This window comes from Nonomuraea composti (assembly GCF_012034275.1).
In the GTDB taxonomy this organism is placed as follows: Bacteria; Actinomycetota; Actinomycetes; order Streptosporangiales; family Streptosporangiaceae; genus Nonomuraea; species Nonomuraea composti.
Map to the genome: position 1 here is coordinate 112067 of NZ_JAATEP010000001.1, position 56758 is coordinate 168824.

A 56758-nucleotide genomic window follows, 5' to 3' on the forward strand; every position below is an offset into this window, starting at 1 on the left:
CCGGGCCGCGGCGGGAGGCGTTCACGATCACCGACGGCTCGCCCGACGGGATGTGCGCCGACGCCGCAGGCAACCTGTGGATCGCCAACTGGGGGCTGGGCCGCGTCGAGTGCCGCACCACGGCGGGCGAGCTGCTCGACGTCGTCGAGACCGGCGCGCCGCACACGTCCTGCCCGGTGTTCGCCGGCCCCGGCCTCGACGTCCTCGTCATCACCACCGCCACCACCGGCCTGAGCGAGCCGGGGCCGGACGACGGCCGCCTGTTCACCGCCCGCGTGGGCGTGCGCGGCCTGCCCGCGCCCTACTGGAACCACTCCTGAAAGAGACACCCGTGTACCTCATGCGCATCGGCGCCCCCGGCGCCGAGAAGCCCGTCGTCCGCATCGACGACACTCACTACGTCGACGTCTCCGACGTCACTCCCGACTTCGACGAGAGGTTCTTCGCCGCGGGCGGCCCCGCGCTGCTGGCCGAGAGGGTCGCCACCGGCGAGGTCCGCGAGTTCGCCGGCGAGCGGATCGGCGCGCCGATCGCCCGGCCGCACCAGATCCTGTGCATCGGGCTCAACTACAGCGACCACGCCGCCGAGACCGGCCAGGCCGTGCCGGACGAGCCGATCCTGTTCACCAAGTCGCCCAACACGCTGGTCGGCCCCAACGACGACGTGCGCATCCCGCGCGGCTCGACGAAGACCGACTGGGAGGTGGAGCTGGGCATCGTCATCGGCCGGCGCACCTCCTACCTCGACTCGGTCGAGGAGGCGCGCGCCTGCATCGCCGGATACTGCGTGGTCAACGACGTGAGCGAGCGCGCGTTCCAGATGGAGCGCGGCGGCCAGTGGAGCAAGGGCAAGTCCGCCGAGACGTTCAACCCGGCCGGCCCGTGGCTCGTCACGCCCGACGAGATCGCCGACGTCAGGAACCTCGGCATGTGGCTCGACGTCAACGGCGTGCGCCGCCAGACCGGCACCACCAAGACCATGATCTTCGACCCGTACGTCATCGTGCACCACCTGAGCCAGTTCATGGTCCTGGAGCCCGGCGACCTGATCAACACCGGCACCCCGCCCGGCGTCGGCATGGGCCACGACCCGCAGATCTGGCTCCAGCCCGGCGACGTCATGGAGCTGGGCATCGACGGGCTGGGCAGCCAGCGGCAGCAAGTCGTCGGGCCCAGGTAACGCGCCATGACTCTGATCGCACCCGACCCCACCGTCCTGGCCAGGGTGGAGGCCGCCGTCCCCGGCATCGCCAGGACGCGCGCGAGCGACCGGCTCGGCCTGGCCCACGACGCCTCCCACTACCTGCTCACCCCGCAGGCCGTCCTGGTGCCCGAGAGCGCGGAGCAGGTCGCGGCGCTGCTGCGCGCCGGGCTGCCGCTGACGTTCCGCTCCGGCGGCACCAGCCTGAGCGGGCAGGCGGTCAGCGAGCACCTGCTCGTGGACACGCGGCGGCACTTCCGCTCCATCGAGGTGCTGGACGGCGGGGCACGGGTGCGGGTGCAGCCGGGCGCGGTGCTGCGGCAGGTCAACGCCCGCCTCGCCCCGTACGGGCGCAAGCTCGGCCCCGACCCGGCCAGCGAGTCGGCGTGCACCATCGGCGGCGTCGTCGCGAACAACTCCAGCGGCATGACCTGCGGCACGCACGCCAACACCTACCGGACCCTGGAGTCGATGACGATCGTGCTGCCCAGCGGCACCGTCGTCGACACCGGCGCGGCCGACGCCGACGAGCGGCTGCGCGCGCTGGAGCCGGAGCTGGCGGACGGCCTCGTCGCGCTGCGCGATCGAGTCCGGAACAATCCGGACTCGGTGCGGCGGGTCCAGCAGCAGTTCTCGCTCAAGAACACCATGGGCTACGGCCTGAACAGCTTCCTCGACCACGACTCACCGGCGCAGATCCTCGCCCACCTCGTCATCGGCAGCGAGGGCACGCTCGGGTTCGTGGCGGAGGCGGTCTTCCGCACCGTGCCCGCGCACCCGCTGGCCGCCACCGGCCTGCTCGTCTTCCCCGCCCTGCACGCGGCGATGGGCGCCATGCCCCGGCTCGTCGAGGCCGCGCCCGCCGCCGTCGAGCTGCTGGACGCCGAGTCCCTGCGCGTCGCCCGGACCGACCCGAAGGCCGACGACGTGCTGCGCGCCCTCACCGTCGCCGGGCACGCCGCCCTCCTCGTCGAATGGCAGGAGCCGGAGGAGGAGGCGCTGGCCGGGCGCGAGCGCGCCGCCGCGGAGGCGTTCGCCGGCCTGGAGCTGGCCGCCCCCGCCCGGCTGAGCAGGGACAGCCAGGCCAGGGCCGCGCTGTGGCACATCCGCAAGGGCCTGTACGCCTCCGTCGCCGGCGCCCGCCCCAGCGGCACCACCGCCCTGCTGGAGGACGTCGCCGTCCCCGTGCCCGCCCTAACCGGCCTGTGCGACGAGCTGACCGCCCTGTTCGCCCGGCACCGGTACGAGCGCAGCGTCATCTTCGGCCACGCCAAGGACGGCAACCTGCACTTCATGCTGAACGAGCGCTTCGACACCGAGCTGGAGCGCTACGCCGCCTTCACCGAGGACATGGTCGAGGCCGTCCTGTCGCGGGGCGGCACGCTCAAGGCCGAGCACGGCACCGGCCGCGTCATGGCCCCGTTCGTGCGCCGCCAGTACGGCGACGAGCTGTACGAGGTGATGCGCGAGGTCAAGCGCCTGTGCGACCCGGCCGGCACGCTCAACCCCGGCGTCGTCCTCACCGACCGCGACGACGCCCACCTGCGCGACCTCAAAGCCGTCGTCACCGTCGAGCCCGAGGTCGACCGGTGCGTGGAGTGCGGCTACTGCGAGCCCGTCTGCCCCAGCCGCGACCTGACCACCACCCCGCGCCAGCGCATCGTGCTCAGGCGCGAGCAGGCCGCCGCCCGCGAGGCCGGCGACCACGAGCTGGCCCGCGAGCTGGAGGACGAGTACGGCTACGACGCCATCGACACCTGCGCCGTGGACGGCATGTGCGCCACCGCCTGCCCCGTCCTGATCAACACCGGCGACCTCACCAAACGCCTGCGCGCCGAACGCCACGGCCGCGCCGCCCGCCAGGGCTGGAAGAGCGCCGCCCGGCACTGGGACGGCATCACCCGCGCCATGAACGCGGCCCTCGACACCGCCGCCGCCACCCCGCCCGCGCTGCCCGAGGCCGCCAGCCGCGCCGCCCGCGCGCTCGCCGGCCCCGAGGCCGTCCCCCGGTGGAGCCGCGACCTGCCGCGCGGCGGGATGCGCCGCCGCCCCCTGCCGGACCCCGGCGCCGACGTCGTCTACCTGCCGTCGTGCCTGAACACCATGTTCGCCCCCGCCGACGGCGGGCCCGGCGTGATGATCGCGTTCGCCCGGCTGGCCAGGCGGGCCGGCGTGCGGCTGCACGTGCCCGAGGAGATCGGCGGGCTGTGCTGCGGCACGCCCTGGTCGTCCAAGGGGTTCACCGGCGGGCACGAGGTCATGGCCGGTCGCGTCCGCGCGGCGCTGCTCAAGGCCACCGACGGCGGGCGCGTCCCGGTCGTCAGCGACGCCGCCTCCTGCACCGAGGGCTTCCAGCGCATCGGCCTGGACGTGACCGACGCCGTCGCCTACACCGCCGAGCACCTCCTGCCCCGCCTGACCGTCGAACGCCGCCTGCCCACCCTGGCCGTCCACCCCACCTGCTCCTCCACCCACCTCGGGCTCGACGCCGCCATCACCGCCGTCGCCCGCGCGATCGCCGACGAGGTGACCGTCCCGGAAGGCTGGCAGTGCTGCGCGTTCGCCGGCGACCGCGGCCTGCTGCACCCGGAGCTGACCGCCTCCGCCACCCGGGCCGAGGCCGCCGCCGTACGGGCCGGGGGCTTCGCCGCGCACGCCTCCGTCAACCGCACCTGCGAGCTCGGCCTCACCCGCGCCACCGGCGAGCCCTACCACCACCTGCTGGAGCTGCTCGACCAGGCCACGACGCCGTGACCCGCAGGACCCCGCCGCACGCGGCGCGCCGCGTGCGGGAGACGCCCGGCGGTGACGATCACCAGCGGCGATCGGTTCAAAAGGAGAGCCGGCGCTCCTTTTCCCGCCGTTTCCCCGCCTGAGATCCGTACGAGCGGGCAGGGGCCTGACCATGCACGCCCTCGACATCCTCGCCCTCGTGGCGCTCTTCGCCGGCCTCGTCCTCGCCCTCACCCAGAAGGTGTGGCCCGTGGCGCTGCTGTGCCTCGGGTTGTTCCTGGCGGTTCTCGCCGACGGCGGGGTGATCGCCGAGCGGCCCGGGGCGGGGATGGCCGCGAGCACGGCACGTCATTAACCTTCCTCGACCATGCCCTGCCTAGGGTGGATCTCGCATGGTCCGGTCGATGAGGTGGTGGGGCGCGATGCCGGGGACGAGCGGGATCGAGGCGCTGAAGGAGCGCCTGGGGCGGGTAGGGGTATGGAACGCCACCCTCACCAGGGAGCCGGCCGCGGTGGAGCGGGAGGCCGCGGCGGAGATCGAGAGCCTGGGCTTCAAGGCGTTGTGGATCGGCGAGACGCCGAACGGCAAGGAGTCGCTGGCCCACGCGGCGATCCTGCTGGGCGCCACGAGCGCTCTCACGGTGGCGACCGGCATCGCGAGCATCTGGGCGCGCGACCCGACGGCCGCCGCGAACGGCGCGAACGCGCTCGCCGAGGCGTACGAGGGCCGGTTCCTGCTCGGGCTCGGGGTCAGTCACGCGCCGGCGGTGTCGGCGCGCGGGCACGACTACCGCAAGCCGGTCACGGCCATGCGCCACTACCTCGACGCCATGGACGCCACCGAGTACGTGGGCCCGCTGCCGGAGCCGGCGCCCCGGGTGCTGGCCGCGCTCCGGCCGAAGATGCTGGAGCTGGCCGCGAGCCGGGCGTCCGGCGCGCATCCGTACTTCGTCACGCCCGACCACACCGCCCGCGCGCGGGCCGTGCTCGGGCCTGAGCCGCTGCTGGCGCCGGAGCAGACCGTCCTGCTCGAGACCGATCGCGACCGGGCGCGGAGCATCGCCCGCCAGTTCACCACGCGGTACCTGGCGCTGCCGAACTACGCCAACAACCTGCGCGAGCTGGGCTGGACGGACGAGGACCTGGCCGACGGCGGCAGCGACGCGCTGGTCGACGCCGTCGTGGTGTGGGGCGATCCGGAGGTGATCGCCGGGCGGGTCCAGGCGCACCTCGACGCGGGCGCCGACCACGTCTGCATCCAGCCGCTCACCGGTAGCGCCGAGGAGCTGCTGGACCACCTGCGCACCCTGGCCCGGTCGGACATCGTCACGATCTGAGCCGCGGCGAGAAAGGAAGCGGGCTTGTGCGAGTCGTCGTCGATCTGACGCGCTGCCAGGGGTACGGGCAGTGCGTGTTCCTGGCGCCCGACGTGTTCACCATGCGCGAGGAGGCGCTCCTGTACGACCTGCAGCCCGCCGACGAGCGGCGCGAGCACGTGCTGCGGGCGGCGGCCGCCTGCCCGGTGCAGGCCATCCACCTCGACCGGACGGCGAGCACCCCGAACGACGACCACGAACGGGCGCCGGTCATGGAGGACGGCCGCATCGTGATCGTCGGGGCCTCGCTGGCCGGGGCGCGGGCGGCGGAGGTGCTGCGGCGGGAGGGGTTCGCCGGGACGCTGACGATGATCGGCGCGGAGGCGGGCGAGCCGTACGACCGGCCGCCCCTGTCGAAGCAGGTGCTGACCGGCCAGGTGCCGCCCGAGCACACCCTGCTGCCCCGCCTGCGCGAGATCGACGCGGAGTGGCTGTGCGGCACGCCGGCCGCCGCGCTGGACGTGGCGGGCAAGCGGGTCCTGCTGGCCGACGGCCGTGAGGTGGGCTTCGACCGGGTCCTGCTGGCCACCGGCACCCGCGCCCGCCCCTGGCCGGACGAGGCCGAGGCCGCGCTGGAAGGCGTCCACACGCTGCGGGACGCGCGCGACGCGGCCGCGCTCAGGCGGGCGCTGGCCGCCGGGCCGCGCCGCGTGCTGATCCTGGGCGGCGGGTTCACCGGCAGCGAGATCGCCTCCGTGTGCCGCGAGCTGGGCCTGCCGGTGACGCTGGTCGAGCGCGGCCCCGCCCCGCTGCACAACGCGATGGGCGGCGTCATCGGGGACGTGGCCGCGCAGCTGCACCGCGAGCACGGCGTGGACCTGCGCTGCGGCACGACCGTCACGGCTCTCGAAGGCGACGGCGGGCGGCTGAGCGGGGCGCGGCTGTCGGACGGCAGCACGGTCGAGGCGGACGTGGCCGTGGTGGCGCTCGGCTCCGTGCGCAACGTCGAATGGCTGCGCGACTCCGGCCTGGCTGTCGGCGCGTGGGGGGTGACCTGCGACGCGGGCTGCCGCGCCGTCGACAGCAACGGCCTGGTGACCGACGACGTCTTCGTGGCCGGCGACATCGCCCGCTTCCCGCACCCGCTCTACGAGTACCAGTTCATGTCGCTCGAACACTGGGGCAACGCGGTCGCGCAGGCCGAGGTCGCCGCGCACAACATGGTCAGCGACCAGGCGCACCGCTGGCCGCACCTGTCGGTGCCGGTCTTCTGGTCCAGCCAGTTCGGGGTGAACATCAAGTCGGTCGGCGTGCCGACGTTCGCCGACCAGATCGTCTTCGCCCAGGGCTCGCCGGCGGAGCGGCGCTTCGTGGCCGTCTACGGCTACCGGGGCCGGATCACCGCGGCGGTCACCTTCGACCAGGCCATGTGGCTGGAGTTCTACCAGCACCAGATCGAGCGGGCGGCGCCGTTCCCGCCCGATTTCCGCCACGTGGGTGGGGGAGCGGACGGCGGGCCGGTGCCCGCGCGCGTGCCCGAGCGGCTGGTGGCCACCGCCGGGGCGACGGTGGTGGTGACCGGCCACGACCCGGCCGAACGCCGTGCCTCGCTCGTCCATCCGGGCTGAGCCCGAAGGAGATCCGTGAACGTCCTGAAGCAGATCCTCGGCCCCGCCGCCCGCCCCGACCCGTACCGGTACTTCGGCGCGCTGCGCGAGAGCCCGGTGACGGTGCAGGAGGACGGCACGTACCTGGTCAGCACCTACCGCGAGATCGTCGCGCTGCTGCACGACCCGCGCGTCAGCTCCGACCGCCGCAACCTGAGCGCCGGCGCGCCCTCCGAGCGGGACGACTTCAACCCGTCCTTCATCGGGCTCGACTCTCCCGAGCACGACCGGCTGCGCGGCCTGGCGATGCGCCACTTCGGCCCGCCGCACTCGCCGGAGACGGTCGAGCGCCTGCGGCCGAAGATGCTGGAGCTGACCACCGCGCTGATCGACGCCCTGAGGGGCAGGACCAGGGCCGACATCGTGGACGAGGTCGCCTACCCGCTGCCGGTCGCGGTGATCTGCGCGCTGCTCGGCGTCCCCGAGGAGGACGAGCCGCGCTTCCACGCCCTGGCGGACGAGGTCGTCGAGACGCTCGGGCCGGGGGAGGAGGACCGGGCGGAACGCGAGCGGGCCCGCAAGGCCGCGGCCATGGAGCTGTCGCGCTACCTGGCGGGGCTGGCCGAGGCCCGCGAGCGGGCGCCGCGCGCGGACATGCTGTCCGGGCTCATCACCTACCGCGGGCCCGCCGGCGGCATGACGAGGGACGAGGTGGTGGCCACGTCGGTGCTGCTGCTGATCGCCGGCCACGAGACCACGATCAACCTGATCGCGAACGGCATGCTCACCTTCCTGCGCCGCCCCGGCCTGCTGCGCCGGCTGCGCGACGACCCCGAGCTGATCATCCCGGCGGTGGAGGAGCTGCTGCGTTTCGAGCCGCCCGTGCAGTTCGTGTCGTCCCGGGTGGCGCTGGACGACATCACGATCGCGGGCACCACGATCCCGGCGGGGGCGCCGATCGTGCTGGCCATGGCGGCGGGCAGCCGCGACCCGGCGCACGTGGACCGGCCCGATGAGTTCGACGTCGACCGGCCGCGCAACGAGCACCTGGGCTTCGGCGGCGGCGTGCACTACTGCTTCGGCGCGCCGCTGGCCCGGCTGGAGGCGCAGATCGTGCTGAAGGAGCTCGTCCGGCGGCTGCGCGGGCCGCGCCTGGTGGCGGACCCGCCGCCGTACCGGCCCAGCGCCGTCCTGCGCGGGCCCCGCCACCTGGTGGTGGAGTACGACGGGATCGACTGAGCGGGGAGGCCATGTTGTCATACGACTTATGGACTCGTACGATGACGGATGAATCTGTCGCCGACCCCCGTCAAGGATCGCCATGGACCGCATCCGCCACGTCGCGCTCTCCTCCGTCACGCTCCCGCTCGACGTCCCCATCAGTGACGCCAAGGTCCTCACCGGGCGGCAGAAGCCGATGACCGAGATCGCCTTCCTGTTCGCCGAGATCGCCACCGAGGACGGCCACAGCGGCACCGGCTTCAGCTACTCCAAGCGGGCCGGCGGCCCCGCCCAGTACGCCCACGCCAAGGAGGTCGGCGAGAACCTGATCGGGCAGGACCCGTCCGACATCGGCAAGGTGTACGAGTCGCTGCTGTGGGCGGGCGCGTCCGTGGGCCGGTCGGGGGTGGCCACGCAGGCGCTGGCCGCGATCGACGTGGCGTTGTGGGACCTGAAGGCGAAGCGGGCGGGGCTGCCGCTGGCCAAGCTGCTCGGCGCCTACCGCGACTCCGTCCGGACGTACAACACCTCCGGCGGCTTCCTGCACGCGCCGATCGAGGAGGTCAAGGCGCGCGCGACCCAGTCGCTGGCCGGCGGGATCGGCGGCATCAAGATCAAGGTGGGGCAGCCGGACATGAAGGAGGACCTGCGGCGGCTGGCCGCCGTCCGCGAGCACATCGGCGACGACGTGCCGCTGATGGTGGACGCCAACCAGCAGTGGGACCGGCCGAGCGCGCTGCGGTTCGGGCGGGCGGTCGAGGACCTGGGGCTGGTGTGGATCGAGGAGCCGCTGGACGCGTACGACGCCGAAGGGCACGCCCAGCTCGCCGCCGCCCTCGACACCCCCATCGCCACCGGCGAGATGCTCTCCAGCGTCGCCGAGCACGTCCGCCTCATCGAGGCCCGCGCCGCCGACATCATCCAGCCCGACGCCCCGCGCGTCGGCGGCATCACCCCGTTCCTGCGCCTGGCCACGCTCGCCGACCACGCCGGCCTGCAGCTCGCGCCGCACTTCGCCATGGAGATCCACCTCCACCTGGCCGCCGCCTACCCGCGCGAGCCGTGGGTGGAGCACTTCGAATGGCTGAATCCGCTGTTCAACGAGCGCTTGGAGACGCGCGACGGCCGCATGATCGTGCCGGACCGTCCCGGGCTCGGGTTCACGCTCAGCGAGCAGTGCCGCAAGTGGACGGTGGACTCCGTCGCGTTCGGGCGGGCCTGAGCCCGTGCGCGTCCAGTCGGTACGCTTCGGCCGCCACGCCGTGCCCCTCGCCCGGCCGGTCAGCGACGCCAAGGTGGCCACGGGGCGGCAGCGCCCCCTGTCCCGGATCGACGTCCTGACCTGCGAGATCACCACCACGGACGGGATCGCCGGGCTCGGGTTCTCCTACACGACCAGGGCCGGCACGCCGGCGCAGTTCGCACACGTCAAGGAGGTCGGCGAGAACCTGATCGGGCAGGACCCGTCCGACATCGGCAAGGTGTACGAGTCGCTGCTGTGGGCGGGCGCGTCGGTGGGCCGGTCGGGGGTGGCCACGCAGGCGCTGGCCGCGATCGATGTCGCGTTGTGGGACCTGAAGGCGAAGCGGGCGGGGCTGCCGCTGGCCAAGCTGCTCGGCGCCTACCGCGACTCCGTGCGCGTCTACAACACCTCCGGCGGCTACCTCCAGGCGCCGATCGAGGAGGTCACGGAGAAGGCCACGCAGTCGCTGGCCGGCGGGATCGGCGGCATCAAGATCAAGGTGGGGCAGCCGGACATGAAGGAGGACCTGCGGCGGCTGGCCGCCGTCCGCGAGCACATCGGCGACGACGTGCCGCTGATGGTGGACGCCAACCAGCAGTGGGACCGGCCGAGCGCGTTGAGGTTCGGGCGGGCGGTCGAAGAGCTCGGGCTGGTGTGGATCGAGGAGCCGCTGGACGCGTACGACGCCGAAGGGCACGCCCAGCTCGCCGCCGCCCTCGACACCCCCATCGCCACCGGCGAGATGCTCTCCAGCGTTCCCGACCTCGTCCGCCTCATCGACCTGCGGGCCGTCGACTATCTGCAGCCCGACGTGCCGCGCGTCGGCGGCATCACCCCCTATCTCAAGGTCGCCGCGCTCGCCGACCACGCGCACCTCCAGGTCGCGCCGCACTTCGTGATGGAGATCCACGTCCACCTCGCCGCCGCCTACCCGCGCGACTCCTGGGTCGAGCACATCGAATGGCTCTCGCCCCTCTTCGAGGAGCGCCTGGAGATCGCGGACGGCCGCATCGCCGTGCCCGGCCGTCCGGGGCTCGGGCTGAGCCTGGCGGGACGGGCGCGGGACTGGCGGCTCGACCAGGTCGAGTTCCACCTGAACGGCCGGTAGATTGTCCGCCGTGCCGCCAGACCCCAAGCCCGCCCGCGATGCCGCTCCTTCAGATCGCAGGCTTGATCGCGACACCGGTCGCGGGCTCGCGCACGAGCTCGTCGAACGGCTCAAGGCCCGCATCCTGGCCGGCGAGATCCAGCCCGGCCAGAAGCTGCCCACCGAGTCGTCGCTGATTCAGGAGTTCGGCGTCAGCCGCACGGTGGTGCGCGAGGCCGTCTCCCGGCTGCAGGCCGCCGGGCTCGTCGAGACCTTCCAGGGGCGCGGCTCGTTCGTGCTGGCCCTGCCCGCCTCCACGGCGTTCTCGGTGGAGGCGTCGCAGGTACGGACCCACCGCGACATCCTCGACATGATCGACTTCCGCATCGGCATCGAGTCGGAGGCGGCCGGCCTGGCGGCGCAGCGGCGTACGGACCTGCAGCTCAAGGCCATCGAACGCGCCCTGGTCGACCTGGGCCGCTCCGGCGAGCAGCCCAGCAACGCGGTGGAGGCCGACTTCGAGTTCCACCTCAAGATCGCCCTCGCCGCGAACAACCGCTTCTACGCCGACCTGCTGGCCTCACTCGGCCCCATGATGATCATGCTGCCCCGCACCCGCCTGGAGCACGTCTACACGGTGTCGGACGCCACCCACTTCACGCGGGTGACGCTCGAACACGAGAACATCTACCGCACCATCGCCGCCCAGGACGCCGCCGCCGCCCGCGCCGCGATGCGCCTCCACCTGTCGAACTCCCGCGCCCGCCTCCAGGCGCCCTGAGCCGGCTACCAGCGGGCCGTGTTCGGGGTGAAGTCGGGGACGATCGTGCGCATGTACGCGGTGTCCTCGCGGCCCCGCTGCCCGCAGCGCACGTACTGCTCGTGCAGCGTCGCCAGCGCGTCCTCGTCCAGCTCCACGCCCAGGCCGGGGCCGGTGGGGACGGTGACGGCGCCGTCCGTGAACTCGAGGGCGCCGGGCCTGATGACCTCCTCCGTCTTCCACGGGTAGTGGGTGTCGCAGGCGTAGGTGAGGTTGGGGGTGGCGGCGGCCAGGTGGGTCATGGCGGCGAGGCTGACCCCGAGGTGGGAGTTGGAGTGCATGGACAGGCCCATGCCGAACGTCTCGCAGATGCCGCCCAGCAGGGCCGAGCGACGCAGGCCGCCCCACAGGTGGTGGTCGGAGAGCACGACCTGGACGGCGTCGGCGGCCACGGCCGGCTTGAGATGCTCGAACGCGATCACGCACATGTTCGTGGCCAGGGGGAGCGAGGTGTGCCTGGCGACCTCGGCCATGCCGGGGATGCCGGGCGTCGGGTCCTCCAGGTACTCCAGGACGCCGGAGAGCCGGTCGGCCACCTTGATCGAGGTCTCGACGGTCCAGGCGCCGTTGGGGTCGATGCGCAGGGCGTGGCCGGGGAAGGCGGCGGCGAGGGCTTCGACGGTCTCGAGCTCGTGGCGCGGCTCGTACACGCCGCCCTTGAGCTTGATGGCGGTGAAGCCGTACTCGGAGACCATCCGCCGCGCCTGGGCGACCAGCTGCTCGGGCGTGCGGCCCTCGCCCCACGTGTCCTCGTCGTGGCCGGGGTGGCCGGCCCACTTGTAGAACAGGTACGCCGAGTACGGCACGCGGTCGCGGACGGCGCCGCCGAGCAGGTCGCTGACGGGCCGGCCGAGCGCCTTGCCCTGGAGGTCGAGCAGCGCCACCTCGAAGGGCGACACCACGGTGTCGACGGCGCTGGAGACCTCCAGCATGCCGCCGAAGCTGGCGCCCGCGCCTCCGGTGGCGGCGCCGAGCGTCTCGCTGACGATCCGGCGCAGCGCGTGCAGGTCGAAGACGTCCGCGCCGGGCAGGGCGGCGGCCACGGCCTCCAGCCGCCGCACGTGGCCCTGGTCGGCGTACGTCTCGCCGAGGCCCACGAGCCCTTCGTCGGTGTGCACCTGGACGATGGTGCGCAGCACGTACGGCTGGTGCACGCCGACGACGTTGAGCAGGGGAGGGTCGCGGAAGGCGACGGGGGTGACGGTGACCCGGCTGATCCGCCCCGCCTCACGAACGCTCATTGAGCGGCCTTCACGGTCAGGACCGGGACGGTCGACTCCATGAGGATGCGCTGCGCCTCGCTGCCCAGGATGAACTTGCCGACCAGCGACCGGTGCCGCAGCCCGATCACGATGAGCGTCGCCCCGGTCTCCTTGACCAGCGCCTCGAACGTCTCGGGCAGGTCGTCGTCGTGCAGCGGCTGGCGCAGCTCGGCGTCGACCCCGGCCGCGCGTGCCCGGCGCAGCAGCTCGGCCCCGGCGGCGTCGTCGATCATGTGCTCGTCGACGGGGGCGCCCCGGCGCGGCGAGTTGACGATGATCACGCGTTCGCCACGCAGGGCGCCCTCGCGCAGGCCCGCGTCGACGGCGGCCTCGCCCTCGGGCGTGGGCAGGTACCCGACGAGGATGGTCATTTGGTCTTCTCCTCAACACGTTCGACGGAGGTCTTGCGGGGCAGCGCCTTGCGGATCAGCGGCCAGGCCGCCACCGCCAGGATCAGCGCGAAGATCGTCCCGGAGATGGGGCGGGTGACGAAGCCGGTCGGGTCGCCGCCGAAGATGAGCAGCCCCTGACGGGCGGAGCTCTCGATCATCGAGCCCAGCACGAACGCGAGCACCAGCGGCCCCGGCTCGAAGCCGAACTTCTTCATCAGGTACCCCAGCACGCCGAACGCGATCACCAGGAAGATGTCGTAGACCTGGTTGCGCACGGTGTACGCGCCGAGCAGCGTGATGAGCACGGTGATCGGGGCCATGATGGCGGGCCGTACCCTCAGGATGCGCACGAACACGCCGACCATCGGGATGCTCATGATCAGCAGCAGGATGTTGCCGATGTACATCGAGTTGATGACGCCCCAGAACACGTCGGGGTGCTCGGTGACGAGCTGCGGCCCCGGCTGGATGCCCTGGATGAGCAGCGCCCCGAACATCAGCGCCATCGTCGCGTTCGCCGGGATGCCGAGCGTCAGCAGCGGGATGAAGGAGGAGGTGGCGGCGGCGTTGTTGGCGGTCTCCGGCGCGGCCACGCCCTCGACGGCGCCCTTGCCGAAGCGCTCGGGCTGCTTGGCGCGCCGCTTCTCCAGCGCGTACGCGGCCAGCGACGACAGCACCGCGCCACCGCCGGGCAGCACGCCCAGCACGAACCCGATGAGCGAGCCGCGCCCGATGGCGCCGCTCGCCTGCCCGAGGTCCTTGCGCGAGGGCCACACGTTGCCGACCTTGGCCGGCGAGTGCACCTGGTTGTGCCGCTCCTCCAGGTTGTAGAGGATCTCGCTGAGGCCGAACAGCCCCATGGCGATCGGGATGAAGTCGATGCCCTCGGCCAGGTTGAGGCTGCCGAAGGTGAAGCGTTCGGCGCCGGTGAAGGTGTCGCGGCCGACGGTCGCGATGAGCAGGCCGACGCAGGCGGCGATGATGGCCTTGAGCTTGTTGCCGTTGCCGATGGAGGAGATCAGCAGCACGCCGAGGATGCCGAGGGCGGCGTACTCGGGCGGCCCGAAGTCGAGCGCGAACCCGGCGACGACCGGGGCGACGAGCGTCAGGCCGATGATCGAGACGGTGCCGCCGATGAACGAGCCGATGGCCGCGATGCCCAGCGCCGTGCCCGCCTTGCCCTGCTTGGCCAGCGCGAAGCCGTCGAAGACGGTGACCACCGAGGACGCCTCGCCGGGCAGGCGGAGCAGGACCGAGGTGATGGTGCCGCCGTACTGGGCGCCGTAGAAGATGCCCGCCAGCATGATGATCGCCGACACGGGCCCGATGCCGTACGTGATCGGCAGCAGGATGGCGATGGTCGCGCCGGGGCCGAGGCCGGGCAGCACGCCGATGAGCATGCCGATGATGACGCCGATGAGGCAGTAGAGCAGGTTCGTCGGCTCAAGGACGACGCCGAAACCGTCGAGGATCGGGGAGATGTCCATGTGACTTTCTCAGATGAGGCGAGGGAGCGGGATCTGCAGCAGCAGCACGAAGAGCACGTAGAACGCGGCCACGGCGCCGATGCTGATCACGATGGAGGAGCGCCACGACTCCTTGCCCAGCCAGCGCAGCCAGATGAACATCAGGAGCAGCGAGGGGATCTCGAAGCCGATCACCGGCAGCAGCGCGGCGAGCCCGACGAGCGTCACCAGGCCGGCGGCGGTGAGCAGGCTGGAGCGGGAGAACCGCTCGGTGTCCTGGAGGCCGCGCCCGGTGACGACGAGCACGGCCGACAGCACGATGATGACGACGCTGATGGCGAACGGCCACAGGCCGGGGCCGGGCTGGGTGAGCCGCCCGAGCCCGAGCGCGTACGAGCCGACCGCACCGAAGACGCCGACGGCCAGCGCCACGACGGCGGCCGCGATCTGCGAGATCGGGCCGGCATGCGGCGGCCTGGCCTCCTCCAGCTCGGCCTGGAGCCGCTCGGTCTCCTCCTGGAGATCGAGGCCGGCCTGCTCGGGCGCCGCGCCCGGCGGCTGCGTGGGGTCGGACATGGGTTTCAACACTCCTTAGTGCGCGGGCTTCGTGCGGCGCCGGAAGCGGCAGGGCAGCGGCGCGGAAACGGCGCGGAAGCGGCGGCGAGAAGCGGAGGGGGGACAGCGGCGGCCGGTGCGCCCGCCCGCCGCTCCCTCGTCAACCGGCCAGGTTGATGCCGTACTTGTCGAGCTGCGCCTTGAACGTGGCGGAGTCGTTCTGCAGGGAGGTGAGGACCTCCTGCGGGGAGACCTCCATCGGGGTGAGCGAGTTCTCCTCGTTGAACTTCTTGTACTCCGCCGTGGCGAACGTCTTCTTGGCGGCGTCGAGCAGCTTGGCCTTGACGTTCTCGGGCGTGCCCTTGGGCGCGGTCAGGAAGCGGTACTGGGTCACCTGGACGTCGTAGCCCTGCTCCTTGGCCGTCTTGACGTCCGGCAGGAACGGGATGCGCTCCTTGGAGAAGACGGCGAGCGGGACGAGCTTGCCGCCCTTGATGTTCTCGATGGCCTCGCCGATCTGCATGGTCGAGACGTCCACCTGGTTGCCGAGCAGGGCGGTCAGGTTGGGGGCGCCGCCGTCGAAGGGCACGGCGGTCGACTCGATGCCGGCCGTCTTGAAGGTGAGGGCGGAGGCGAGCTGGGCGCCGGTGCCGACGCCGGTGGTGCCGTACCTGATCGTCTTGCCGGCCTTCTTCAGGTCGTCGATCGACTTGTAGCCGGACTGGGCGCTGGTCGCCATGACGTAGTCGTCGCGCGAGATGCCGGTGATGACGTCGAACGAGTCGATCTTCGTGGCCTCGGCGGGCGACACCGTGAGCGGCGTGATCGTGAAGAGGGAGGCGTTCTGCACCGCGATCTTGTAGCCGTCGGGCTTGGCGGACTGCAGCTCCTTGGCGTTCAGCGCGCCGTTCGCGCCCGGCTTGTTCAGGACGGGGGTGGAGACGCCGAGCTCCTTGCCGATGCCCTGAGCCAGCGCGCGGGTGATGAGGTCGGTCGAGCCGCCCGCGGAGGCGCCCACGCTGAACTCGATGTTGCCCGTGGGATATTCGCCGTCGCCGCCACCGGAGGAGGTCGTCTTGACGCCACCGCAGGCGGTCAGCGCGACCGCGGCGGCGGCGCCGACGACACCCAGGAGGATGCGACGGGGGGCTGTCCGAGATGTCGGCATTGACTTCTCCTTCATGCGGGCGGGTGCCGCCCGTGGATCTTCGTGCAGCGGAGAGGGGTTGCGTAAGGTTACGGCAAGGTTTCCGCTCTGTAGTCTCCGGAGACTATGGACCAGCCTCGATGCCTGTCCAGGCTCAATTCGGTATCGAGTGATACTCTTCATGCATCATGCTAACACTCGATCAGATCCGGGCTTTCGTGGCGGTCGCCGAGGAGCTGCACTTCGGCCGCGCGGCTGATCGGCTGCGCATGACCCAGCCCCCGCTGAGCAGGCACATCCAGAAGCTGGAGCGCGTGATCGGCGTGACCCTCCTGGAACGCGACAACCGCCGCGTCGTGCTCACCGACGCCGGGCGCGGCTTCCTGGAGGACGCCCGGCGCATGCTCTCCCTCGTGGACACCGCCGGCGACCGGGCGCGGCGCATCGCCAGCGGCGCGGCCGGCACCGTGCGGCTGGGCTTCACCGCCGTCTCGGCCATCAGCATGCTCGGGGCGCTGCTGCGGCGGCTGTCGGAGCGGCTGCCGGAGATCGACGTCATCCTGCACGAGCGGGTGACCGCCGGGCAGGTCGACGGCCTGCTGCGCGGGGAGCTCGACCTGGGCCTGGCCCGCCCGCCGTTCGACATCGACACGCTCGACTCCCGGGTGGTCTTCCGCGAGCCGCTGTGCGCCGCCGTGCCGCTCGGCCATCCGCTGGCCGAGCTGGGCCGCCCGCTCGCGCCCGACGACTTCGACGGCCTGCCGGTGATCAGCTACAACCCGGTCCAGTCGCGGTACTTCCACGAGCTGACCGTGCGCTTCCTCACCAACGCCCACCCCCGCATCGAGCAGCAGGTGCACCAGATCCTCACCGCCGTCCTGCTCGTGGCGGCCGGGCGCGGCGTGGCCCTGGCGCCGGCGAGCGCCCGCTCGCTCGGCGTGGACGGCATCGCCTTCTGTGACCTCGTACGCGGCGGCGGCGACCCCTTGGACGGCGAGGCGGGCAACGGCGAGCCGGTCGAGCTGCACGTCATCTGGAGCCGCGACTCCACCAACCCGGCGCTGGCCCGCGTGCTGGAGCTGCTGCCGGACCTGGAAGCCGGGTGATGCCCTACGGGTATCGCCGGATACAGAATCGCACTTGGACAAGTATCGCCCCACCTCCTTAGCCTGTCGGCGACAGTTCTTACCGGCGGCGCGGAGAAATCCCACGGCCGCAAGTGAAGCGAGGAGCGCCCGACATGCCCCATTACTCCCCGCAGGAGCTCGCCACCCAGCTCAAGAGCGGCCTGTTGTCGTTCCCCGTCACCCATTTCACCCAGGATCTGGAGTTCGACGAGGCGGCCTACCGCGAGCACCTGGCGTGGCTCAGCTCCTACCCGGTGGCCGGCCTGTTCGCCGCGGGCGGCACCGGCGAGGGCTTCTCGCTGACCGCCGAGGAGATCGACCGCGTGGTCCGCGCGGCGGTGAGCGAGGTGAACGGCCGCGTGCCGGTCGTGGCCCCCGCCACCGGCGGCACCGCCAACGCCGTCGCCCAGGCCAGGGCCGCCGAGGCCGCCGGCGCCGACGGCATCCTGCTCATGCCCCCCTACCTCACCGAGGCCGGCCAGGAGGGCCTGGTCGAGCACGTCTCCGCGGTGTGCCGGGCGTCGAGCCTGGGCGTGATCGTCTACAGCCGCGCCAACGCCGTGCTCAACGACCGCTCCGTGGCCGCCCTGGCCGAGCGGAACGAGACGCTCGTCGGCTTCAAGGACGGCGTGGGCAACATCGAGAACCTCACCCGCATCTACGCCGCCGTCGGCGACCGCCTGGCCTACATCGGCGGCCTGCCCACCGCCGAGACGTTCGCGCTGCCGCTGCTGCAGCTCGGCATGAGCACCTACTCCTCGGCCATCTTCAACTTCGTGCCGCAGTACGCGCTCGACTTCTACGCCGACGTGCGCGCCCAGGACCGCGCCGCCGTCTACCGGCGCATCCGCGAGTTCGTGGTGCCCTACCTCGACATCCGCGACCGCACCAAGGGCTACGCCGTCTCGATCATCAAGGCGGGCCTGGCCGCCGTCGGCCGCCCGGCCGGGCCGGTGCGCCCGCCGCTGTCGAACCTGAAGGACGGCGAGCTCGCCGAGCTGACCGCCCTCATCAACAAGATCAGCTAGGGGGTCGCGTGTCACCCACCATCCAGCGCGTCGAGGTCGTCCCGGTCGCCGGGTACGACAGCATGCTGCTCAACCTCAGCGGCGCGCACGGCCCCTTCTTCACCCGCAACGTCGTCATCACCACCGACTCCGACGGGCGCACCGGGCTCGGCGAGGTGCCCGGCGGCGAGGCCATCAGGCGCACCATCGAGGAGGCCGGCGAGCTGCTGGCCGGGCAGCCCGTGGCCCGCTACCGGACGCTGCTGCGCTCGGTGTCGGAGCGGTTCGCCGCGAGGGACGCCGGCGGGCGCGGCCTGCAGACCTTCGACCTGCGCACCACCGTGCACGCCGTCACCGGCCTGGAGTCCTCCCTGCTCGACCTGCACGGCCAGTACCTGGGCCTGCCCGTCGCGGACCTGCTCGGCGACGGGCGGCAGCGCGACCGGGTGCCGATGCTGGGCTACCTGTTCTACGTCGGCGACCCCGGCCGGACCGACCTGCCGTACCTGGTGGACGACGGCGCCGGCGACGCCTGGTCCGAGCTGCGCCGCAAGGAGGCGCTGACGCCCGAGGCCGTGGTCGCGCTGGCCGAGGCCGCGCAGGAGCGCTACGGCTTCGCCGACTTCAAGCTCAAGGGCGGCGTGCTGCCCGGCGAGGAGGAGGTGGAGGCGGTCAAGGCCCTGGCCGCCCGCTTCCCGGACGCCCGCGTCACGCTCGACCCCAACGGCGGCTGGCTGCTGGCCGACGCCGTACGGCTGTGCCGCGGCCTCGGCGGCGTGCTCGCCTACGCCGAGGACCCGTGCGGCGCCGAGGGCCGCTTCTCGGGGCGCGAGACCATGGCCGAGTTCCGCCGCGCCACCGGCCTGCCCACCGCGACCAACATGATCGCCACCGACTGGCGCGAGATGGCCCACGCCATCCGCTCCGACGCAGTCGACATCCCCCTCGCCGACCCGCACTTCTGGACCATGGCCGGGTCCGTGCGCGTCGCCCAGCTCTGCCACGACTTCGGGCTGACGTGGGGCTCGCACTCCAACAACCACTTCGACATCTCGCTCGCCATGTTCACGCACGTCGGGGCCGCGGCGCCGGGCGAGATCACGGCCCTGGACACGCACTGGATCTGGCAGGACGGCCAGGCGCTGACCACCAAGCCGTTCCGGATCGTGGACGGCGCGATCGACGTGCCCGACACGCCGGGGCTCGGCGTCGAGCTCGACCGCGACGCCCTCGCCGCGGCCCACGAGCTGTACCTGCGGCACGGCCTCGGCGCCCGCGACGACTCCGTGGCCATGCAGTTCCTGGTGGAGGGCTGGGTGTTCGACCCGAAGCGGCCCTGCCTGGTCCGCTAGAAGCCCGCTGGAAGGCCGTCCGTCAGAAGAGCGTCAGCGGCTCGTCCGGCGCCGGGTCGGGCAGCGGCTCCAGCTCCGGGACGCCGGCGCGCACCTCGTCGTGGAAGCGGCGGGCCAGCCGCAGCGCGTCGGCGTTGTCCGGGGTGTGTACGAACACGGTCGGCTCGCGCCCCTCGCGCAGCCACCGCGTGACCTGCTCCACCCACGGCCGCCAGCCCTCCACCGTGCGCTCCTCGGCGTCCCTGCCGAGGTAGCGCACGATCGGGCGGGCCGTCAGGGCCCGCGTACGGCGCGGCACCCGCGGCTTCTTCGTCCACGCCTCGCGCTCGGCGTCGCTCGTGGGCGGGCTGGCGAACATCACCGTCGTGTCGAACGGCACCCACTCCACCCCGGCCGGCTCCAGCACGCGCTCCAGGAGCCGCTCGGCGCGCTCGTCCTCGAAGAAGGCGCGGTGCCGCACCTCCACCGCGTACCGGTGCTCCTGCGGCAGCCCGCGCAGGAACGCCGCCAGCGTGCCGACGTCGGCCGGGGAGAACGAGCCGGGCAGCTGGATCCAGAAAGCGTGCACCCGCGGCCCCAGCGGCTCCATCGCGTCCAGGAACGCTCCCAGCTCCGCCTCCGCGCCCACCAGGCGGCGCTCGTGGGTGACCGGCTTCGGCAGTTTGATCACGAACCGGAAGTCCTCGGACGTCTGCGCCGCCCACGACTCCACCGTGGCCCTGGACGGGGTGGCGTAGAACGTCGTGTTGCCCTCCACCGCGTCGCACCACGAGGCGTAGGCCCGCAGGCGGTCACCGGGGGAGAGGTGGGCGGGGAGGAAGCGTCCTTGCCAGCGCGCATGTGCCCACATCGCGCATCCCACGTGAAGCCGCATGGGCACGACGTTATCGCCACCCGCGACCCGTCACATCCCCGCGCGGGCAGTGGCCGTAATGTGGGCACATGGGCATGGTCGGGACGGTCGGGCTGGTTCTGCATCCTCAGCGCGACTCGAAGAAGGCGATAGACACGATCCTGCGGTGGGCCGCCGACAAGGGCGCCACCGTGCTCGGCCTGCCCGAGGAGGTGGGCCGCATCGACTGCACCGCCGTCCCCGTGGACGCCACCTCGCTCGTCGAGCGGGCCGACCTGCTGGTCGGGCTGGGCGGCGACGGCACGATGCTGCGCACCATGCGGCTGCTGGCCGGGCGGCCGACGCCCATCCTGGGCGTGAACCTGGGGCGGCTCGGGTTCCTCGCCGAGATCGACGTGGACGAGCTGCCCGGCACGCTGTCGGCGATCGACGAGCACGCGTACACGATCGAGCCGCGCATGGCGATCCGCAGCACGGTGGCCGGGGCCGAGGTGACGGCGTTCAACGACATCGCGCTCGTCCGCATCCCCGGCGAGGGGCTGGCCGGCGTGTCCGTCACCCCGTCCGGCAGCCCGTTCGTGCGTTACTCCGCCGACGCCGTCATCGTGGCCACCTCCACCGGGTCCACCGCCTACAGCTTCTCCGCCGGCGGGCCCATCGTGTCGCCGCGGGTGGAGGCGGTGCTCGTCGTGGCCGCCGCCGCGCACTCGTCGTTCAACCGGGCGCTGGTGCTGCCCGCCGACGAGGAGGTGACGCTGCAGGTGCTGCCGACCAGCGGGCGGCTGGCCGTGGAGGTCGACGGGGCCGTGGTGGGGCACCTGTGCCCCGGCGACAGCATCACCGTCTCCGCCTGGCCGGGGGCCGCCAAGGTGGTGCGGCTGGGCACCACGTTCTACGAACGGGCGCGGCGCAAGCTCCGCGTGGACGGCAGCGCCGAGGTCGACTGACGCCCATGACGCGGGCCGGGCGCGCCCGGCCCGCTTGAAGCTCGGCCCGCTCGAAGTTCGGCCCGCTGGAAGCTCGGCTCAGCCCTTGCCGGCCGCGTTGACGATGCGGGTCGTCGAGCGGTCGGGGATGGCGGCCATCTCCCAGCAGTCGGCCCCCAGGATCGCCGCCGCCGCGGCGCGCGCCCCCGCGTGCGGGTCGCCCGCCGTGTGGGCCAGCGCCGCGGGCCGCATCGGGGCCAGCAGGTCGATGTAGTCGTCAGGGCCGTGCGCCTCGGGCGGCCCGGTCACGATGAAGACGCCGGCGACGAAGCGGAGCGCGGCCAGCACCTCGGCGCGCTCCGCCGACGGGTTGAACGGGCGGCTCGGCCCCTTCCACGCGCGCACGCGCGGATCGTCCTCGACGCCCACCACCAGCGGCAGCCCGCGCGCCGCCACCGCGCCGAGATAGCGCACGTGACCCACGTGAAGTATGTCGAAGACACCGGTCACGACCGCCGCCCCCGGCCGCTCGTACGGCAGCGTCCAGACGGCCTCCAGGCTGCTCACACGACCTCCTGCTCCCCCACGGGCCTAGACGACTCGTCGATCGCAGCGTACTCGGTCGGTGAACCGGGGCGTGCAGGCGACCTCGGGAAAGGTCATTCCTACCTTTTCGCAATCATCTCCGGACCACCTCTGGGGCGTCTCATGACGTCACCGGATTCGGGGGAGGTCACTGTGGCAGCGCCGGGCTCGCACGACACGGACTCGCACGATACGGACGGGGACGATCGCGGCGGCGCCGGTGATCTCGTGGTCCGGCTGCCGGGGATGCCGTCCCAGGTGGCCAGGGCCAGAGAGCTGGTCACGGCGGCGCTCGGCCGCGACCATCCGCTCTACGACGACGTGGCGCTGCTCACCAGCGAGCTGGCCACGAACGCGATCCTGCACACCAAGTCCGGCGCCGGCGGCTCGTTCACGGTGCGCGTGGCGACCTCGGCGACGGCGGTGCGGGTGCTGGTGGCGGACGGCGGGTCGGAGGAGCCGCCGTGCGTGTGCCGTACCGGCACGCAGGCCACGAGCGGGCGCGGCCTGCCGCTGATCGAGGCGCTCAGCCACCGCTGGGGGTTCACCAGGGAGGCGGGGGCGACGACGGTCTGGTTCGAGCTGCTGCGGGAGCGGGTGGACGCCCGCCTGGCGGGCTGACGAGCCGCCCCCGTCTTGATCCGCCGTCTTGATCCGCCGCCGGCTGAGCAGGATCATGGTCGAAACGGGCGAGCACGGACGGGAGACGCGGCGGCGTGACTCAGGACGACGGTGACGCTCGCAAGATCGAGCGGCCCGGCACCCAGCGGCCGGCCTGCCCCATCCACCGGGCCGGCGACGGCACCTGGCAGGTGAGCGGCCACGCGGCGGCCCGCGCCGTGCTGCGCAGCGAGGCCACCGTGCAGGCCGGTCTGGGCATCGAGACGGTGGAGAAGCTGCCGGCCAGGCTCCGGCGGCCGGTCCTGTACCGCGACGGGCCCGAGCACCGGGAGGACCGGCGGCAGACGGCCCGCTTCTTCACGCCCCGCCGCGTGGACGAGCGCTACCGCGGGCTGATGGCGGACGTCGCCGGCCGGCAGCTCGGCAAGCTGCGGGCGGCGGGCCGGGCGCCGCTGTCGGAGCTGAGCTTCGGGATGGCGATCGAGGTGGCCTCCGCGATCATCGGGCTGACCTCCAGCAGGCCGGGCATCCGCGAGCGGCTGGAGCGCTTCTTCCCCGAGAAGTACGGCAGGCCGGGGCTTACCAGCCTGCACGGCCTCTACTGGCTGTTCCGCCAGAACGCCAACTGGCTGCGCTTCTACCTGGCCGACGTGCGCCCCGCGATCCGCGACCACCGCCGCGAGCCGCGCGACGACCTCATCACCCACCTGCTGGACGACGGGTGCTCGGCGGCGGAGATCCTCGGCGAGTGCCTGACGTTCGCGGCGGCGGGGATGGTCACCACGCGCGAGTTCATCTGCGTGGCGGCCTGGCACCTGTTCACCGACGACGCGCTGATGGCCCGCTACCGGGCCGCCGACGAGCCGGAGCGGCTGGCCGTCCTGCACGAGATCGTGCGGCTGGAGCCGGTCGTGGCGCGGCTGCGGCGGCGCACCACGGCCGCGATCGAGCTGCCCGGCGACGGCGGCCCCGTCACGGTGCCGGCGGGCGCGGTGGTGGAGGTGCTGGTCGACGCGGCCAACACCGACCCCGCCGCCGTGGGCGACGAGCCGCTGGCGGTGCGGCCCGGCCGGGCGGTCGGCGACGGCACGGGGGCGGCGGCGCTGGCGTTCGGCGACGGCCCGCACAAGTGCCCCGGGTCCGCGATCGCGATCCTCGAGACCGACGTCTTCCTGACCCGGCTGCTCGCCATGGAGGGCGTCAGGATGGCGGCGGCGCCCAGGGTGACGTTCAACAACGACATCGGCGGCTACGAGATCAGGGGGCTAGTCGTCAGCCTCTCGTAGGCATGTCTCGCACTCCTCCAGCCGGCGGCGCAGGTGGGCGCGTTCCGGCTCCGTGCCCGCCCAGTCGATGGCCTGGCGGTAGGCGTCGGCGGCGGCGCGGTGCCGGCCCAGCCGGTGCAGCAGGTCGGCCCGCGCCGTCGCGTACGGCTGGTAGCCGTGCAGCCGCGGCTCCCGCGCCAGCTCGTCCAGCAGCGCCAGCCCGGCCTCGGGGCCGTCGCGCATCGCCACCGCCACGGCCCGGTTGAGCGCGATCACGGGGGAGGGGGCGAGCGCGAGCAGCACGTCGTAGAGGGCGACGATCTGCGGCCAGTCGGTGGTGGCGACGTCCGCGGCCTCGTCGTGCAGGGCGGCGATGGCGGCCTGCACGCCGTACAGGCCGGGCGGGCCGCCCCTGAGCGCGGCGACCACGAGGGCCTGCCCCTCCTCGATCATCGCGCGGTCCCACCGGCCGCGGTCCTGGTCGCCGAGCAGGACCAGCTCGCCGTCCGCGCCGACCCTGGCCGCGTGGCGGGCGTGGACGAGCAGCATCAGGCCGAGCAGCCCGGCCACCTCCCGCTCGCGGGGCAGCAGGCGGCGCAGGATGCGGGCCAGCCGGACGGCCTCCTCCGCCAGGTCGAGCCTCTGCAGGTCGGGGCCGGTGCTGGCGGCGTACCCCTCGGTGAAGATCGAGTAGATCACCTGGAGCACGCCGGGCAGCCGGCCGGGCAGCTCGTCCGCGCCCGGCACGCGGAACGGGATGCGGGCCTCGCGGATCTTCTTCTTGGCCCGCACGATGCGCTTGGCCATCGTGGCGGGCGGCAGGAGGAAGGCGCGCGCGACCTCCTGCGTGGTGAGCCCGGCCAGGCAGCGCAGCGTCAGCGCCACCCGGTCCTCGGCGGGCAGGGCGGGGTGGGCGCAGGTGAAGAAGAGCTGCAGCCGCTCGTCGGGCAGCTCCCCGCCGCCGTCGCCGTGGTCGGCGGGCCCGGCGGGGCCGGCCCGCTCGGCCTCCACCTGGAGGATGGCCAGGCGCGCCGCGTACGCGCGGTCGCGGCGCAGCCGGTCGACGGCCTTGCGGCGGGCGGTGGTCATCAGCCAGCCGCCCGGGTTCGGCGGCACGCCGCCGGCCGGCCAGTGCACCAGCGCCGCCTCGATGGCCTCGGAGGCGACCTCCTCGGCCAGGTCGAGGTCGCCGAAGCGGCTCACCAGGGCGGCGAGCAGCCGCCCCCGCTCCTCGCGGAAGACCGCCTCGATGGAAGGCCCCACACCGGCCGTCATCACCCCGTCCCCTTTCCTGGTCAGTCGAACTGGGCGACCGGCCGGACCACGACGTTGCCGGCGCGCGCCCCCGGGCAGCGGGCCGCCCAGTCGAGGGCGGCGTCGAGGTCGGGCACGTCGATGACGTAGAACCCGCCGAGGATCTCCCGCGTCTCGGCGAACGGCCCGTCGGTGACGGTCCGCTCGCCGGTGGCGCTCACGCGGACGGTGGTGGCGGTGGTGAGGTCGGCGAGCGACTCGCCGGCGACGAAGACGCCCGCGTCCCTGACGCTCTTGTCGTAGGCCACCCACTCCTCGAACGAGGTCTCCCCGGCCTCGCCGTCGATGCCGAGGCTGTTGATCAGCAGCATGTACTTCATGGTGTCTCCCTTGTCGTCCGGACGCGGCCGGAGTGCCGCGTCGCCCTGTCTACGAACGGGACCGGCCCGGAAGGACACGACCCGCGAAAAAACTTTTTCGCCCCGTCGCGGGCGCGGGCAGGTGCTCGCGCGTGGCATGATCGACGGGTCAGTATCCATGAAGTTCGTTGACGCCTGGTCGGTCGGTGGAGCGCGTCGGCGTGCTCGCTCGGTGGCGAGCACGGTCGGCATGCTCCGCGTGAGGCCGAGCCGTGTTCGGGGCCGAGCCTGTCCCCGAAAGGACGTTACCCATGTCCACCGACCAGTTCGGACTCACCGGCGGCGACTACGTCCCCGATCCCGGGCGTGAGACGGCGGCGCTCATCGACGGCTTCTTCGAGCACGTCGCGGCGACGCTGCGCGCGCACCACCTCCCGGCCGGCCTGCTCGCCGTCATGCGCGGCCGGCACGCGGAGCTGGAGAGCGCGAACGCGCACCTGATCGTCGACGAGCCCGCCCGCCACAACCTGCGCATCACCCTCGCCCTGGTGGCGGCGTACGAGGCGCTGCTGCCCCGGCTGGGGCGGGAGGCGGCCTTCGACGCGGTACGCGCCGCGTTGATCGAGCCGCTCGGCGCCGCCGTCCGGGAGGGCACGCGGGCGATGCTGGACGCGGCGCCCGACCCGTTCGCGGCCATGGTGGCCGTCTCCAAGTCCCGCGAGGAGCACGCCTTCGGCAAGGGGTTCGTCTTCCGCCGCACGGCCGACGACGACCGGCGTTACCTGCTGGAGGTGCGGCGCTGCTTCTACCACGACGTGCTCGTGGCGAACGGAGCTCCGGAGCTGACCCCGGCCCTGTGCGCGTTCGACGGCAACTGGATCGAGGCGATCGCCCCCGACCGGGACGGCTTCCGCTTCGACCGGCCCACCACGATCGGCCTGGGCGGCACCCACTGCCCGTTCCACTTCACGCGCACCGGCGCGGGAGAAGCCGGCTGAAATCACGCCCAACGCTGGGCGAAATAGGGGTATATGTCGTCGATTGTCGCCTTTAGCGGCGTACCGTCGAAAGGAGGGGGAGTCGACAGTCGGGGGAGGAATCATGACCGGATTCCGTGAAGGAGGAGGTTGCCGGGGACGCCGCTGGCGGCGCCGCCGCTGCCGCCACCGCAGGCGCTGGTGGGGCGGCCCATGGGGCGGCGGCTGGGACTGGTGGTGAGTCCTGACCGGAGGGGCGCGGTCGGATAGATCGCGCCCTGCCTGGGTAGCGGAACGCCGGTACGACGGACGGGAGTCACGGATGGGCACGATGGTGCGGTACGGGAAGATGGCGATCACCGATGGGTGCCTGCCCGGCGACCGGCTCGACCTGTACAACACCGGGCCGGGCGACGCCCACGTGGAGGTGACGTTCTGCGCCGAGGGCGGCCGGCCGCAGGGGCCGTTCCGGCTCGTCGTCCCGTCGCAGCGGACGCGCTCGCACGTGCTGGCCGACCTGGCGGGGCCCGGCCTGCCCGCCCCAGAGCGGCGCTACTCGGTCGTGGTGGTGTCGGACGCCCCGGTGCTCGTCCGGGCCGCGCAGCGCGTACCGGAGCCCCGGCGCCCCGCCGCCTGACCGCCTGTCACAGGTCGAGGCGGCACAGGCCCTCGGCGAGGGCCTTGGTGGTGAGGCGGGTGCGGCTGTCGCAGCCCAGCTTGGCGAAGATGTGCTCCAGATGGGTGGTGATGGTGCGCACGCTGAGCACCAGCGCCGCCGCGATCTGCGGGTTGGAGTCGCCGGCCGCCACCCGGGTCAGGACGTCCACCTCCCGCCCCGTCAGGTCGTAGGGCAGGTGGCAGCGCCGCTCGGCGGCCACCGCTCCTTGCAGCGACCCCTGGAATCCCACGCCGGCCCGCAGCAGCCGCACCTCGTGCCAGCGCCCGCCGGCGCCGAGCCAGAGCCCGTGCCGGCTCAGCTCCCGCGAGTCGATGAACGCCCGCGCGTACGCGGCCATCGCCGGGTCGTCCCACAGCGCGGCCGAGACCTCGTGCCCGGGCACCTCGCGGCGGGTGCCGAGCCGGTCGTAGGCGACCGCGCGGAAGCCCGCCGGCAGCCCCACCGGATCGATGACGCATCTGCTCAGGTCGGTGACGTGCGCCAGCATCGGGCTGACGGCCGCCACCAGCGCCCCGGTGCGCCGGGGGAACGCCTGCCTGGCCGCCAGGTGCAGCAGCCCCGTGTAGCGGCCCTCGCGCAGGAACAGCGGCGCCGTCAGCCCGGCCCGCCAGCCGTAGGGGGCCAGGTGCCGGCGGAAGTAGCGCTCGGTGCCCGGCTCGGGCATGGCGACGGGCGCGCGGGTGGCGATGGCCCGACGGTACGCCTCCAGCCCGGCGTACTCCTCGGCCGCGTCGTGGTCGATGCGCGGATGGCCGTCGGAGACGACACTCTGGTGCCGGCCCGTCGCGGGGTCGTAGGCGACGAACTCGTAGGCGTCGAGCGGCACCACGCGGCGCAGCGCCGCCATCGCGCCCTCGGCGCCGCCACCGCCCGCCACCTGGTAGCCGACCTCGGCGAACGCCTGGAGATGGCGTACGTCCACGGTGATCTCGGCCACGCTGCTTTTATATCACTTGCCGTTTTCCAGCCCGGAAATTTACCCGGTGGCCGCCACGGCGGGGGTGCTAGGGTCGTTCTCATGCAGCGTGCTCTCGTCACGACGACGCCGGACACCGTCCCGGCGCGCTGATCGCATGCTTCCCGGGCGGACGCCCGGGAGCCTGGTCGTTCGCCCTTTCCCTGAGAGAGGTTGATCATGAACGACCACCGCAGGCTCGGCCGCGAGCTGGGCATCTTCGACACCGATCCGCTCATCGGCTCCGGCCTGCCCTACTGGCTGCCCGCCGGGGCGGCCGTACGCAAGGCCATTGAGGACTACGTGCACGAGCTGGAGCGCCGCAACGGCTACCAGCACGTCAACTCGCCGGTGCTGGGCAAACGCGAGCTGTACGAGCGGTCGGGGCACTGGTCGCACTACGCCGAGGACATGTTCCCGCCGATGCGGGTGGGCGGGGAGGAGTTCGTGCTGCGGCCCAGCCTGTGCCCGCACCACGCGATCATCTACCGCTCCCGGCAGCGCAGCCACCGCGACCTGCCGCTGCGCGTCGCCGAGCTGGGCGGCATGTACCGCTCCGAGCTGTCGGGCGTGCTCGGCGGGCTGACCAGGGTGCGCGCCATCCAGCTCAACGACGGGCACGTGTTCTGCGCGCCCGGGCAGGCCGCCGCCGAGGTGTCGGCCGCGCTCGACCTGATCGAGACCGCCCACGAGCGGCTCGGCATCCGGGCCGCCCGCTACCGGCTGTCACTGCGCGGCGAGGGCGCGAAGTTCGTGGACGACCCCGGCATGTGGGCGCGCTCCGAGTCGGTGCTGCGCGACGTGCTCAAGGAGCGGGGCCGCCCCTACGACGAGGAACGCGGCGAGGGCGCCTTCTACGGCCCGAAGATCGACATCCAGATCGCCGACCCGGCGGGCCGCGAGTCCACCCTGTCCACCGTCCAGGTCGACTACTTCCAGCCCGAGCGCTTCGACCTGCGCTACGTCGGCGGCGAGCGGCCCGTGATGGTGCACCGCAGCGTGGTCGGCGGCCTGGAGCGGCTGGTCGCCCACCTCATCGAGGTGCACGGGGGCGCGTTCCCCGCGTGGATGGCGCCCGTGCAGGCCGTGGTGCTGCCGCTGTCGGACGCCGAGCTGCCCGCCGCCGAGCGGGTGCTGCGCCGCTGCGTGGCCGCCGGGCTGCGGGCCGAGCTGGCGCCCCCCGACCGGGGCAGCCTCGGGGCCAGGATCAGGGCGCACCGGCTGGTGCCGTACCAGCTCGTGGTGGGGCCGCGCGAGGCGGCCGGCGGGGGAGCGGCCGGGCGGGCGGCGGTGCGGCTGCGCGACGGCAGCCAGGCGGGGGAGGTGCCGATCGAGGAACTGGCCGCACGATCGCGGCCGTTCGCCTGAAAAGCGGAAATCAAATGCATAACAGAGGCTTCCCTGATCGCGTAAACGGCTCGTAAAGTCCCTGCAACGCCGTGTCGGGGGAGGACGCACTTGACCGAGCTGAGCGATCGCGAGTCAGAGCTGGTCTCCGCTCACGAGCAGGAACGTCCGGCGCGGCGACTGGGCGGGCCGCTCAAACTCGGCGTCTGGGTCATGGGCGGGCTGCTTTCCGCGTACTCGCTGGTGGTGGTCTTCCGGCCGGTCGAGACGATCCAGCACCGCATGACGTTCCTGGCGGTGGCGCTGCCGCTGGTGTTCCTCTGTTACCGCTCGGGGCTGGCGCCGTTCGCGCGGCGCCTCCTGCGGCGCCCCGGGCCGCCACCCCCGCCGCAGGACGGTGAGCGGCGGGCGGAGTGGCCGAGCCCGATGGACTGGGTGCTGGCGGCGATGGCGCTGACCGTGCTCGTCTACCCGCTGCTGGACATCGACGCCTTCCGCGACCGGGGCTCGGGCGCGGCGCTGACGGACGTGGACGTGGTGTCGGGCGTCGTGCTGACGGTGCTGCTGCTGGAGGCGGTACGGCGGACGGTCGGCTGGTCATTCGCCATCATTTGCCTCCTTTTCCTGCTTTATACGTACTACGGCTCATATTTGCCCATTGACTGGACCATCGGCCATTCCGGGTTCGATATCGGACAAATCGTCTCGCAGCTTTACACCGGCACCGAGGGTTTCTTCGGCGTGCCCATGCAGGTGGCCGCCAGCTACATCATCCTGTTCACCATTTACGGCGCCGTGCTCGACTACTCCGGCGCCAGCAAGTTCTTCATCGACCTCAGCTTCGCCGCCTTCCGCCGCTCCCGCGCCGCCCCCGGCCGCACCGTCACCACGGCCGGCTTCCTGCTCGGCACCGTGTCGGGCTCCGGCGTGGCCACCACGGTCAGCCTCGGCAGCGTGGCCTGGCCGGTGCTGCGGCGGGCCGGCTACCCGAAGGAGGCCGCGGGCGGCATCCTCGCCGCCGGCGGCATCGGCGCCATCCTGTCGCCGCCCACCCTGGGCGCGGCGGCGTTCATCATCGCCGAGTACCTCGGGGTCGGCTACCTCCAGGTGCTGCTGTACGCGACCATCCCCACGCTGCTGTACTACCTCGGCATCTTCCTGGCCATCGAGATCGACTCGCGCCACTTCGGCACCCAGGCCGTGCGGGTGGACACGCCCGGCGTCGGCCGGCTGCTGCTGCGCTTCGGCTACCACTTCAGCTCGCTCCTCCTCATCGTCGTGCTGATGGCGCTCGACCGCTCGGCGTTCCAGTCCGTGGTGATCGCCACGGTGATCGCGTTCCTGCTGTCGTTCCTCGACCCGCGGCACCGCATGGGGCCCAAGCGGGTCGGGCAGGCGCTGGCCAGGGGCGCGCTGGAGGTGCTGCCCGTCACCGCGGTCTGCGCGGCGGCCGGCATCATCGTGGGCACGATCACGCTGACCGGCCTCGGCCAGAACCTCGCCGACATCATCGTGGACCTCGGCGCCGGCAACCTCGTCATCACCACCGCCATGGCGGCCGTCGCGGTGCTGCTGCTGGGCCTGGCCGTGCCGGTGACGGCCAGCTTCATCATCGCCGCCGTGATCATCGGGCCGGCGCTGTTCGACCTCGGCGTCACCCGGCCCGAGGCGTACATGTTCGTCTTCTACTACGCGGTCCTGTCGGAGGTGAGCCCGCCCACGGCGCTGTCCGCGGTGGCCGCCGCCGCGATCACCGGCGGCAACACGTACCGGACCATGATGATGACCTGGCGTTACACGTTGCCGGCCTTCCTCGTGCCGTTCGCCTTCGTGCTGACGCCCAACGGGCAGGCCCTGCTCGCGCAGGGGCCGCTCGGCACCGTGCTGCTGATGACCGCGGTCTCGGCCGTCGCGGTGGCCGCCCTGGCCATGGCCACCGGCGGGCTGGCCCGCTGGCCCGAGCGGCTGCTCGCGGCGGTGGCCGCGGTGCTGCTGCTGTTCCTGGAGCCCGTCCCGATCGTCACCGGCCTGGCCGTGCTGGCCGTGGCCGTCGCCCTGCACCTGTTCAGAAGCAGAAGGGACCCGAAGTGAAGCGCATGTTCACGCCGGAAGTGAAGCGCATGTTCACGATCGCCGCCGCCGCCGTCCTGGCCGTCGCGGGCTGCGGCGGGCAGGGCGCGGGCGGCGGCTCGGGCAACCGCATCGTGATCGCCACCGGCGGCACGAGCGGCGTCTACTACGTCTACGGCGGCGGCCTGGCCCAGCAGCTGTCGGCCGGCATCCCCAAGACCCGCGCCATCGCCTCGGCCACCTCGGCCTCCGTCGAGAACATCAAGCTGCTGGCCTCGGGCAAGGCCCAGATCGGCTTCTCCCAGGCCGACACCGCCGCCGACGCCGTCAACGGCAAGGACACCTTCACCGCCAAGCAGCCCGTCAAGGCCATCGCCCGCATCTACGACAACTACGCGCACGTCGTCGTCGCCCCCGGCGTCCAGGCCACCAAGCTCGCCGACCTCAAGGGCAAGACCGTCTCGCTCGGCCCCGCCAACTCCGGCACCCAGGTCGTCGCCAGGCGCATGCTGCAGGCGGCCGGCCTCGACCCCGACACCGACATCAGCAAGCAGCAGCTGTCCATCAACGAATCGGTGCAGGCGGTCAAGGACGACACGATCGACGCGTTCTTCTGGGTCGGCGGCCTGCCCACGGCCGGCATCACCGACCTGGCCACCAGCAAGAGCAGGATGAAGATCCTCGACACCGGCGACGTGCTGGCGAAGATGCAGCAGATGTACGGGCCCCAGTACGCCCTGCTCGACGTGGACCTGGCCGACACCTACAAGCTGTCCGGCACGATCAGGACCATCGGCATCGCGAACGTGCTGCTCGTCCCCTCCTCCATGAACGAGCAGCTCGCCCATGACATCACCAAGACCCTGTTCGAGAAGAAGGCCGAGCTGGCGATGGTGCACCCGGAGGCGCGCAAGCTCGACCCGGCACTCGGGCAGCAGGTCGCCCCGGTCGAGCTGCACCCGGGCGCGGCCCGCTACTACAAGGAGAAGGGCTGATCCGCCTGCTCCTGGCGCTCGCGGCGGTGGCGGCGCTCGGCACCGGCGGCGGCGCCGGGCGCCTGACCGTGAACGGCCTGCCCGTGGTGGCGGGCACGTTCTCGATCGCGTACGTGCATTCGGTCTACCGCGCGCCCGCCGCCGAGGTGTTCACCGTGGAGGGCACCCGGTTCACCATGCGTGCCGTCGTGTCGCTCAGCGGGGGCGTGCTGGACTACTACGCGCTGGAGGGCGAGCGGGCCCGCCTGCCCGGCGGCGCGTACGTGCTGCGGCCGGCCGAGCCCGCCACGTACGAGGAGCTGACGCTGCTCACCACCCCGATCGGGCGCAGGACGCTCGTCTCGGGCGGGCGCTGCCTGCCGCTCTACCCGGAGCGGGGCGCCCGCGAGGTGCGGCTGGCGCTCGCGCTCGCCCAGCCCGCCCCCGGCCTGCCGTGCCCCGCCGTCTTCGCGCCCCTACAGCCAGTCCTTCTTCTTGAACACCCCGTACAGCCCCGCTGACGCCAGCGCCACCAGCACCGTGGACGTCCAGAACCCCAGCGGGGTCCCCGACCCCGGATAGGGCACGTTCTGGCCGTAGAAGCCGGTGATCGCCGTCGGCACCGCGATGATCGCGGCCCAGCTCGTGACCCGCTTCATGATCTCGTTCAGCCGGAACCCCTGCTGGGACAGGCGGGTCTCGCGCACGTTGGCGAGCATGTCGCGGATCGACTCCACCCACTCCGTGACCCGCAGGACGTGGTCGTAGACGTCCTCGTAGTACGGCTTCATCGCCGGATCGGCCACCAGGTCCTCGTCGCGGCGCAGCAGCGTGCCGATCACCTCCCGCATCGGGAAGGTGACCCGGCGCAGCTTCGTCGTGTCCTTGCGCAGCAGGTACATCGCCTGCTGCAACGCCCTGCCGTCGCGGACGCTCTGCGCGAACAGCGACTCCTCCATCGCCTCCACCTGCCCGTCGAGCTCCTGCACCAGGTCGAAGTGCTGGTCCACGACGTGGTCCAGCAGGCCGTGCAGCAGGAACGTCACGCCGTGGCAGGCCATGCGGGAGGCGGAGTCCCAGCGCCGGAGCACCCCGCCCAGGTCGAACCGGTCGCTCTCGCGCACCGTGACCAGGGCGTTCTTGGTGACGAAGACGTCCACCTCGACGGGATGGATCCGGCCCCCTTCGAGGCACAGCCCGTACACCGTGACGAACAGGTGATGGTCGTAGACGTCCACCTTGGGGCGCTCGTGGTCGCTGAGCACGTCCTCGATCGCCAGCTCGTGCAGCCCCAGCTCCTCGCTGATGACGGCGAGCTGCTCCGGCGACGGGGCGCACAGGTCGAACCAGACCACGTTCTCCGGGTCCGCCACGTGGTCGGAGACCTCCTCGACGGGGAAGCCCTCCTTCACGAGGACGCCGTTCCGGTACAGACGCGTATGCACTAGCCGAGTCTGGCAAATCGTCGGGCATTGCGCACGGCCGCCCCTCCCGGATCGTTGTTGAAGTAGACGTAGGCGTCCTGCCAGCCCGCCTCCGCCACCCGGGCCGCCCAGGTGCGCAGCGCGGCCTCGCCGTACGACCAGCCGGAGCGGCCCTGGTGCAGGCGCACGTACCCCCAATCTGCCGTACGCCACAGCGGGGTCACCGGCCGGCCCAGCCGGTCGGCCCAGCACAACGCGGCCCCGCGCGCCACCAGGAGCTGCCGCACCTCCTCGGTCCACCACGAGTCGTGGCGCGGCTCCACCGCCACCCGCACCTCCGGCGGGAAGCAGCCCAGGCACCGGTCGAGCCGGGCGGGGTCCGCCTTGAGCGTCGGCGGGAGCTGCAGCAGGATCGGCCCCAGCTTCTCCTTCAGCCCGGCGGCGGCGCCCATCAGGCGCGCGACCGGCTCCTCCGGCTCCTCCAGCCGCCTGATGTGGGTCAGGAACCTGCTGGCCTTCACCGCCATCACGAAACCCGGCGGCGTCCGGTCGCGCCAGGCCGCGAACGACTCCAGGCTCGGCAGGCGGTAGAAGGCGTTGTTGCTCTCGACGGTGGCGAACTCGGCCGCGTACGTCTCCAGCCACAACCGCATCGGCACGCCCTCCGGATACAGGACGCCACGCCAGTCCTTGTACTGCCACCCCGAGGTGCCCACCAGCCGCGTCATGGCATCTGGCCTACCCTGCACAGCCGCGTGCAGTACAACTGTCCTAGTTCGTCAGCCGAGGAGGACTTGTCACGCGATGGGCGCCAACCACGCGCACGGTACCGCCGTTCCCAGCTCGCGCCGCACGGTGGTGGCCGGTCTGGCCGTCCTGGTGCCGCTCGCCGTCGTCACCCTGGCCGCCCTCGTGTGGCTGTGGCCGGACGGCGGGAAGGCGGCCGCGCCCGCGCAGTCCGGCGTGCAGCGGCTGACCGGCACCGTCGTCAGCGTCACGCTCAAGACCTGCCCGGCCGCCCTCGAAGGCTCGCCCCGCCCCGACCCCGCTACCTGCGGTAACGCCGTCGTCAAGGTGGGTGACGGGCCCGACGCCGGCCACGACGTCGAGCTCCGCCTGCCCAGCGGGCCCGGGGCGCAGCACTTCGCCGCCGCCGACGACGTCATCCTGCTGCGCGGCGCCGACGGCACCTACCAGATCTCCGACCACGACCGGTCGACGCCGCTGTGGCTGTTCGGGGCGGCGTTCGCGCTCGCCGTCATCGCCTTCGGGCGGTGGCGCGGGGTGACGGCGCTGGTGGGGCTGGCCGTCACGTTCGTGCTGCTGCTGACGTTCGTCATCCCCGGCATCCTCGACGGGCGGCCGCCCATGCTGGTCGCCATCGTCGGCGCCGCGGCGATCATGCTGGCGGTGCTCTACCTCACGCACGGGTTCTCCCTGTCCACGTCCGTGGCCGTGCTCGGCACGCTGGCCAGCCTGGCGCTGACGGGCGTGCTGTCGTACGCCGCCCTGGGGTTCGCCCGGCTCAACGGCATCACCGACGACAGCGCGCTCGCCCTCGACATGAGCCTGTCCCTCGACACCCAGGGGCTGCTGCTGGCCAGCATCATCATCGGCGCCCTCGGCGTGCTCGACGACGTCACCGTCACCCAGGCCGTCACGGTCGCCGAGCTCGCCCACGCCAACCCGTCCTACGGCTTCGGCCGCCTCTACCGCTCGGCCATGCGGATCGGGCGCGCGCACATCGCGTCGGTCATCAACACGATCATCCTGGCGTACGCGGGGGCGTCGCTGCCGTTGCTGCTGCTGTTCAGCATCGGGGAGCAGCCGCTGGGCGAGGTGATGTCGACGCCGGTCATCGCGCAGGAGATCGTCCGCAGCATCGTCGGCACGCTGGGGCTCATCGCCGCCGTCCCCATCACGACCGCCCTGGCCGCCCTGACGGCCTCCCGCCGGCTCGCCGGTGATCCCGCACCCGACCCCGACCACGCCGGGCACGTTGGGCACTCCGGGCACTCCGCGCACGGCGGGCATGCCGCGCACGGTGGGCATGCCGGGCGATCCGGGCGCTCGGGGCGCGACTCCGAATACGAGGACTTCTTCACCCGCAGGCACGATCGGGACGAGGACGACTACGACGGCTTCTTCACGCCGCAGCCTCGCCCCGACGCGCGTGCCCGCCCCGAGCCGGCGCCCGCCGCAGGGCGGCACGGTGACGGCCGCGGGCCGACCGGCGCTGGGCCCGCCCCGGCCCCATGGCCCGGCCCCGCCTCATCGCCCAGCCACGCCCCATGGCCCGGCCCCGCCTCCGGGCCCGCGCCCGCCCCGTCGCCTGGTCCCACCTCGAGACCTGTGCCCGGCCCGGGGCCTGTGCCCGGCCCGGGACCTGTGTCCGGCGCGGGGCCGGGTCCCGACCGACCGGCGCGCCACCGTCGCCGGTCGGGCCGCTGACCTCATCCTGAACGGCCGCGCCGGACCCGGGACCCGCGGGCGAGAGCGGGTGCCATGATCGCGTAATCTTTCCTGACATGACGGCCGACCTCCTGGCGAAACGGGTGACGAACGTGCTGGCACCCCAGGTGCTGGTGATCGTCATGCCCCCGCTCGTCGGCCTGCTGGCCCAGGGCTGGGGCGGGGCGGCGTGGGGGCTGGTGGCGTCGGCGTTCTGCGGCGGGGTGCCGGCGGCGGTGATCGCGGTCGGCGTGCGCTCGGGCAGGCTCGACTCGCACCACATCGTGGACCGCGCCCGCCGCACCGGCCCGCTGCTCGCGGCGGTCGCGGCCGTGCTGGTGGCGCTGGCGCTGCTGGTGCTGATGGGCGCGCCCACGCTGCTGGTCGCGACCGTGACGGCGATGCTGGTCGCGCTGGGCGTGACCGTCCCGATCACGTTGCGCTGGAAGATCTCCTTCCACGCCGCGGTCTCGGCCGGGACGGTCGTGGTGCTGGCCCACGTCCTGCCCGCGTGGCCGACCGCACTCGCCGGGGCCGCCGTCGTGGCGCTGGTGTGCTGGGCGCGGGTACGGCTGTCGCACCACACGGGGCCGCAGGTGCTGGCCGGGGCGGCGGTCGGCACGCTGACGACGTGGGCGACGCTCAGCGCGTTCGGGCTGGGCGCCTGACGACACCCACCGGCGGAATAGCGGCGTCGCCGGCGGGGTTGGCGCCAACATGGATGCCACGAACCGCGGCCGGGTGCGCGTCGAGCGCACGGCCAAGCGCGTGCGGACCTACCTGGGCGGCAGGGTGGTGGCCGACACCACCGACGCCCTGCTGGTGTGGGAAGTCCCGTACTACCCCACCTACTACTTCCCGCCGGACGACGTGGACGAGTCCGCGCTGAAGGCCACCGGAGCCACCAAGCACTCCCCGAGCAGGGGCGACGCGGTCGTCTACACCGTCACGTCGGGCACCGCCGAGGCCCCCGACGCGGCGCTGGCCTACCCCGAGTCGCCGCTGGAGCAGATCCGAGGATACGTCCGCTTCGAGTGGGACGCCATGGACGCCTGGTTCGAGGAGGACGAGGAGGTGTTCTTCCACCCGCGCGACCCGTACACGAGGGTGGACATCCTGGCGAGCTCGCGGCACGTGCGGATCGAGGTGGACGGCGTGACCGTGGCCGACTCCCGCAGCCCGCGCATCCTCTTCGAGACGGGCCTGCCCGCCCGCTACTACCTGCCGAAGACCGACGTGCGCCTCGACCTGCTGGAGCACACCGACACCGCCACGCACTGCCCCTACAAGGGCACGGCGGAGTACTGGGCGGTCAACGGCAAGAAGGACCTGGCGTGGTCGTACCGGACGCCGCTGCCCGAGAGCGAGAAGATCGCGGGGCTGATCGCGTTCTACGACGAGAAGCTCGACGTGTACGTGGACGGCGAGCTGCAGGAGCGGCCGAAGACCAAGTTCGCCTGAGCCGGCCCGGAGGCCGGGAGGCCGCCTGAGCCCGGCGCGGGTCAGGCGGCCGGCGGGGTCAGGCGGTCGCCGGCGTCCAGTGGGGGTCGCGGCCGAGGTAGCGCAGCAGCGTGGCCACGTCGTCGTCGCCGGGCCGGGCCTCCAGCTCGGCGGCGTAGGCGCCCCAGGCGCGCAGCGGCTCGACGATCTCCCTGGCCACCTTGAGCAGGGGCCGGGCCAGCTCGGGGGTGAGGGGCGACGGCCCGCCGGTGGCCATGGCGATGTCCCAAGCGTGCACGCCGGCGTCGAGCGCGCAGGCCGCCGCGCCGGACTCGGGGGTCATCTTGTGCGGCGGCACCGGGGTCGGCACCTCGGCGGCCTGCCGGTCGACGCCCGCCCACGCCCTGGCCGAGCGGGCCAGCGCGTCCTCCATCAGGGCGGTGGGGTCGCCGTCGATGGTGCCGGACGGGTCGAACGGGTTGAAGTCGGGGCCGGGCTCGCCGGTGAGCGCGGAGGCGAAGCCGATCTGGTCGCCCGCCGCGTGCTGCAGGACATGCGCGACGCTCCACCCGGCGCACGGCGTGGGCAGGCTCCAGCCGCCGGCGGGCACGCCGCGCACGGCCTGGCGCAGCGCCTCGTGCGAGGCGTCGAGAACGTCCCAGCCGCTGGTGTTGATGCTGTCGCTCATGAGTGTGTCCCTTTCCGCTGTCGGTGAGACCACTCTATCAGAACGGAATGCTTTGTTCCATAGTTAGGGCGTCTGGTTTTCCAGCCCCTTGATGAGCGCGTCGAGCGCCTGCCGGAAGTCGGCCTCCGGGTCCACGCCGCCGCCCTGCGTCCAGCGCAGCAGCCGGCTGAAGTGCGGCAGCGCGGCCGGGTTCATCTGGGTGACGTACGCGCCGACGTTCGTCGCGCCCGCGTGCTCCCGTACGTCCGCCGCGAACCCGCCCGTGGACAGCAGCAGCGACCCGAACACCAGCGAGTTCACCGCCCCCAGCGCCCGCCACGCGCCCTGGTCGTCGAACCCGCCCGCGTACAGCGCCCCCACCAGGGCGTCCAGCGGCGACAGCGCGCGCACGGAGGTCGGGTTGGAGCGGTCGGTCACCAGCGCCATCGGCACCACCGGATGGCGGCGGAAGGCCCGGTACATGCTCAGCGCCGCCGACCTGACCTGCTCCTGCCATGGCAGCTCCGGATCGGGCGGCTCCACCTGGGCGAACACGCGCTCGGCGATGCCGTCGAGGAGGTCGGCCTTGTTCGCGACGTGGTTGTAGAGCGACATCGCCTCCACGCCGAGCGCCTTGGCCAGGCGGCGCATCGACAAGCCGTCCAGGCCCTCCTCGTCGGCCAGCGCCAGGGCCGCGTCGAGGACCTTCTCCCTGTTCAGCGGCTCGCGTCGAGCCATGTGCGCCTTCCTCTCCCTCGGGTGCCGGTTGACAAAGCTTACGGTGTACGTGTTCTACTTGCGGCGTACGCTTACGCTGTAAGTAGGGGAGATCGATGGAAGACGTGATCATTGTCGGCGGCGGGCCGGTCGGCCTGCTGCTGGCTTGCGAGCTCAAGCTCGCCGGAGCCGACCCGCTGGTGCTGGAGGCCGCCGACGGCGAGCGGCGCCGGACGCGCAGCCTCGGGCTGCGCTCGCTGAACGCCCGCACGATGCAGTCGCTGGCCCTGCGCGGGCTCGTCGAGCCGGTCGAACGGGCCCAGTGGGAGATGCTCGACAACCTGTCCGCCGAACGCCAGGACCCCGGCGAGGCCGGGGACGTGGTCGCGCTGATGCTGGAGATCCTGCGCAAGGGGCAGGTCAGAGGACACTTCGCCGGGCTGCCGATCCTCGACCCCGAAGGGAACGCCCAGTACGTGATGCTCCGCCAGGACCGGCTGGAGGAGCTGCTCGCCGAGCGGGCCACCGCCATGGGGGTGCGGATCCGGCAAGGGTGCGCGGTCACCGACGTCGTCCAGGACGGCTCCTCCGTCACCGCCGTGCTCGACGACGGGCGCGCCGTGCGCGGCGCGTACCTGGCGGGCTGCGACGGCGGGCGGAGCGTGGTGCGCAAGCGCGCCGGGTTCGCCTTCGACGGCACGCCGCCCACGATGACGGGCCGGACGGCGGTCGCCGAGCTGGCCGACCCCTCCATGGTGACCTCGTCACTGCGCGGGCCCGGCGGGCTGGTCAACCTGTCGCTGGTGCCGGGGGAGATCGCGACCATCGAGTTCGACGGCGGGCCCGGCGACAGGGACACGCCCGTCACCGCCGCCGAGCTGCAGGACAGCCTGCAGCGGGTGACCGGCAAGGACGTGGTGGTGCGGCGGCTCGTGACCGGCATCCGGTACAGCGACAACGCCCGGCACGCGGAGTCGTACCGGAAGGGGCGGGTGCTGCTGGCCGGGGACGCGGCGCACGTGCACTCGCCCATCGGCGGCCAGGGCCTCAACCTCGGGCTCCAGGACGCGTTCAACCTCGGCTGGCGGCTGGGGCTGGTGGCGCGGGGAGCGGCGCCCCAGAGCCTGCTCGACCGCTACACCGCCGAGCGACACCCGGTGGCGGCCAGGGTCCTGCGGAACGCGCGGGCGCAGGTCGCGCTCATGCGCCCTGGAGCGCAGGTGGACGCGCTGCGGGAGGTGCTGGGCGAGGTGATCGGGCTGCCGGAGGCGTGGCAGCACTTCGCGGGCATGATGGACGGCACCGCGATCGACTACGCGCCCGGCGCGGCCGTGCCCCTGACCGGCCGCTTCGTCCCCGCCGGCCTGCCGCTGACCGGCCCGGCCGGGGTCGCCGAGCTGCTGCGCGACGGCCACGGCCTCCTCATCGGCGGCTCCGTACCGGGCGTGGAGGCCACCGGCCCGGGCGCGCGGCCGGGCGGCCTCGAAGCCGTCCTGGCCGGGCACGGCGACCGCGTCCGGTTCGCCCGCGCCGAGGCCGGTGCCGACCTCGGCGGGGCGAGCGCGCTGCTGGTCCGTCCGGACGGGTACGTCGCCTGGGCCGGCGAGCCCGACGGGGCGCGCGACGCGCTCACCACGTGGTTCGGCCCGCCCGCCGCCGCAGCCGCGTGAGGCCCTGCGGCGGGCGGAGCTCAGGCAGGGCCGCGTGAGGCCGGTGCGGGGTCAGGTGAACAGGCGGGTGAGGACGCGGGTGCCGAACTCCAGGCCCTCCACCGGCACCCGCTCGTCCTTCCCGTGGAACATCCCGAAGTAGTCCAGATCGGGCCGCAGCATCAGCGGCGCGAACCCGTACCCCTTGATGCCGATCCGGGCGAACGACTTGGCGTCCGTGCCCCCGGCCATCACGTACGGCACCGGCCGGGCGTGCGCGTCCTCGGCCACCAGCGCCCCGGCCAGCTCGTCGAAGAACGCCGACGGGTAGGGCGCGTCGGGCGCCTCCTCCAGGTTCACGAACTCGCGGGTGACCTTCGGCCCGAGCAGCTCGTCGACGGTGGCCAGGAACTCCTCCTGGAGCCCCGGCAGGTAGCGCCCGTCCACGTGGGCCGAGGCCGTCGAGGGCACGACGTTCACCTTGTAGCCGGCCTCCAGCATGGTGGAGTTGGCGGAGTTGCGGATCTGTCCCTTGAACAGGCTGCCGAGCGCGCCGAGCCGGGCCGCCTCGGCGTCCAGCCGGTCGAGGTCGATCGGCGCGCCGGTGATCTCCGACAGCTCCTGGAGGAGCGCCGCGACCGACGGCGTCAGCCGCACCGGCCACTCGTACGACGCCACCCGCGACAGGGCGTGCACGAGCGTGGCGACCGGGTTGTCCACGGCCGGCCGGGAGCCGTGCGCGGCGACGCCGTGCGCGGTCAGCTTCATCCAGGCGGTGCCGCGCTCGCCGACCGCGATCGGGTACACGCGGTGCCCCTCGGAGGCGACGCTGAACCCGCCGGACTCGCTGATGGCCTCGCTGACCCCGTCGAACAGCTCCCGGTGCGCGCTGACGGCGTGCCGGGAGCCGTAGTCGCCGGTGGCCTCCTCGTCGGCCAGGAACGCCAGCACGAGGTCCCGCTTCGGCCGCTCGCCGCGCGCCCGCATGCCGAGCACGGTGGCGAGCGTCATCGCGCACGAGCCCTTCATGTCGACGGCGCCGCGCCCGTAGACGCAGCCGTCCTCGATCTCGCCGGAGAACGGGTGCATCCGCCACTCGGCCGGGTCGGCGGGCACGACGTCGAGGTGGCCGTGCACGAGGAGCGCGTCGGGGGAGTCGCCCGCCATCCTGGCCACGACGGTGGTGCGCCGGGGCGCCGACTCGAACACCTCCGGCTCCAGGCCGGCGTCGGCCAGCAGCGTGGCGACGTACTCGGCGGCCGGACGCTCGCCGGAGCCCGGGTTCGTGGTGTCGAACCTGATCAGGTCCGAGCAGATCTCGGCAACGCTCTTCACGCTCTCCCCTTAAGAGTCAGCGGCGGCACCTCCGGCGTGTCCATGCCGAAGATCAGCCCGTAGAAGGCCAGCTCGGCCTCCAGCACCGCGACGACAGTCTCCTCCCTGCGCCAGCCGTGCTGCTCGCCGGGGAAGGTCAGCAGGGCCCACTCTTTGCCGTGCCTGTCCAGTTCGGCGGTGAAGCGGCGGGCCTGCGACACGTCCACGATGGCGTCCTCCAGGCCGTGCAGCATCAGGCAGGGGCCGGAGGCGCGGAAGGCGTTCAGCAGCGGGGAACGGTCGGTGTAGCGCTGCCGCGTCTCCGGCAGGGGGCCGATCAGCCCGTCGAGGTAGCGCGACTCGAAGTCGTGCGTCTCGGCGGCCCAGCTCTCCGGGTCGGTGATCGCGTAGTGCGCCACCCCGCCCGCGAACACGTCGCTGTGCACGAGCGCCGCCACCGTCGTCCAGCCGCCCGCGCTGCCGCCCCTGACGGCGAGCTTGGCGGCGTCGGCCAGGCCCAGCTCGACTAGGCCACGCGCCACCTTGGCGCAGTCTTGTACGTCCACGACGCCCCACTGGTGGCGCAGCCGCTCCCGGTAGGCGCGGCCGTAGCCGGTGGAGCCGCCGTAGTTGACCACGGCCACGCCGATGCCCCTGCTGGTGAAGTAGGCGATCTCCAGGTCGAGCATGACCGGCATGTGCCCGGTCGGGCCGCCGTGCGCGAAGATCACGTACGGTCCGGGGCCCCGCACCCCGGACGGCGGGTACAGGTGCGCGTGCACGCCCTCGATCGTCACGGTCTCCGGATCGGGCAGCAGGGCGCGGTCCGGCAGGGCCTTGCGCGGCGACGCCACCTCGTGCGCGCCGTCGTCCAGGCCGACGAGCGTGACCTCCAGCGGCGTGTACGGCGTCGCCCCCACCGCCGCGACCTTGCCGCCCGCGACCGAGACCGTCGAGGCCCAGTGCGTGGCCTGGCCGCCGAGTTCCCGCAGGTCGCCGCTGCCCGGATCGAGCACGCCGAGGCGCCGGTGGTCGGCGGTGCCGTAGACGACGGCCAGGCGGCCGTCCTCGGCCACGGCCAGGCAGGTCAGGCCCGGCTTCCAGGCCGCCATGCCGAACTCCAGCTCCATCGGGGTGAGGTTGCGGCCCGGGGAGCCGTCCAGGGGGACGAGGTGCACGTTCCACCAGCCGGTCGGGTCCGTCACCGCGTACAGGCTCGTGTCGTCGCGCCACTCCGCCTGGCAGACCGACTCGCGCGGCCCGCCCGCCACCACCTCGTACGGCCCGGCGGTGCCGTCGCCGGACAGCGGCGCCACGCACAGCTCGGTGCCGTCCCACGGCATGTTCGGGTGGTCCCAGCCGATCCAGGCCACCCACCGGCCGTCGGGGGAGAGGCGGGGGTTCATCAGGAAGTGCTGGGCCTCGGCCACGACCCGCACGGGGCCGCCGTCCAGCGGCACCGCCACCAGGTCCCGCACGTCCGCGATCTCCCTGACCGCCCACACCTCGTCGCGGCCCGGCGGCAGGTACAGGTCGCCGTACCGGGACGCGCCCTCCGGGGTCAGCGGCACGGGGGTGCCGCCGTCCAGCCGGTAGAGGCGCTGGTCGGCCCAGTTCGTGAACGCCAGGCCGCCCCCGGGCAGCGGGCGCCAGGAGCGGCCGCCGTACTCGACGAGCCGGTTGCGGGCGTTCCAGCCCTCGGGGAGCGCGTCGACGCGGGAGCCGTCGGGCAGGCGGCGCACCACGCACCGCCGGCCGCCCTCGTGCGGGCGCGGCTCGTCCCACCAGACCTCGACACCGGAGGGCGTGGCCACCGCCTCCACCCACTGGGGGCCGCCGTCGATATGGGCCACGTCGATCGGTCGAATGCTCATCAACTCACCAATTGCCATTCGTACAAGGAGGAAGAGGAACGTCTGGGGGGTGCAGCACGTACGCGATGCCGCCGCTGCCGGAGCTCCGAAGCCACACGTGCTCGAACGCCGCCCGCGGATACACCCGCCGGACCTCGGCGTCGCACGGCGCGGCCGGGTCGTTGACCACGATGTCGCCCCCGGCCGTGACACCGGTGACGACCAGGATGTGCCCGTTCGTGGAGTAGCAGGAGCCGGGTAGCTCGTGCGCCTTGAACGACTGCGAGGTGATCACCGGGATGCCGGCCCGTACGAACCGCTCCAGCTCCGCCGCCGACCGCAGCCGCGTCACGAACCCCGACAACCCGAACCGCCCCGCGTACGCCACGCCGAACGGCCAGTTGCCGGTGCCCTGGTAGCTCTCGTCGTACGTGCCGGCCGCCGCGTGGTCCACGTCGGGGGCCGGGTCGCCGTCGCCCACCCAGGCCAGCTCGTCCGGCGCGGGCCCGCGCCCCCAGTAGGCCAGCACCATGGCCACCGAGGCGGGGCTGCACCAGTTGGCGCCGCCGCCGTCGTAGCGCACATGATGCCCGGCGTGCGCGTGCTGCGAACGCCGCGGCACCGCCAGCTCCACCGCGCCGCCGGGGCCCGGCGCGCTCGGCGCGGGCGGCACGCGCGGCAGCGCCGAGGCCATCACGCCCAGCCCGGTCACCCGCGAGCCCTCGCCATAGTGGGTCACCCGCACCTGGAACGACGTCACCGGCTGCCGGGCCACGAACGTGTCCACCGCCACGTCCCCGTGCTCGTCGCCCTGGCCCGGCACCGAGGTACGCGGCGCGCCCTGCTCCGACCAGCGGCCCATGACGTACCACTTGGTCGGCTCACCCGAAGCGGTCCTGGCCCGCAGCGCGACCTCGATCCACGCGCCCGGCGGGGTGCGCGCCGTCCACGACGGGACGAGCTGGGTCGCGGCGAAGCCGATCGGCAGCTCCTCGCCGGTCCACACGCGGGCGCCCGCCGGCACGGTGAGACGGGCGAAGGCGACATGGGCCAGATCGACGGTGAGCACCAGGCACATTGTGGTTTCGCACTCCATGTCGCGCATCGGATGGTTTACGTACCGGCCCCGGATTGTGTCGGTGATCATCCCTAGGGTTCGGGGCATGACATCAGCGGTACAGGCATACACCTACACCGGGCCCTCCGTGCTGGCCGGCGGGAAGCTCGGCCTCTCGACCTCCGGTGGCACGGCGTTATCCGGCCCCGCCGCCCACCCGAGGTTCTTCAGCGGGCTGCTCATCCACGCCGCCCCGGCCGCCGCCGGGCTCCTGGCCGTGGCCGACGTGGCGCTCACCCGCTACCACCAGCCGCGCCCCGGATCGACCCGCGACCCCGTCGTCACGTGCGACGGGCAGCGGCTCAGGTTCGAGTCGTTCTCCGCCTGCGGCGGCGTCTACGCCCGGCTCGACGTGCTCGCCCTCGACGGCGACGTGCTCGACCGCGGCACCACCAACGTCGACGTCAACGGGCCGCTGCGCGAATCCCTGGCCAGGGTCGGCGGCACGGACCCGCTCCACCTCGGCGTCGGGGCCGACGAGCTGACCGCCACCACGCTCGACGGGGCCGTCGTCGAGAAGAAGGTGCCGCTGCCGCCGCGGTGGCTGCGCGGCTTCGCCGAGGTGCAGGTGATGGCCGCCGGCTGGGACCTGCGGGCCGAGCTGGCCGCGCCCCAGGCCGTCCGCTTCCTGCGCTCCCTGCCCAAGGGCGCCCGCTCCACCGTCTGGGCCGTGCCCGCCGGCCGCGACCTGCGGCTGTCCGCCACCGGCGGGCGGGGCGGCGTGTGCCTGTCCGGCACCGGCCGCGTGGCCACGCTCCTGCCGCTGTTGCGCTTCGCCAAGGCGCTGCGCGTCTACGGGCCCGCCGACGGCGCCGCCACCGCGAGCGCGTGGGAGCTGGAGCTGCCCGGCATGCGCTACACGCTGGCCGTCTCGCCGCAGCCGGCGCGCGGCTTCTCCGGCGAGGGCCAGGTCCTCGACGACCTGGCCGCCGCCGAGGCCGCCGCCGACGCCGACGTCATCGGCATGCTGCTCACCTTCGGACCCGCCGTCCAGCTCGGCCTGCTCGCCGACCGCTCCGGGCTGCCCCTCCAGCGGGTACGCGCGGCGCTCACCCAGCTCGGCACCGCCGGCCGGGTCGGCTACGACCTGCACGAGGCCGGCCACTTCCACCGGGAGCTGCCCTACGACCGGGCCCAGGTGGCCGCGCTCAACCCGCGCCTGACCGCCGCCAGGAAACTCGCCGACTCGGGCGCCGTCCGCCTCCTGCCGGCCGGCCAGGCGGAGGTCACCACCGACGGCGGCATCCGCCGCGTCGGCCTCATGGAGGGCACGTGCACCTGCCCGTGGTGGTTCGACCACCGGGGCTCCCGCGGCCCGTGCAAGCACGTCCTGTCGGCCAGGATCGCGTCCCGCCTGGCGGTGGAGGCCACACCGTGACGACGGACGCGGGGACGAGCGGAGGTGACGTGCGGGCGGCGGCCGGGCCGCTGGGCGGGGGTGGTGAGACGGGGGCCGGGCTGGTGAGCGCGTGGGAGTCGGTGGTGGAGGCGATCGACCGTGGGGACCTCGAACTCGTCGCCCGCGCCGCGCTCGAACTCCGCCCCGCCTCGGGCCGCCGCGGAGGCCGGGACCCCTTGGCCGGGCTCGTGCTGGCCATGCTGCGGCGCAGCGGCGCCGTCCCGCCGCACCACGACCCGCTCGTCCTGGCCTGGGCCACCGCCACACCCACCGCGGCCGAGCTGCGCGCGGACCCGCTGCTCGACCACCTCGTGCCCCGGCTGTTCGAGGCGGAAGGCGTCGGACGGCTGCTGCGCGACGAACGCGCCGACCCGCCCGACCCCAGGAGCTGGCTGGCCGCGCTCGCCGAGCTGCAGCGCGAGGGCCGCATCGGGCGCGACCTGCTGCTCGACGGGCTCCTGCGGCGCTTCCTGCGTGGCGGGCAGCCCGCCGACCTGCGCTTCTTCGTACGGCTGCACGAGCTGCTCGATCCCACGTACGACGACGTGAGCAAGCGGCGCCGCGACTACCTGCGCCTGCTGCCCGCCGCGCCCGGCATCGTGGCCGAGCCGGCGCTCCGGCACCTGCGGCGGCTCGACGACCTCGACCCGGGCGAGGTGACGGAGGCGGTGCTGGCCCTGCTGTCGAGGGGCGAGCGCAAGCTGCTGACGGCCGGGCTCACCTGGCTCGACGAGCTGGCCCGCGACCCCGGGGCCGACCTGGAGACGCTGGCCCCCGCGCTGGGGTACGCGTTCGCCTGCGAGTCCGCCGACGTGCAGGGGCGGGCGGTGCGGGTGGCCGTCAAGCACGCCAGGCGTTTCGGGGTGGCGGGGGCACGGGCCGTGTGGGAGGCGGCGACGGTGCTGCCGCAGGAGCTGGGGGAGACCCTGGCCTCGGCGTTCGGCCCGGTGTTGGGCCCGGTATCGGGTGGGGCGTTCGGGGAGGTCGGTGAGGATCCGCGCGATTCCGATGGGTTCGTGCCGGTACCGCTGCCTCCGCCGGTCACCGCGGCCCCGTTCCCCGCGCCCGTGACGGCGGCGCGGGAGGTGGAGGGGTTGCCGGACGGGGCCCGGTGGGAGGCCGCCGAGCTGTGGCTGGCCGGCGTCGTGCGGCTGCACGCGAGCGATCGCGACGGCCTCGCGTCCCGGCTGTCGGCGCTGATGCCGGGCGTGACCCCGCCGGACGGGCGGTGGCTCGCGGTCTGGCACTGGGCCTGGGAGATCGCCCGGCTGCTGACCACGCCCGCCGGAGACACCGGCGAGGCCGCGCCTGCGACGGCGGCGTACCTCTCGCGGCTGCCCGAGGTGGGGGAGGTGCCGGGGCCGCACCTGTTTCTGCTGCGGCGCTGGGCCGAGGTGTGCGGGGCGGTCGAGGGCGGGACGTTGCCGCCGTACCTGCTGGCCGAGCCCACCTCGATGACCGGCCATCTCGACGGCGCGGTGCTGGTGGAGCGGCTGGAGGGGTACGAGCGGGCCGGTGTCGAGGCGTTGCCCGCCGACCTGCGGCAGGCGCTGCTGCGGCTGCCGCGCGGCCTCGCGCCCGAGGTGGTGGCGCGGGCCGGGCGGCTCACCTCGCGGGCGGGCCGGGCGGCGGCGCGCTGGATGGGCGGCGAGCGGCCCGAGCCCGTCGCGGAGATCGCCTGGTGGTACTACCCGCCGGCGGGGACGCCGGGGTGCGGTGATCGGCAGGTGTACCGCGAGGACCGCGAGCACGCCGGGACGGGCGCGGTGCTCTACGAGCTGACCGCCCGCCTCCGCACGCCGCCAGCGCCGGGGCTACTCCCGATGGACGCGCCGCCGGCCACCGCATCGCCGGCCACCGTGCCGTCGGCCACCGTGCCGCCTCCTGCGTTGTCCGCTGCGGGCGGTGAGCCGGCGGGTGACGGGTTGCTGGGTGGGCCGGTCGGGCACCGGTTGAAGGAGCACGACGGGTATCTGCGGTGGTGGCCGTTCCTCATGCCGTCCGATCGGGAGGTGGTGGCCGCGCATCTCGTGCCGCACCTGACCGGGCGGTGGCAGCGGGCCCGGGCCGAGCCGGGGCAGGCGTGGGCGCTGGCGGTGGCGGACGGGCCGATGGGGGAGGCGGGTGCGCTCGTGCAGGCGTACTTCGTGGCCGACCGGGCCTGGTGCGCCGATCCCGGGGAGCGGGCCAGGCCGCTCGTGGAGCTGGCCGCCCGAGGGGAGCTGGACGCCGAGCAGGTGGGGCGGCAGCTCGCGTTGCTGGTGCGCAGGACGGATCTCAAGCCGGGGCCGGTGTTCGAGACGCTGGAGAGCGCGGCGGCGCTGGGGGCGCAGCGGGAGGTGTGGCGGATCATGGCGGGGTTCCTGCCGGTGTTCCTGCCGGGCCCGGGGGAGCGGACGCACACCCGGCACGCGCAGAGCCTCACGTTCGCGTTGCGGGCGGCGCGGTGGGCGCAGGCGCGCGGGGCGGTGGCGTGCGTCGCGGAGATCGCCCGCCGCCGGGCGTCGAACACCTTCGTCCGGCAGGCCCGCAGGCTGCACACCTATTTGACGTGACGTGACGGCTCGTCCCCACCCGGCCCCGGGTGGGGACGAGAAGGTGTCAGAGGTAGAGGCCGGTGGACTCGTCGCCGGGCGTCGGGGTGATGTCGCGGCCGGCGCGCAGCGCGTAGAGCTGCGCGAGCGTCGCCCCGGACGGCCCGACGCCCTTCGAGGAGCCGAGCCAGGCGGTCGCCTCCTCCTTGCTCAGCGGCCCCACCTCGACCTGGGCGAGGCAGCGGCCGGGACGGACGACGGCGGGGTGGAGGCGGGCGAGGTCTTCGTTGGTGGTGATGGCCACGAGGACGTCGCGGCCCTGCCCGAGCAGCCCGTCGGTGAGGTTGAGCAGGCGGGAGAGCCCCTGCCCGGCCTGGGCCTTGGCGCCGGAGCTGATGAGCTCGTCGCAGTCTTCGAGGACGAGCAGGCGCCAGCGCTGCGCGTCTTCGTCGGTGTCGTAGCCGACCGCGACCTCCATGAGGTAGCCGGGCTCGTTGAACAGCCGTTCGGGGTCGAGCACGCAGTCGACCTGGCACCAGTCGCGCCACTGCTTGGCGAGGGAGCGCAGCAGCGTGGTCTTGCCGGTGCCGGGCTCGCCGTGCAGGAGGATGAGGCGGCCGTTGACGTCGGCCGGGGTGAGCGACATGAGCCGGTCGAGGGCGGGGCGCACCTTGGCGGAGTAGTTGGAGCTGATCTCGTGCCAGGGCTGCGCGGTGATCGGCTTCTCCGATCGGGTGCCGCCGTGCATGCCGCGCCACCAGAAGCCCATCTCGACGTGGTCGGCCTCGGGCATCGGCTCTTCGGCGCCCTCGATGCTCTCGGCCAGGACGGTCTTGGCGAGGTCTTCGTTGACGGCGGTGACGCTGACGGTCGCGGTGCGGTTGCGGTGCCGGATGACGCGCAGGGTCCAGCCGTCTCCGCTGATGAGCCGCGACTCGGAGCCGTCCTCGACGCGGGCGGTGCGCAGCACGCGGCCGCCGGCGGGGGTGAGGGTGGCGTCGGGGCGCACGCGCTCGAGGTTGGCCAGGCGCGACCAGGGCTGCGCGCCCGTCGCGAACGGCGACAGCGCCAGGGCGTCGATGACGTCGATGGCCGAGTCGGCGTCGTCGATCCAGATGTTCATCGGGAGCTCAGAGGAGTCGGGGCTGGGGAACGGCACCTCCCTGATCACAGACATACTGTTGATGATCTCCGTCTCTGGGCCTGATGTCGAAGGGTTTTGGCTGGGGATCGGCTGCGTTTCGTCCTCAGCGTACCGGCTGAGGGGGAGAGCCGCCCGGAGCCCGGCGCGGGCGGCCCGAGGGATGTGCTGGGATTTGCGGCTTCCCGCACCGATCGCCCGTTGTCATGCGGAAGGCATGATCGCCCGGTACCGTGTCCTCGGGTCAAATCACTCCTTACTCGGAGGTATCGGGGAAGTGTCGAAGATCACGTTCCGCGAGCGGGCGCGGTACTGGTTCGACAACACCATGTCCAGGGGCACCGCCTCCCTGATCGGCTGGCTCGCCGTGGTGTCGGTCGGGCTGATCGTGGTCGTCGCCGTCCTCACGATGTGGCTGGCCCCCGGCGAGCCCGAAGGCGTCGGGCACATGGGCGAGGTGCTCTGGATCGCCCTCATGCACGCCCTGACCCCGGGCAAGGTCGCCAGCGACAAGGGCTCGCTGGCGTACATGACCGTGATGTTCATCTGCTCGCTCGGCGGCCTGTTCATCGTCAGCATGCTCGTCGGCCTGCTGTCCAACGGGCTCAAGCAGCGGGTGGACCGGCTGCGCAGGGGCCGCTCGCGGATCGTCGAGTCGGGGCACACGGTGATCCTCGGCTGGTCGGACCAGGTGTTCACGATCGTGTCCGAGCTGATCAAGGCGCACGCCAGCCAGAAGGGCTCGGTGATCGCGGTCCTGGCGGAACGTGACAAGCTGGAGATGGAGGAGGCCATCCGCGAGCACGTCGGCGATCTCGGCAGGACCCGCGTCGTGTGCCGCACCGGCCGCCCCACCGAGCCCCGCGACCTCGCGCTGATGAACCTCGCGGCGGCCCGCTCCGTCGTCGTGCTCTCCCCCGAGGGCGACGACCCCGACGCGCACGTGATCAAGATCCTGCTCGCGCTGGCCAAGCGCCACGGCGCGCACCCGCCGGTGGTGGCCGGCCTCGCCTCCAGCCGCAACATCGCCGCCGCCCGCCTGGCCGGCGGCCCGGACGTGCACCTGGTCGACTCCGACGACACCGCCTCCCGGCTCATCGTGCAGTCCTCCCGCCAGTCCGGCATGTCCGTCGTCTGCATGGACCTGCTGAACTTCGACGGCGGCGAGATCTACCTGCGCACCCCGAAGAAGCTCGTCGGCGTCACCTACGGCGAGGCGCTGCACGCCTACCAGACCGCCTCGGTGATCGGCCTGCGCCGCCCCTCCGGCGTCGTGCTGAACCCGCCCGCCGACACCGTGATCAACGCCGACGACGAGATCGTGGTCATCGCCCACGACGACTCCCACGTCCGCCTGGCCGCCGGCAAGCCCGCCATCGACGAGTCCGTCATCGTCACCGCCGGCGCCGCGCCCACCGAGCCGGAACGCACGCTCCTGCTCAACTGGAACGGCCGCGCCGAGCAGATCATCCGCTACCTCGACGGCTACGTGGCGCCCGGCTCGGTCCTGGAGGTCGCCGCCGACCACCCCAAGGCAGGTGCCGGCCTGGAGGGCCTGCGCAACCTCACGGTGAACGTCAAGGACTGCGACACCACCGACAGGTTCGCCCTGGAGTCGCTCGGCGTCGGGCTCTTCCAGCACGTCATCGTCCTGTCCGACGACCGCTTCGACCCGCACCACGCCGACACCCGCACCCTGATGACGCTGCTGCAGCTGCGCGACATGCAGAGCACGCTGCGCGAGCACTACTCGATCGTCAGCGAGATGCACGACGAGAACAACCGCGCCCTGGCCGAGGTCACCGAGGCCGACGACATCGTGATCAGCGACACCGTCATCGGCCTGCTCCTGGCCCAGCTCGCCGAGAACCGGCACCTCGCCGACGTCTTCGCCTACCTCTTCGACTCGCGCGGCTCCGAGATCTACCCGCGCCCCGCCGGCGACTACGTCAAGACCGGCACGCGGGTGTCGTTCGCGACCGTCGTGGAGTCGGCGCGGCGCAGGGGCGAGACCGCGATCGGCTATCGCAACGCCACCGCCCGCAACGACCCGCCGCACTACGGCATCGTCCTGAACCCCGACAAGTCCGAGCAGATCGTGCTCGGCCGCCGGGACTCGGTGATCGTCCTGGCCGAACGCTGACCGGTGCCCGGCGAGTGGGTTAGCGTTTGCCCGTGAGGACCATTGACTGGGTCGACGGGGCCGTCGAGCTCGTGGACCAGACGCTGCTCCCCGACAAGCTCGTCATGCTGCGCATCCGCACCGTCGCCGAGCTCGTCGACGCCATCCGGCGGCTGGCCGTGCGCGGCGCGCCCGCGCTCGGGGTGGCGGGGGCGCTCGGCGTCGTCCTGGCCGACGGCGACCCCGCCCAGATCGCCGAGCTGCGCGCCGCCCGCCCCACCGCGGTCAACCTCGCGTGGGGCGTCGACCAGGCCGCCGCCCGCCTGCCGCAGGGCCGCGAAGCGGTGCTCGCAGCGGCGCTCAAGGTCCGCGACGACGACATCGCCGCCTGCCACGCCATGGGCGAGCGCGGCGCGGACCTGCTCGAAGGCGACCGCCTGCGGATCATGACCGTGTGCAACACCGGCGGCCTGGCCGCCGTCGAACGCGGCACCGCGCTCGGCGTCGTCCAGACCCTGCACGAGCGCGGGCGCCTGGCCGAGGTGCTCGCCCTGGAGACCCGGCCCCTGCTCCAGGGCGCCCGGCTCACCACGTGGGAGCTGGCCAGGATGGGCGCGCCGCACCGGCTCGTCGCCGACTCCGCCGGGCCGTACCTGCTGGCCAAGGGCGGGGTCGACGCGGTGCTCATCGGCGCCGACCGCATCGCCGCCAACGGCGACACCGCCAACAAGATCGGCTCGTACGCGCTCGCGCTCGGCGCGGAGCGGGCCGGTGTGCCGTTCGTGGTCGTCGCGCCCGAGTCCACGATCGACCAGGGCACCCCCTCGGGCGAGCACATCGCGATCGAGGACCGCGGCGACGACGAGATCGTCACCTTCAGGGGCGTGCGCGTGGCGCCGGAGGGCACGCGGGCCCTGAACCCGGCCTTCGACGTGACCCCGCACGACCTGATCAGCGCCATCGTGACCGAGCAGCGGGTGATCAGGCCGTAGCGGCGAAACCGCCAATCGGCAAGACCTGGCCGCATCGATCGGGTTACGCTCGGTCATCATGTTCTCGACCCCCGGAGAGCACCGTGGCCATCGATCTGGTAGTGCGGCGCGACTGGTCGGCGCGGGCGCCGCGCGGCGACTACACACAGCTCGACTCGACCAAGGGCGTCAAGGTCCACTACACCGGCGGCCTCGTCTCGCCCGGCATCGTGACCGACCATGACGCGTGCGTCGCCCTCGTCCGCTCCATCCAGGGTTACCACATGGACGGCAACGGCTGGATCGACATCGGCTACTGCGCCGACGAGGAGACGGAGATCCTGACGCGGCAGGGCTGGGCCTCCTACCGGCGGCTGCGGGCCGGGGAGCTCGTCCTCACCCTCGATCATGAGACGGGGCTGTCGCAGTGGCAGCCGGTGATCGAGGTGTGCGTCTTCCCCGCCCGTCCGCGGGAGATGATCCGCATGGAGGGCGCCGGCCACTCCTCGCTGACCACCCCGGCGCACCGCTGGCCCGTCGAGCGGGGCGCCGGGCGGCCGTGGGTGACCACGGAGACGATGGGCCCCGGAGACCGGATGGTGCTCGCGGCCCCCTGCGCGGACCTGCCCGCCGAGGCGAAGTGGTCCGACGCGTTCGTCCAGCTCGTCGCCTGGTTCTCCACCGGGCAGGGGGACGGCCTGCTTTCGCCGACGCGGGACGCCGGGGTCCGCGCGGCGCTCAGGTCCGTCTTCGGGACGTCCGCGTGGCGGGAGCTGCCGGCGCCGGCCCGGCGGGAGCTGGACGAGGTGGCGCCGGGGCGGGTGCCCGGCCACGCGTTCCTGCTGTCGCTCACCAGGGCGCAGCTCTCCCTGTTCGTCGAGACCGTGGTCGGCGGCGAGCGCGTGGCCGCGTTCGGGGAGCGGGCCGCCGCCGAGGCGTTCCTGCTCGCCGTGCTGCTCACCGGCGCGCCGGTGACCCTGCGGCAGCAGTCGCGCGGCGGCTGGCGGGTGCGTCTCGGACGGCGGCGCACCCTCGCCCCGCACGCGGCCCAGCGCAAGGGACGCTTCACGATCACCAGGGAGCCCTACCACGGCGAGATCTGGTGCCCCCGCACGGCGAACCAGAGCTGGATGGCCCGCCGCGCCGGGACCGTCTACTTCACCGGCAACTCCTACGTCGCCTGCCCCCACCAGAAGGTGTTCGAGGGGCGCGGGCTCCACCACCTGCCCGCCGCCAACGGGCCGGGGCTCAACGCCGGCCACTACGCCGTGCTCGGCCTCGTCGGCAACGCCGGCCTCGTCGAGCCGACCGACGGGATCCTGAACGGCATCCTCGACGCCGTCCAGTACGTCCGGGACTACGGCCGCGCCGGCAAGGAGATCAAGGGGCACCGCGACGGCTACTCCACCGACTGCCCCGGCGAGCCGCTCTACGCCTGGGTCAAGCGCGGCGCGCCCCGGCCCGGAGGCGGCTCCGGCCCGCCCGCCCCGCCGGCCGCGCCGCCGTTCCCCGGGCGGCTGCTGAAGTACCCGCCCGTCATGCGGGGGGAGGACGTGCGCACGTGGCAGGAGCAGATGCGGCGGCGCGGCTTCGACCTGGCCGCCGACGGCGCGTACGGGGCGCGCTCGCGTGAGGCGTGCCTGAGCTTCCAGCGGCAGCAGGGCATCACGGGCGACGGGATCGTGGGGCCGCTCACCTGGCGGCTGACCTGGGAGGCGCCCTCCGCCTGAGCCCTGCGCCCGCGCCCGCCGCCCCCCGGGGTTACTGACGCGTACTCCTTCCGCCTACTATCCGAACCATGGAACTGGCAGCGGGGTTCGCGTCCATCTCACGAGACGACTGGCGCGCGCTGGCGGCGGAGGTCCTGCGCAGGTCGGGGATCGAGGCCGGCTCGCCGGAGGAGGCGCTGTCCAGGGCGACGTACGACGGGGTGACCGTCGCGCCGCTCTACGACGCCGACGACCTGCCCGGCGATCCCGGGCTGCCGGGCGCCGCCCCGTACGTGCGGGGCGCCCGTGCCGCCGGCGGGTGGGACGTGCGGCAGCGGCACGCCGTGGCCGACCCGGAGGCCGTGCTGGCCGACCTGGAGAACGGCGTCACCTCGCTGTGGCTGGTGGTCGGCGACGGCGCGATCCCGGTGGGCGAGCTGGGCGCGGTGCTGAAGGACGTCTACCTCGACCTGGCGCCCATCGTGCTGGAGGCGGGGGAGCGGACGCCCGAGGCCGCCGACGCCCTGTTCGCCCTCGCCGCCGCCCGCCGCCCCGAGCCCGGCCAGCCGGGCGGAGCGGGCGCGGGCGAAGGGGCGCTGAGCGGGAACCTGGGTGCCTCCGCCGTGCTCGGCACCGGCGGGGCCGAGCTGGCGCTGCGCTGCGCCACCGAATACCCGGGCCTGCGGGCCGTCACCGTGGACGCGACGCCGTACCACGACGCGGGCGCCAGCGACGCCGAGGAGCTGGCCTGCTCGATCGCCCAGGGCGTCGCCGAGCTGCGGGCGCTGACCGGCGGCGGGCTGTCCGTGGAGCAGGCGCTCGGGCAGATCGAGTTCCGGTACGCCGCCACCGCCGACCAGTTCGCCACCATCGCCAAGCTGCGCGCGGCCCGCCGCCTGTGGGCCAGGGTCGCCGAGGTCTGCGGCGCCCCCGGCGCGGGCGGGCAGCGGCAGCACGCCGTCACCGGCTCCGCCATGATGACCGCCCGCGACCCGTGGGTGAACATGCTGCGCACCACCATCGCCTGCTTCGCCGCCGGGGTGGGCGGGGCGCAGGCGGTCACCGTGCAGCCGTTCGACGCGTGCCTCGGCCTGCCCGACGCCTTCTCCCGCCGCATCGCCCGCAACACGCAGTCGCTGCTGCTGGAGGAGTCGGGGCTCGGCCGCGTGATCGACCCGGCCGGCGGCTCCTGGTACGTCGAGCGCCGCACCGCCGACCTCGCCGCGGCCGCCTGGGCGTTCTTCCAGGAGATCGAGGCCGCCGGCGGCATCGTGGCGGCGGCCGAGCTGTTGTCCGGGCGGATCGCCGCCACCCGGGAACGCCGCGACGACGACATCGCCCACCGCCGCCTCCCGATCACCGGCGTGAGCGAGTTCCCCGACCTCGACGAGAAGCCCGTCCGCCGCCGCCCGGCACCGGTGCAGCAGGAGAGCGGCGGGTTGCCGCGGGTCCGGTACGCCGAGCCGTTCGAGCGGCTGCGGGACCTGGCCGACGCGCGGCCCGAGCGCCCCAAGGTGTTCCTGGCCACGATCGGCCCCCTCGCCGCCCACACCGCCAGGGCCGCGTTCGCCGCGAACCTGTTCCACGCCGGCGGCCTGGCCACCGAGACGGCCGGCCCCGGCACCGACCCCGAGCAGATCGCCACCGCGTTCGCCGTCAGCGGCGCCACCGTCGCGTGCCTGTGCTCCAGCGACAAGCTGTACGCCCAGCACGCCACCGCCGTCGCCAGGGCGCTGCGCCGGGCGGGCGCGCGCAAGGTGTGGCTGGCGGGGAAGGGACACTACGAAGGCGTGGACGCCCTGCTCCACGCCGGTTGCGACGCCCTGGCCGTGCTCCGCGAGACGTTCGA

Annotated in this window: 50 protein-coding genes (2 of these 50 cut by a window edge); 32 read left to right on the forward strand and 18 right to left on the reverse strand. The window is 73.3% G+C overall.

The features are described from left to right. The 10 genes from HCN51_RS00550 to HCN51_RS00595 all read left to right on the forward strand — a co-directional run. Window positions 1–320, forward strand: the end of a protein-coding gene (locus tag HCN51_RS00550) for an SMP-30/gluconolactonase/LRE family protein (protein WP_168005561.1). 538 nt of this gene lie to the left of the window's left edge; only the last 320 of its 858 coding nucleotides appear in the window; the start codon falls outside the window, past its left edge; the stop codon is at window positions 318–320. A gap of 11 nt (window positions 321–331) precedes the next feature. After that, window positions 332–1180: a fumarylacetoacetate hydrolase family protein gene (locus HCN51_RS00555; protein ID WP_168005563.1), complete on the forward strand. Its 849-nt coding sequence runs from the start codon at window positions 332–334 to the stop codon at window positions 1178–1180. A 6-nt stretch (window positions 1181–1186) separates the two neighbouring features. Further along, window positions 1187–3955: an FAD-binding and (Fe-S)-binding domain-containing protein gene (locus HCN51_RS00560; RefSeq protein WP_168005565.1), complete on the forward strand. Its 2769-nt coding sequence runs from the start codon at window positions 1187–1189 to the stop codon at window positions 3953–3955. Window positions 3956–4106: 151 nt separating this feature from the next. After that, a complete protein-coding gene (locus tag HCN51_RS00565; protein WP_168005567.1) occupies window positions 4107–4289 on the forward strand; it encodes a hypothetical protein in 183 nt (60 codons plus the stop codon). A gap of 37 nt (window positions 4290–4326) precedes the next feature. Further along, window positions 4327–5271 (forward strand): TIGR03620 family F420-dependent LLM class oxidoreductase, encoded by a 945-nt coding sequence (locus tag HCN51_RS00570; protein ID WP_240972290.1) that lies wholly within the window; start codon window positions 4327–4329, stop codon window positions 5269–5271. A 26-nt stretch (window positions 5272–5297) separates the two neighbouring features. After that, a complete protein-coding gene (locus tag HCN51_RS00575; RefSeq protein ID WP_168005569.1) occupies window positions 5298–6878 on the forward strand; it encodes an FAD-dependent oxidoreductase in 1581 nt (526 codons plus the stop codon). 15 nt (window positions 6879–6893) lie between these two features. Continuing rightward, the gene (locus tag HCN51_RS00580; protein WP_168005571.1) at window positions 6894–8096 is read left to right on the forward strand and encodes a cytochrome P450; all 1203 of its coding nucleotides are present in this window, start codon (window positions 6894–6896) and stop codon (window positions 8094–8096) included. An 82-nt stretch (window positions 8097–8178) separates the two neighbouring features. After that, window positions 8179–9300: an L-talarate/galactarate dehydratase gene (locus tag HCN51_RS00585; RefSeq protein ID WP_168005573.1), complete on the forward strand. Its 1122-nt coding sequence runs from the start codon at window positions 8179–8181 to the stop codon at window positions 9298–9300. Between the two features lie 4 nt (window positions 9301–9304). Then, complete coding sequence (locus HCN51_RS00590) at window positions 9305–10429, forward strand: L-talarate/galactarate dehydratase (protein WP_168005575.1); 1125 nt, start codon at window positions 9305–9307, stop codon at window positions 10427–10429. Window positions 10430–10439: 10 nt separating this feature from the next. Continuing rightward, on the forward strand, window positions 10440–11189 hold the full coding sequence (locus HCN51_RS00595) for a GntR family transcriptional regulator (protein ID WP_168005577.1): 750 nt from the start codon (window positions 10440–10442) through the stop codon (window positions 11187–11189). A gap of 5 nt (window positions 11190–11194) precedes the next feature. Here HCN51_RS00595 and HCN51_RS00600 read toward each other — a convergent pair whose 3' ends face one another. The 5 genes from HCN51_RS00600 to HCN51_RS00620 all read right to left on the reverse strand — a co-directional run bounded on the left by HCN51_RS00600 (window position 11195) and on the right by HCN51_RS00620 (window position 16071). After that, window positions 11195–12469 carry a glucarate dehydratase family protein gene (locus HCN51_RS00600; protein WP_168005579.1) on the reverse strand — a complete coding sequence of 425 codons (1275 nt, stop codon included), beginning with the start codon at window positions 12467–12469 and terminating at the stop codon, window positions 11195–11197. Continuing rightward, entirely contained in the window at window positions 12466–12861 is a 396-nt protein-coding gene (locus tag HCN51_RS00605; protein WP_168005581.1) for a universal stress protein, read from the reverse strand. The genes HCN51_RS00600 and HCN51_RS00605 overlap by 4 nt, the downstream gene beginning before the upstream one ends. Continuing rightward, a complete protein-coding gene (locus HCN51_RS00610) occupies window positions 12858–14369 on the reverse strand; it encodes a tripartite tricarboxylate transporter permease (RefSeq protein WP_168005583.1) in 1512 nt (503 codons plus the stop codon). Before HCN51_RS00610 ends, HCN51_RS00605 begins: the two co-directional genes overlap by 4 nt. A 9-nt stretch (window positions 14370–14378) precedes the next feature. After that, window positions 14379–14924 (reverse strand): tripartite tricarboxylate transporter TctB family protein, encoded by a 546-nt coding sequence (locus HCN51_RS00615; RefSeq protein WP_080040877.1) that lies wholly within the window; start codon window positions 14922–14924, stop codon window positions 14379–14381. 139 nt (window positions 14925–15063) lie between these two features. After that, complete coding sequence (locus HCN51_RS00620; protein WP_168005585.1) at window positions 15064–16071, reverse strand: tripartite tricarboxylate transporter substrate binding protein; 1008 nt, start codon at window positions 16069–16071, stop codon at window positions 15064–15066. Window positions 16072–16238: 167 nt separating this feature from the next. On the opposite strand from HCN51_RS00620, the gene HCN51_RS00625 reads away from it, so the two are divergent. The 3 genes from HCN51_RS00625 (at window position 16239) to HCN51_RS00635 (ending at window position 19536) form a co-directional block, all read left to right on the forward strand. Then, entirely contained in the window at window positions 16239–17156 is a 918-nt protein-coding gene (locus HCN51_RS00625; protein WP_168005587.1) for a LysR family transcriptional regulator, read from the forward strand. Window positions 17157–17290: 134 nt separating this feature from the next. Then, the gene (kdgD, locus tag HCN51_RS00630) at window positions 17291–18205 is read left to right on the forward strand and encodes a 5-dehydro-4-deoxyglucarate dehydratase (protein WP_168005589.1); all 915 of its coding nucleotides are present in this window, start codon (window positions 17291–17293) and stop codon (window positions 18203–18205) included. 8 nt (window positions 18206–18213) lie between these two features. Beyond that, window positions 18214–19536 (forward strand): enolase C-terminal domain-like protein, encoded by a 1323-nt coding sequence (locus HCN51_RS00635; protein ID WP_080040873.1) that lies wholly within the window; start codon window positions 18214–18216, stop codon window positions 19534–19536. A gap of 22 nt (window positions 19537–19558) precedes the next feature. On the opposite strand, the gene HCN51_RS00640 is transcribed toward HCN51_RS00635, so the two are convergent. Further along, entirely contained in the window at window positions 19559–20410 is an 852-nt protein-coding gene (locus HCN51_RS00640) for a DUF72 domain-containing protein (RefSeq protein WP_168005592.1), read from the reverse strand. Between the two features lie 68 nt (window positions 20411–20478). Here HCN51_RS00640 and HCN51_RS00645 point away from each other — a divergent pair, with 68 nt between their 5' ends. After that, window positions 20479–21336, forward strand: a complete 858-nt coding sequence (locus HCN51_RS00645) for an NAD(+)/NADH kinase (RefSeq protein ID WP_080040871.1) — start codon at window positions 20479–20481, stop codon at window positions 21334–21336. A gap of 78 nt (window positions 21337–21414) precedes the next feature. Here HCN51_RS00645 and HCN51_RS00650 read toward each other — a convergent pair whose 3' ends face one another. Beyond that, complete coding sequence (locus HCN51_RS00650) at window positions 21415–21882, reverse strand: adenylyltransferase/cytidyltransferase family protein (RefSeq protein ID WP_080040870.1); 468 nt, start codon at window positions 21880–21882, stop codon at window positions 21415–21417. Between the two features lie 171 nt (window positions 21883–22053). Here HCN51_RS00650 and HCN51_RS00655 point away from each other — a divergent pair, with 171 nt between their 5' ends. Then, window positions 22054–22521 (forward strand): ATP-binding protein, encoded by a 468-nt coding sequence (locus HCN51_RS00655; protein ID WP_346433478.1) that lies wholly within the window; start codon window positions 22054–22056, stop codon window positions 22519–22521. A 95-nt stretch (window positions 22522–22616) separates the two neighbouring features. After that, window positions 22617–23807: a cytochrome P450 gene (locus HCN51_RS62030; protein ID WP_206066378.1), complete on the forward strand. Its 1191-nt coding sequence runs from the start codon at window positions 22617–22619 to the stop codon at window positions 23805–23807. On the opposite strand, the gene HCN51_RS00665 is transcribed toward HCN51_RS62030, so the two are convergent. Both HCN51_RS00665 and HCN51_RS00670 read right to left on the reverse strand, forming a co-directional pair. Beyond that, a complete protein-coding gene (locus HCN51_RS00665) occupies window positions 23787–25061 on the reverse strand; it encodes an RNA polymerase sigma factor (protein WP_168005596.1) in 1275 nt (424 codons plus the stop codon). The two genes, HCN51_RS62030 and HCN51_RS00665, sit on opposite strands and share 21 nt — an antisense overlap. Before the next feature lie 20 nt (window positions 25062–25081). After that, window positions 25082–25420, reverse strand: a complete 339-nt coding sequence (locus HCN51_RS00670) for a YciI family protein (RefSeq protein WP_080040867.1) — start codon at window positions 25418–25420, stop codon at window positions 25082–25084. Window positions 25421–25710: 290 nt separating this feature from the next. Here HCN51_RS00670 and HCN51_RS00675 point away from each other — a divergent pair, with 290 nt between their 5' ends. Continuing rightward, complete coding sequence (locus HCN51_RS00675; RefSeq protein WP_168005598.1) at window positions 25711–26397, forward strand: L-2-amino-thiazoline-4-carboxylic acid hydrolase; 687 nt, start codon at window positions 25711–25713, stop codon at window positions 26395–26397. 301 nt (window positions 26398–26698) lie between these two features. Continuing rightward, window positions 26699–27013: a sensory rhodopsin transducer gene (locus tag HCN51_RS00680; protein ID WP_080040865.1), complete on the forward strand. Its 315-nt coding sequence runs from the start codon at window positions 26699–26701 to the stop codon at window positions 27011–27013. A gap of 7 nt (window positions 27014–27020) precedes the next feature. Here HCN51_RS00680 and HCN51_RS62035 read toward each other — a convergent pair whose 3' ends face one another. Further along, the gene (locus HCN51_RS62035; RefSeq protein ID WP_168005599.1) at window positions 27021–27992 is read right to left on the reverse strand and encodes a LuxR C-terminal-related transcriptional regulator; all 972 of its coding nucleotides are present in this window, start codon (window positions 27990–27992) and stop codon (window positions 27021–27023) included. A 198-nt stretch (window positions 27993–28190) separates the two neighbouring features. Here HCN51_RS62035 and thrS point away from each other — a divergent pair, with 198 nt between their 5' ends. The 4 genes from thrS (at window position 28191) to HCN51_RS00705 (ending at window position 32922) form a co-directional block, all read left to right on the forward strand. Next, window positions 28191–29378 (forward strand): threonine--tRNA ligase, encoded by a 1188-nt coding sequence (gene thrS / locus HCN51_RS00690; protein WP_168005601.1) that lies wholly within the window; start codon window positions 28191–28193, stop codon window positions 29376–29378. 90 nt (window positions 29379–29468) lie between these two features. Then, on the forward strand, window positions 29469–31448 hold the full coding sequence (locus HCN51_RS00695; RefSeq protein WP_206066379.1) for a TRAP transporter permease: 1980 nt from the start codon (window positions 29469–29471) through the stop codon (window positions 31446–31448). A 5-nt stretch (window positions 31449–31453) separates the two neighbouring features. After that, complete coding sequence (locus tag HCN51_RS00700) at window positions 31454–32422, forward strand: TAXI family TRAP transporter solute-binding subunit (protein WP_168005603.1); 969 nt, start codon at window positions 31454–31456, stop codon at window positions 32420–32422. Window positions 32423–32448: 26 nt separating this feature from the next. Continuing rightward, window positions 32449–32922, forward strand: a complete 474-nt coding sequence (locus HCN51_RS00705; RefSeq protein ID WP_168005605.1) for a DUF1850 domain-containing protein — start codon at window positions 32449–32451, stop codon at window positions 32920–32922. Here HCN51_RS00705 and HCN51_RS00710 read toward each other — a convergent pair. Both HCN51_RS00710 and HCN51_RS00715 read right to left on the reverse strand, forming a co-directional pair. After that, on the reverse strand, window positions 32878–33846 hold the full coding sequence (locus HCN51_RS00710; RefSeq protein WP_346433479.1) for a magnesium transporter CorA family protein: 969 nt from the start codon (window positions 33844–33846) through the stop codon (window positions 32878–32880). The two genes, HCN51_RS00705 and HCN51_RS00710, sit on opposite strands and share 45 nt — an antisense overlap. Next, the gene (locus tag HCN51_RS00715; protein ID WP_168005607.1) at window positions 33846–34553 is read right to left on the reverse strand and encodes a DUF72 domain-containing protein; all 708 of its coding nucleotides are present in this window, start codon (window positions 34551–34553) and stop codon (window positions 33846–33848) included. The genes HCN51_RS00710 and HCN51_RS00715 overlap by 1 nt, the downstream gene beginning before the upstream one ends. 76 nt (window positions 34554–34629) lie before the next feature. On the opposite strand from HCN51_RS00715, the gene HCN51_RS00720 reads away from it, so the two are divergent. The 3 genes from HCN51_RS00720 (at window position 34630) to HCN51_RS00730 (ending at window position 37737) form a co-directional block, all read left to right on the forward strand. Continuing rightward, entirely contained in the window at window positions 34630–36276 is a 1647-nt protein-coding gene (locus HCN51_RS00720) for a YibE/F family protein (protein ID WP_240972291.1), read from the forward strand. Between the two features lie 77 nt (window positions 36277–36353). After that, on the forward strand, window positions 36354–36944 hold the full coding sequence (locus tag HCN51_RS00725) for a hypothetical protein (RefSeq protein WP_168005609.1): 591 nt from the start codon (window positions 36354–36356) through the stop codon (window positions 36942–36944). Window positions 36945–36993: 49 nt separating this feature from the next. Further along, window positions 36994–37737, forward strand: a complete 744-nt coding sequence (locus HCN51_RS00730; RefSeq protein WP_168005611.1) for a DUF427 domain-containing protein — start codon at window positions 36994–36996, stop codon at window positions 37735–37737. A gap of 58 nt (window positions 37738–37795) precedes the next feature. Here HCN51_RS00730 and HCN51_RS00735 read toward each other — a convergent pair whose 3' ends face one another. Further along, window positions 37796–38404 (reverse strand): TIGR03086 family metal-binding protein, encoded by a 609-nt coding sequence (locus HCN51_RS00735; protein ID WP_168005613.1) that lies wholly within the window; start codon window positions 38402–38404, stop codon window positions 37796–37798. A 63-nt stretch (window positions 38405–38467) separates the two neighbouring features. After that, the gene (locus HCN51_RS00740; protein ID WP_168005615.1) at window positions 38468–39121 is read right to left on the reverse strand and encodes a TetR/AcrR family transcriptional regulator C-terminal domain-containing protein; all 654 of its coding nucleotides are present in this window, start codon (window positions 39119–39121) and stop codon (window positions 38468–38470) included. A gap of 95 nt (window positions 39122–39216) precedes the next feature. Between HCN51_RS00740 and HCN51_RS00745 the strand changes: the two genes are divergently transcribed. Continuing rightward, window positions 39217–40770 carry an FAD-dependent monooxygenase gene (locus HCN51_RS00745; protein WP_168005617.1) on the forward strand — a complete coding sequence of 518 codons (1554 nt, stop codon included), beginning with the start codon at window positions 39217–39219 and terminating at the stop codon, window positions 40768–40770. Window positions 40771–40821: 51 nt separating this feature from the next. Here HCN51_RS00745 and HCN51_RS00750 read toward each other — a convergent pair whose 3' ends face one another. From HCN51_RS00750 to HCN51_RS00760, 3 genes are read right to left on the reverse strand one after another with little or no spacing between them, the layout of a single operon-like run. Beyond that, complete coding sequence (locus tag HCN51_RS00750) at window positions 40822–42084, reverse strand: M20/M25/M40 family metallo-hydrolase (RefSeq protein WP_168005619.1); 1263 nt, start codon at window positions 42082–42084, stop codon at window positions 40822–40824. Then, window positions 42081–43937, reverse strand: a complete 1857-nt coding sequence (locus tag HCN51_RS00755) for a S9 family peptidase (protein WP_240972292.1) — start codon at window positions 43935–43937, stop codon at window positions 42081–42083. Before HCN51_RS00755 ends, HCN51_RS00750 begins: the two co-directional genes overlap by 4 nt. A 4-nt stretch (window positions 43938–43941) precedes the next feature. Beyond that, window positions 43942–44994 (reverse strand): C39 family peptidase, encoded by a 1053-nt coding sequence (locus HCN51_RS00760; protein WP_168006367.1) that lies wholly within the window; start codon window positions 44992–44994, stop codon window positions 43942–43944. Between the two features lie 85 nt (window positions 44995–45079). Here HCN51_RS00760 and HCN51_RS00765 point away from each other — a divergent pair, with 85 nt between their 5' ends. Both HCN51_RS00765 and HCN51_RS00770 read left to right on the forward strand, forming a co-directional pair. Next, the gene (locus tag HCN51_RS00765) at window positions 45080–46411 is read left to right on the forward strand and encodes an SWIM zinc finger family protein (protein ID WP_168005623.1); all 1332 of its coding nucleotides are present in this window, start codon (window positions 45080–45082) and stop codon (window positions 46409–46411) included. Then, entirely contained in the window at window positions 46408–48987 is a 2580-nt protein-coding gene (locus HCN51_RS00770; protein WP_168005625.1) for a hypothetical protein, read from the forward strand. The genes HCN51_RS00765 and HCN51_RS00770 overlap by 4 nt, the downstream gene beginning before the upstream one ends. A gap of 46 nt (window positions 48988–49033) precedes the next feature. On the opposite strand, the gene HCN51_RS00775 is transcribed toward HCN51_RS00770, so the two are convergent. Continuing rightward, complete coding sequence (locus tag HCN51_RS00775; protein ID WP_080040849.1) at window positions 49034–50143, reverse strand: DUF5925 domain-containing protein; 1110 nt, start codon at window positions 50141–50143, stop codon at window positions 49034–49036. Between the two features lie 241 nt (window positions 50144–50384). Between HCN51_RS00775 and HCN51_RS00780 the strand changes: the two genes are divergently transcribed. The 4 genes from HCN51_RS00780 to HCN51_RS00800 form a co-directional block, all read left to right on the forward strand. Next, window positions 50385–52250: a CASTOR/POLLUX-related putative ion channel gene (locus HCN51_RS00780; RefSeq protein ID WP_168005627.1), complete on the forward strand. Its 1866-nt coding sequence runs from the start codon at window positions 50385–50387 to the stop codon at window positions 52248–52250. Window positions 52251–52282: 32 nt separating this feature from the next. Beyond that, complete coding sequence (gene mtnA, locus HCN51_RS00785; RefSeq protein ID WP_168005629.1) at window positions 52283–53221, forward strand: S-methyl-5-thioribose-1-phosphate isomerase; 939 nt, start codon at window positions 52283–52285, stop codon at window positions 53219–53221. Between the two features lie 83 nt (window positions 53222–53304). Further along, window positions 53305–54930 carry a peptidoglycan-binding protein gene (locus tag HCN51_RS62040; RefSeq protein WP_346433480.1) on the forward strand — a complete coding sequence of 542 codons (1626 nt, stop codon included), beginning with the start codon at window positions 53305–53307 and terminating at the stop codon, window positions 54928–54930. 68 nt (window positions 54931–54998) lie between these two features. Next, window positions 54999–56758 carry the 5' portion of a methylmalonyl-CoA mutase subunit beta gene (locus HCN51_RS00800; protein ID WP_168005631.1) on the forward strand. Its footprint extends 22 nt past the window's final position, so 1760 of the gene's 1782 nt are visible here — the first part of the coding sequence; it begins with the start codon at window positions 54999–55001; the stop codon falls past the right edge of the window.

Excerpts from the sequence above, each read along its gene's own strand:
- HCN51_RS00670 (WP_080040867.1), bottom strand. The coding sequence starts at position 25,420 with ATGAAGTACATGCTGCTGATCAACAGCCTCGGCATCGACGGCGAGGCC.
- HCN51_RS00700 (WP_168005603.1), top strand. The coding sequence starts at position 31,454 with ATGTTCACGCCGGAAGTGAAGCGCATGTTCACGATCGCCGCCGCCGCC.
- HCN51_RS00765 (WP_168005623.1), top strand. The coding sequence starts at position 45,080 with ATGACATCAGCGGTACAGGCATACACCTACACCGGGCCCTCCGTGCTG.
- HCN51_RS00585 (WP_168005573.1), top strand. The coding sequence starts at position 8,179 with ATGGACCGCATCCGCCACGTCGCGCTCTCCTCCGTCACGCTCCCGCTC.
- HCN51_RS00645 (WP_080040871.1), top strand. The coding sequence starts at position 20,479 with ATGGGCATGGTCGGGACGGTCGGGCTGGTTCTGCATCCTCAGCGCGAC.
- HCN51_RS00715 (WP_168005607.1), bottom strand. The coding sequence starts at position 34,553 with ATGACGCGGCTGGTGGGCACCTCGGGGTGGCAGTACAAGGACTGGCGT.
- HCN51_RS00675 (WP_168005598.1), top strand. The coding sequence starts at position 25,711 with ATGTCCACCGACCAGTTCGGACTCACCGGCGGCGACTACGTCCCCGAT.
- HCN51_RS00565 (WP_168005567.1), top strand. The coding sequence starts at position 4,107 with ATGCACGCCCTCGACATCCTCGCCCTCGTGGCGCTCTTCGCCGGCCTC.
- HCN51_RS00755 (WP_240972292.1), bottom strand. The coding sequence starts at position 43,937 with ATGAGCATTCGACCGATCGACGTGGCCCATATCGACGGCGGCCCCCAG.
- thrS (WP_168005601.1), top strand. The coding sequence starts at position 28,191 with ATGAACGACCACCGCAGGCTCGGCCGCGAGCTGGGCATCTTCGACACC.
- HCN51_RS00620 (WP_168005585.1), bottom strand. The coding sequence starts at position 16,071 with ATGCCGACATCTCGGACAGCCCCCCGTCGCATCCTCCTGGGTGTCGTC.
- HCN51_RS00640 (WP_168005592.1), bottom strand. The coding sequence starts at position 20,410 with ATGCGGCTTCACGTGGGATGCGCGATGTGGGCACATGCGCGCTGGCAA.
- HCN51_RS00665 (WP_168005596.1), bottom strand. The coding sequence starts at position 25,061 with ATGACGGCCGGTGTGGGGCCTTCCATCGAGGCGGTCTTCCGCGAGGAG.
- HCN51_RS00760 (WP_168006367.1), bottom strand. The coding sequence starts at position 44,994 with ATGTGCCTGGTGCTCACCGTCGATCTGGCCCATGTCGCCTTCGCCCGT.
- HCN51_RS00600 (WP_168005579.1), bottom strand. The coding sequence starts at position 12,469 with ATGAGCGTTCGTGAGGCGGGGCGGATCAGCCGGGTCACCGTCACCCCC.
- HCN51_RS00730 (WP_168005611.1), top strand. The coding sequence starts at position 36,994 with ATGGATGCCACGAACCGCGGCCGGGTGCGCGTCGAGCGCACGGCCAAG.
- kdgD (WP_168005589.1), top strand. The coding sequence starts at position 17,291 with ATGCCCCATTACTCCCCGCAGGAGCTCGCCACCCAGCTCAAGAGCGGC.
- HCN51_RS00725 (WP_168005609.1), top strand. The coding sequence starts at position 36,354 with ATGACGGCCGACCTCCTGGCGAAACGGGTGACGAACGTGCTGGCACCC.
- HCN51_RS00745 (WP_168005617.1), top strand. The coding sequence starts at position 39,217 with ATGGAAGACGTGATCATTGTCGGCGGCGGGCCGGTCGGCCTGCTGCTG.
- HCN51_RS00610 (WP_168005583.1), bottom strand. The coding sequence starts at position 14,369 with ATGGACATCTCCCCGATCCTCGACGGTTTCGGCGTCGTCCTTGAGCCG.
- HCN51_RS00605 (WP_168005581.1), bottom strand. The coding sequence starts at position 12,861 with ATGACCATCCTCGTCGGGTACCTGCCCACGCCCGAGGGCGAGGCCGCC.
- HCN51_RS00560 (WP_168005565.1), top strand. The coding sequence starts at position 1,187 with ATGACTCTGATCGCACCCGACCCCACCGTCCTGGCCAGGGTGGAGGCC.
- HCN51_RS00570 (WP_240972290.1), top strand. The coding sequence starts at position 4,327 with ATGGTCCGGTCGATGAGGTGGTGGGGCGCGATGCCGGGGACGAGCGGG.
- HCN51_RS00775 (WP_080040849.1), bottom strand. The coding sequence starts at position 50,143 with ATGTCTGTGATCAGGGAGGTGCCGTTCCCCAGCCCCGACTCCTCTGAG.
- HCN51_RS00740 (WP_168005615.1), bottom strand. The coding sequence starts at position 39,121 with ATGGCTCGACGCGAGCCGCTGAACAGGGAGAAGGTCCTCGACGCGGCC.
- HCN51_RS00680 (WP_080040865.1), top strand. The coding sequence starts at position 26,699 with ATGGGCACGATGGTGCGGTACGGGAAGATGGCGATCACCGATGGGTGC.
- HCN51_RS00720 (WP_240972291.1), top strand. The coding sequence starts at position 34,630 with ATGGGCGCCAACCACGCGCACGGTACCGCCGTTCCCAGCTCGCGCCGC.
- HCN51_RS00615 (WP_080040877.1), bottom strand. The coding sequence starts at position 14,924 with ATGTCCGACCCCACGCAGCCGCCGGGCGCGGCGCCCGAGCAGGCCGGC.
- HCN51_RS00625 (WP_168005587.1), top strand. The coding sequence starts at position 16,239 with ATGCTAACACTCGATCAGATCCGGGCTTTCGTGGCGGTCGCCGAGGAG.
- HCN51_RS00735 (WP_168005613.1), bottom strand. The coding sequence starts at position 38,404 with ATGAGCGACAGCATCAACACCAGCGGCTGGGACGTTCTCGACGCCTCG.